Raw genomic sequence first — 56,758 nt, forward strand, 5'->3', positions numbered from 1 at the left:
GGTCGAGGGGGAGGACGGAGGAGTGGCGAGGAGCAGTTCGAGCAGCCGTCTCCGCCGCCGTTCGAGCGTGCCGGTCGCGGTCGCCTGCGCGAGGGTGTAGCCCTCCACCGAATGGGACGAGATCTCGTCCACATAAGCGAAAATCGCCTCCGCGCCGATACAGAGGACGGCCGGGGGAAGGCGGTGTGCCTGGCCGAACTTCGCCACGTAGCGAAGCGCGGCGCGACCGCCGGCGCGATAAGCGGCCTGCAGCGTGTTCAGGCTTCCGCCGTCGCGATGCACGCGCTTGCCGACTTCGACGAACAGCCGCACCCAGTCGTCCGGGGGCGAGCCGAGTCCTCCGATGCTGTCGATGCAGCTGACCACCGCCTGCTCGATCGCCCGCACGATGACCTTGCCGAACTCGCCGTCCAGGGGTTTCCCGTACTCGGGGACGGCCTCTTGGATCTCCTCGAGGATCCGCCGCGCGAGCGGATCGGCGTGCGGCCGGAAACGCCGGGCCACCTCGGCGGGCAGTGAGCACCAGAGCAGTTGTGCCTGCCCCGCTCCTCGGGGCCGCGGGACGAGATCCCGTCCGGGATTCGTGGCCGTTCGGGTCATGGCTACTCCTTGCCGCACGACGACGTACGCGCACGACATGTACTCACACGGGTGAGGAAGTTGGCAACCGCCGTAGGGGGTTTATGTCGCCGGTACGAAGAAGGACGGCGGAAATTGTCACTTGGGACAGGGGTCGCGTTTCGTGAGTGGTAAAGACGGTTCCAACCGTCATTACCACTCACGAGGTGAGAAATGATTCCGACGCTGGTCATGATCGCGCTCGGGGCGTTCGTCACCACCCTCGACAACACGATCGTCGCCGCTGGCGCGCCTTCGATCGCCCGTGACCTCGGCCTGGATCTGCCCGCCCTGCAATGGGTGAGTATCGGCTACATGCTCCCGTTCGCCGGATTGCTGCCGGTGGCGGGCACCCTGGTGGACCGCTGGGGACAGGCCGCGACCCTGAGGGCCGGGCTGCTCGCGTTCGGCGCCGGCGCGATCGCGGGCGGGCTGGCCACGACGGCGTGGCTCGTGATCTCCGCCCGGGTACTGCAGGGCGCCGCCGCCGCGTTCCTCGTACCTGCCCTGCTCAGCCTGCTGCGCACCAATCTCGACGCGCGAAGACGGGCTGTCGGCGCGACGGTGTGGACGGCCTGTCTCGCGGCCGCGCTGGCGCTCGGCCCGACACTCGGCGGCGTGCTGAGCGAATACCTGGGCTGGGGCTGGATCTTCTTCGTCAATCTCCCTTTCGTGGCGGCGATGCTGTTCCTGCTGCGCCGGGTCGCCGCCGCCGGTCGCGATCCGGCGACAGGCAGACCTGCCGTGCTCTCGATGCTGGTGGTGACGACCGGGATGGTCCTGGTCACCGCCGCCGTGGTGGAACTGGGCGAGGGCGGCGCGCTGCTGCCCGCGGTGCTCGGCGCGGCGGGAACGGGCTTCGCGATCTGGTTCGTGTTCAGGGAAAGACGCGCGCGCGAGCGCCTGGTACCGGCGGAACTGACCGGTCAGCGGGTCTTCGTCGGCGCGCTCACCGTGCAACTGCTGTGGGGTCTGGGGGTTTCGGGCGTCTTCTTCTTCACGCCGTTGCTGCACCAGGAATCCCTCGGACTCAGCCCGGTGCTCGCCGGATTGCCGCTGGTGGTGGTGGCGGTCGCGGTCGTCGCGGCGACACCGCTGGTGCCCTGGGCGGTACCGCGATTCGGTCCACATCGGACTGTCGCGGCGGGGTTGGCCACGGTGGCCGCCGGACTGCTGGTCCTCGCCGCGGTCAACCATCTGCCGGAAGTGCCGCCGAGGATCCCCGGGCTGGTGCTGATCGGGGCCGGATCGGCCCTGACGACGCCGCTGACCTCGTATGCGCTGGAAATCGTGGCCGAGCGGTACGCGGGCACCGCTTCCGGCCTGCTCACCGCGTCCCGGGAACTGTCGAGCGCGCTGGGTGTCGCGCTGATCGGGACGGTTTTGGCGGTGGTGCGCACGGCGAATCTCGACGACGGCACGGCGTCCGCGCTGGCGAGTGGCTACACGGCGGGCCTGCTGACCGCGGCGGGGCTGGAACTCCTCGGCGCGCTGCTCGCGCTCCGGCTGCTGAACGACCGGGCCGGCCAAAGTCCGTCCCGAAGTGACAAGCGGGGTGCCACGTTTCTCTCTTCCCGGTGAGCATGGCCGCGGCGCCGTCGGCGTTTCCCGCTCCTTTCATTGACACCCTTCCCGGGTGATCCATACAGTTCCGGGCAGTTCAAGAACGGTCTCCGGAATGGAATCCGCTTTCGGCAACGGTGCCGTTCAGAATTCACCTGCTCCTGCTCACGTCGTCAAACGAGGGGCTATGGAAACCATTTCGGAAACGGTCGTCGCCGCCCACGGGCGGGACCACGCTCCCGGCGGGGAGTCGTTCGCGACCCTGCTGGAGTACTGGGCGCGGCGGCTCGGCGACGAGATCGCCGTGACCTACCTCGACCACCGTGCCGGCGCGGACGGCCGCGCGATCAGTCTCTCGTGGCGCGAACTCGACGACCGGGTCGACGTCCTCGCCACCCGGCTGGCCGTCTTCGCGGCCCCGGGTGATCGGGCGGCGATCCTGGCGCGGCAGTCCGCGGACTACGTCGTCGCGTTCCTCGGCGCGATCCGGGCTGGGCTGGTCGCGGTCCCGTTGTTCGCCCCGGACCTCCCCGGGCACGCGGGCAGGCTGGCCGCCGTGCTCGCCGACTGCGCGCCCCGGGTCGTGCTCACGACCGCCGACGGCATCGACGACGTCTCCGGTTTCCTCTCCTCGACGGACATCGAGCGCCCCGCGGTGCTCGCCGTCGACACCCCATCTCCGGTCGCGGCCGGTGAACGTTCCTGGCCGCGACCGGAACCGGACGGACTGGCGTACCTGCAGTACACGTCCGGTTCGACGCGCACCCCGGCGGGTGTGATGCTGACCCACCGCAACGCGCTCACGAACGCCCGCCAGGCCTGCGACGCCTACGCGATCGAAACCGGGACGACGTCCACCGTCAGCTGGCTGCCGCTCTTCCACGACATGGGCCTGATCCTCGGCATCGGCGCGCCGATGGCCGCGGGCGCCGCTTCGGTGCTGATGGATCCGCTCGCGTTCCTCGAACGCCCGTCACGGTGGCTGCGCGCGCTCACCGCCAGCCCCGGCGCGATCAGCGCGGCACCCAACTTCGCCTACGCCTACAGCGCTTCCCGCGTGACCGAGGACGAGAAGAGCTACCTCGAACTGAGCCGGGTCGTCTCGCTGATCAACGGAAGCGAACCGGTGCTGCCCGAGACCATCGCGAAATTCCACGACGCCTTCGAGGACTGCGGCCTGCGTCCCGAAGTGCACCGTTCCTCCTACGGGCTGGCCGAGGCCACCGTGCTCGTCGCCGTCACCGAGGCGGGCAAGGCGCCGCGGCAGGTCACCTTCGACCGCGAGCGGCTCGCCGCCGGGATCGCGATCCCGGCCGCCCCCGGCGCGACGTGCACCACGCTCGTCTCCTGCGGATTCCCTGCGGGCCAGCGGGTCCGCATCGCCGATCCGGTCACCGGCGCGCTCGTCGAACCGGGCAGGGTGGGGGAGATCCAGGTCAACGGCCCGAACATCGGCGTGGGCTACTGGGGACGGCCCGGCGAGTCCGCCGCCGTCTTCGGCCTCCCGCCGATCGATCCCGAGTCCGGCGCGGGCTGGCTGGCGACCGGGGATCTCGGCGTGCGCCACGGCGGTGAGCTGTTCATGACCGGCAGGTTGAAGGACCTCGTCATCGTCGACGGCCGCAACCACTACCCGCAGGACCTCGAACAGACCGTCGAGACGCATCCCGTGGTCCGGCCGCATTCCGCCGCGGTCTTCGCGATCGAGCACGGAGACGGCGAGGCGGCGGTCGTGGTGGTGGAACGGGCCAAGGCGATCGAGGCCGACGTCGCGGTGGCGGCCGGGGAGATCCGGAGAGCGGTCGCGGCCGCGCACGGGCTGCGTCCGCACGACGTCGTCTTCCTCGCCCCGGGCGAAGTCCCGCGCACCTCCAGCGGCAAGATCAGCCGGGCGCTGTGCCGGAAGTCCTATCTGGACGGTGTGCTCACCGCACGGCGGCTCGGGTGACCGCGGAGATCCGCGCCTGGCTCGTCGCGCGGGTGGCGGAGCGGACCGGGCTGCCCGCGGACCAGGTCGACCCGGACCGGCCGCTGCACGAAAGCGGTCTTTCCTCGCGGGAGTCGATGGAGTTGGCCGCGGATCTGGGCCGGTACCTCGGCCGTCCGCTGGCGCCGACCCTGGTGTGGCAGTACCCGACGATCGCCGCTCTCGCCGAGCGTCTGTCCACAGCGGACGGTGATGCCGTGACGACCGCGGAAGGCCGGGAAGAGGAGCCGATCGCCATCGTCGGGGTCGGCTGCCGTCTGCCCGGCGGGGCCGGATCCCCGGAGCGGTACTGGCACTTCCTCGACGCCGGGCGCGACGGCATCCGCGACGTCCCCGAAGACCGGTGGGAGGCGTTCGGCGACGACTTCGACTGGGTGCCCGGCCGAGGGGGATTCCTCGACGACATCGCCGGTTTCGACGCCGGGTTCTTCGGCATCACGCCGGGTGAGGCCGAAGCGATGGACCCCCAGCAGCGGATGCTGCTCGAGGTCGCCTGGGCAGCGCTGGAACACGCCGGGATCCCGCCGTCGAGCCTGCGGGGGACGCGGACCGGGGTGTTCGTCGGGCTCTCGGCCGGTGAGTACGGCCACCTGACGATGGCCGACGCCACCGCCGTCGACGTCTGGTCCGCCACCGGAGCCGCGACGAGCATCGCCGCCAACCGGCTTTCGTACCTGTTCGACCTGCGCGGGCCCAGCCTCACGCTCGACACCGCCTGCTCGTCTTCGCTGGTGGCGGTGCATCAGGCGGTGCAGAGCCTGCGTCGCGGCGAATGCGGGACCGCGCTCGTCGCCGGGGTGAACCTGCTGCTCTCACCCGCCGTCACCGCGACTTTCCAGCGCGCCGGGGTCCTCGCGCCCGACGGTCACTGCAAACCGTTCGACGCCGCCGCCGACGGCATCGCCCGCGGCGAGGGCTGCGGCGTCGTCGTGCTCAAACCGCTGAAGGCCGCGCGCCGCGCCGGGGACCGGGTGCTCGCGGTGATCCGCGGCAGCGCGGTGAACTCCGACGGCCGGTCCAACGGTCTCGTCGCGCCCAGCCCCGGCGCGCAGGCCGCGCTGTTGCGGGACGCCTACGCCGCGGCGGGCGTCGAACCGTCCTCTGTGGACTATGTGGAGGCGCACGGGACCGGCACCGAGCTGGGGGACCCGATCGAAGCCGTCGCGCTCGGCGAGGTGCTCGGAGCCGGCCGCGAACCCGGCTGCCCGCTCCTGATCGGCTCGGTGAAGGGCAACCTGGGGCATCTCGAAGGCGCGGCGGGAATCGCCGGGCTGATCAAGGTCGTCCTCGCCATGGTCCACCGGCGGCTGCCGCCGACCCCGCACCATCGCGAACCCAGCCCGCACATCGACTTCGCCGGTCTCGGCCTGCGAGTGGTCGGCACCGGGACGGACTGGCCGCGGTACTCCGGCGTCGCGCGCGCCGGGATCTCCGCTTTCGGCTTCGGCGGCACCAACGCGCATGTCGTCCTCGAAGAGTGGCCGGCCGCGTCGTTCGCCGCCCGCGGGACCGAAACCGCAGGCCCGAGGGTGTTCGCGCTGTCGGCAGGGGCTCCCGAAACGCTCCGCGCGCGGGCCGCCGATCTGGCGGACTGGCTCGAAGACCCGGCCAACGCCGCGGTGCCGCTGGACTCGGTCGCCGCGACGCTGGCGAGGAGCCGGGACCATCTGCCGGTGCGCGGCGCGGTGGTCGCCGGGGAACGCGGCCAGGTCGCCGCCGCGCTGCGGGAGATGACCGCCGTGGAGACCGTGCCCGTGCCCGGCGTCGTGTTCGTCTTCTCCGGCTACGGCTCCCAGTGGCCGGGGATGGGCCGCCGCCTGCTGAGCACCGAACCCGCTTTCCGCGCGGAGGTGGAGGCACTCGATCCCGTCTTCCAGGTCGAGGCCGGGTTCTCCCTGCGCGAGGTGCTCTCCGGCGAGCGCGACCTCCCGGACCTCTGCGCGACACAACTCGCGTTGTTCGGCATGCAGCTCGCTTTGGCCAAACTCTGGCGTGCGCACGGCGTCGTCCCGGCCGCGGTGCTCGGGCATTCGATGGGCGAGGTCGCGGCCGCCGTCGTCGCGGGTGCCCTGGACGTCGCCGACGGCCTGCGCGTGATGACCACGCGGGCCCGGCTGCTCGCGGAGGTCGACGCGACCGGCGACGGGGCGATGGCCGTGGTCGAGCTGTCCCCGGCCGAACTGGCCGACCTGGAAGCGGAGTTCCCCGGGATCACCGTCGCGGTCTACGCCTCGCCGGTCCAGTGCACCGTCAGCGGCGGCGCGGAGCAGGTCGAGGCGCTGGTCTCGCACGTCGAGAGCCTCGGCAGGCTGGCGAAGCGGCTGCCGGTCGGGGGCGCGGGCCATTCGGAAGCCGTCGACGCCGTCCTCGGCCGGTTCCGTGCCGATCTCGGCGGACTCTCGCCACGGCCCGCTGAAATCCCTTGCTACAGCAGCGTTCTCGACGATCCGCAGCGGACACCGGTGTTCGACGTCGAGTACTGGGCGGCGAACCTGCGCCGTCCGGTGCGGTTCAGTCAGGCACTCGCGGCCGCGACCGCCGACGGTTACGGCGTGTTCGTCGAGATCTCGCCGCATCCGGTGGCGCTGGCCGCGATCGAGCAGAGCACCGGGGCGCTGGCGCTGCCGTCGGCGAGCCGTAAAGTCGACGAGCGGAAGGCGTTCCTGACCACACTCGCCCGCCTCCACACACTCGGACTGCCCGGCGTGCTCGACGCCCGCGGCCCCCGTCCAGTACCGGTGGCGCTGCCCGGTCCGCGCTGGCGTCACCAGCGGTTCTGGCCCCGGCGCCCGGCCTCACGGCCCGGATCCGGTGGCGCTCATCCGTTGCTGGGCGTCCACATCGAACAGCCGACCGGCGGCGGGCACCTGTGGCACGCCGACGTCGGGACCGCGGCGCTGCCGTGGCTGGCCGACCACGCGGCGATGGGGGTCCCGTTGTTCCCCGCCGCCGGTTTCCTGGAGCTGGCGCTCGCGGCGGCCAAGGCGGTCCTGAGGCCCGGCGGGCAGCTTCGCGTCGGCGGCCTCGAACTGCACCGGGTGCTCCCGCTCGCAGCGCACACCGAGGTGACGACCAGTCTCGGCACCGGCTCCGGACAGTCCGAAGTGGACATCTACGCCCGGTCCGCGCACGGCGGCTGGATCCGGCACGCCACCGCCCGCGTCCGTGACGGGGAGACCGCGGTCGTGCCGTTCGGCGCTGTCGCGGACGATGCCCGGCCTGTCGACCTCTACCAGGTGCTCGCCGGGATGGGGCAGAGCTACGGTCCCGCCTTCCGTGGGCTGCGCGGGGTTCTGGCGGCGCCAGGCCGGGCTTCGGCGTCGATCACCATGCCCGCCGACCACCCGGCCTACGTCCTGCACCCGGTGATCGCCGACGCCTGCCTGCACGCGCTGGCCGCGGCCGGAGGAGACACGCTGCGCGAAGCCGACGGCGTCTTCCTGCCGCTGACCTTGGGCGAGGTCGTCCTCGCCGGTGACCCACGCCGCGGTGTCCGCGTCGACGCCGTCCTCGACTCGCTCGATCCGGCCGGTGACGGCCTGGTCGGCAGCGTCCAGCTGGTCGACGCCGACGACGTCGTGCTGGTCGAGTTCCGCGAGGTCTATTGCCGCCGGTTCCAGCGTTCGGCGCTGCCGGTGCCGATGGCGGACCTGCTGTTCGAGACGGTCTGGAGACAGGCCGAGCTGCCGGCGGCGGAACCGGGCACGCGCAGCTGGCTCGTCCTGCACGACGACGTGTCCTGGCTGACGGCGCTGCGCGGCAAGCTCGCCGAGTTCGGGGACGAGCTGGTGACGGCCCCGTTCGGAGACCGCGCCGCGCTGGCGGAACTCCTGCGATCCCGCGATGTGACAGGTGTCCTCGCGTGCGTCCCCACCACGGACGACCCTGACCCGATGAGCGCCGCGCGTGCGGTCGCGACGCTCTCCGGTGTCCTCGCCGAACTGTCCGAAGTGGCGTCCGCCCCGCGTTTGTGGCTGGTCGGCGCGGGCGCGTCGGCCGTCGAACCCGGCGAGCGCGGTGATCCCGGCCAGGCATGCCTGCGCGGCCTGGTCCGGGTCCTCGCCTTCGAACATCCCGAGCTGCGCGCGAGCCAGGTCGACTTCGACGCCGAGCCCGATCCCGCCCGGCTGTGGGTCGGCAGGCTGGTGGCGGAGATCCGCGCGGACGCGCCGGACGACGAGATTTCCTGGCGCGAAGGCGTCCGCTACACGCGGCAGCTGGCCCGCCCGGAACTCGGCGAACCCGGTCGCGAAACCGTGGTGCGTGACGGTGCCTACGTGATTACCGGTGGCCTGGGCGGCCTCGGCCTGGTCGCGGCGGAGTGGATGGCAAAACACGGCGCGAGCAGGCTGGTCCTCTCCGGACGTCGTGGTGCGAGCGCCGACGTCGAACCGATGCTGGCGGATCTGCGTGACCTGGGCGCAGACGTCCGCGTCGTCGCGGGCGACATCGCCGAACCGGGGACGGCCGAGGCGCTGGTCCTGGCGGCCACGGAAGGCGGTCTGCCCCTGCGCGGTGTGCTGCACGCGGCCGGCGTGCTGTCCGACGGCGCCGCCATCACCCTCGGGACCGAGGCCGTCGAAGCGGTCTGGCGGGCGAAAGCGCTGGGAGCGTGGCGGTTGCACGAGGCGACCGCCGGACACGAACTCGACTGGTGGCTGGCGTACTCGTCGGCGGCCGCGTTGTTCGGGTCGCCGGGGCAGGCCGCCTACGCCACCGCGAACGCCTGGGTAGATGCGCTCGTCGAGTGGAGGCGGGCCGCCGGGCTCCCGGCGGCGACCATCGGCTGGGGAGCCTGGGGTGAGGCGGGAGCGGCCGTCGGCAGCCGCAACCCGGTTCTCGAACCGCTCGGTACGGAGGAGGCGCTGGCGGCGATGGACGCCGTGCTGGCGCGTGATCGCGGGGCGACCGGGATCGCCCGCGTGGACGCCGGAACCGTACTGGCCCTGTTCCCACGGCTGGCCGGACGCCCGTTCTTCGAAATCCTGGTACCGGGGGAGGAACCGGCCGCCGGACCGTCCACTTGGGACGGATTGGACGCGTTGCGGGCGGTCCTGCCGGAAGCCGCCCGCGAGATGCTCGCCGACTACCTGGCCGGGCTCGTCGCCGGAATGCTCGGCCTCGCCGCGGACGAGATCGACAGGCACGTCTCCCTCACCCGGCTCGGCTTGGATTCCCTCACCGCCATGCGAGCCAGGGGCGTCGTGGAACGCGACTTCGGCCTGCCGTTGCCGATTCCGCTGCTGTTGCGCGGTGCCAGCCTCGCCGACCTCGCCGACCATCTCGCCGAAGAGGCCGGGTTCGGCGGGGCGGCTCCGCGGTCCGCCGTCCCGAACGTGGTGGTCGGGCCCCGCGATCCGGCCGAACGCTGGGTCGCCCGCCACTGGCAGGCTGAGCTGGGCGGCGCGGAACCCGGTGTCCACGAAGACTTCTTCGACGCGGGTGGCGACACCGACGCCGCCGAGCGGCTGCGCGCGGTGTTCGCCGGGCAGCTCGGAGCCGTCCCCGACCGGCTTTTCGCCACGCCGACCGTCGCCGCGATGGCCGACCTGCTGCGTGACCGGATCGAGGGACGCGGAGGCTGCCCGGTCCGTCCGCTGCGCGAAGGCGGTACCGAACCGGTGTTCCTGTTCCATCCGGCCGGGGGACCGACCAGCGTCTACGACGGGCTCGTCCGGCTGCTACCGGAGGGCAGGCCCGTCTACGGCCTCGAACGGATCGACGACGAGGACACCGTCGAGGGCAAGGCGGAGTGCTATCTCGAGCTGATCCGCGAAATCCAGCCACGTGGCCCGTACCGGCTGGGCGGCTGGTCGTTCGGCGGTTGCCTGGCCTACGAGACGGCCCGGCGGCTGACCGCGGCGGGGGAGCGGGTCGACGTCGTGTTCATGATCGACAGCATCCTGCCGCTGCCCGCGCCGGGGAAACCGGCGCACGAGATCCTGCTGGAGCGATTCGACCGGTTCGCCGAGCACGTCGAGAAGACCTACGGCGTCCCGTTGGACATCCCGCGCGAAGAGCTCGTCCAGCTCGGCGACGACGACCAGATCCGGCTGGTGATCAACAGGCTGGCCACGCGGGTGCCCGGGATGGGGCAGGGAGTGCTGCGGCACCAGTACGAGTCCTATGTGGACGCACGGGTGGCCGAACGCTACGACCCGGAACCGTACGCCGGGCCGGTGCTGCTGATGCGCGCGCAGGAGCCGCATCCGCTGACCACCACCCTCGACCCGCGCTACCTGCGCACCGACGACACCCTCGGCTGGGACGCCTTCTGCGCCGACCTCGAGGTCGTGCGGGTCCCGGGCGACCACCTGTCGATGATCGACCCGCCGCACGTCGAGGTGGTCGCCGCGGCGCTCGCGGCCCGGCTCACGGCACCGAGGGCGGCCCGGCCATGACCGACGTCCCGTTCGCTCCGACGACCGCGTTCCGGATCGCCGATCTCGCCGCCCGCCAGGACGAGGCCGTCCGGATCGCCGAGAAACGAGCCGTCGACCGGCAGCACGCCAAGGGCAAGCTGACCGCGCGCGAACGCATCGACCTGTTGCTGGACCCGGGCTCCTTCGTCGAACTCGACCAGTTCGCGCGGCACCGGTGCACCGAATTCGGGATGGACGCCAACCGGCCCTACGGCGACGGCGTGGTGACCGGGCACGGCACCGTCGACGGCAGGCAGATCTGTGTGTTCTCGCAGGACTTCACCGTGTTCGGCGGCAGTATGGGCGAGGTCTTCGGCGAGAAGGTCCTCAAGGTGATGGATCTGGCGATGACGTTGGGCTGCCCGGTGGTCGGGATCAACGATTCCGGCGGCGCCCGGATCCAGGAAGGCGTCGTCTCACTGGCCTACTACGCCGAACTCGGCAGGCGCAACGCGCTGGCCTCCGGGGTCATCCCGCAGATCTCGCTGATCATGGGCCCCTGCGCCGGTGGCGCCGTCTACTCGCCGGCGATCACCGACTTCACGGTGATGGTCGACGAGACCGCGCACATGTTCGTCACCGGGCCGGACGTCGTGCACGCCGTCAGCGGCGAGCGGGTCACCGCCCAGCAACTCGGCGGCGCCGCGGTGAACAGCGAGATCTCCGGCAACGCCCACCACCGGGCCGTCGGCGAGCAGGACGCGATCGACTGGGTGCAGACCTTGCTCGGCTATCTGCCGTCCAACAACCTCGACCCCGTCCCGGACTACGCCGACGAGACCGCTCCCGACCTCACCGCCGCCGATCTCGAGCTCGACAGGCTGATTCCCGATTCGCTGAACCAGGCCTACGACATGGCCGAGGTGATCCTCCGCCTCGTCGACGACGGCGAGTACACCGAGGTGCACAGTGCCTTCGCGCCCAACATGATCTGCGCGTTCGGCCGGGTGCAGGGCCGCACGGTCGGCGTCGTCGCCAACCAGCCGCGGTATCAGGCGGGCGTGATCGACATCGACGCCTCGGAGAAGGCCGCGCGGTTCGTGCGGTTCTGCGACGCCTTCAACATCCCGATCCTGACCCTCGCCGACGTCCCCGGCTATCTGCCCGGCGCGGACCAGGAACGGCACGGCATCATCCGCCGCGGCGCGAAACTGATCTACGCCTACGCCGAAGCGACCGTGCCGAAGGTGACCGTGGTGATCCGCAAGGCCTACGGCGGCGGCTACGCGGTGATGGGCTCGAAGCATCTCGGCGCGGACGTCAACCTGGCCTGGCCCACCGCGGAGATCGCGGTGATGGGCGCCGAGGGCGCTGTGCAGGTCCTGCACCGGCGTGAACTGGCCGCGCTGCCTCCGGAACAGCGGTCCGTCGAACAACGGCGGCTCACCGAGGCGTACCGCAAACGGCATTCGAACCCGTACCTCGCCGCGGAACGCGGCTACGTCGACCAGGTCATCGCGCCGTCGGAGACCCGCCTGCAGGTGTCCAGGGCGCTGCGCGCGCTGCGGACCAAACGGCAGACCCTCCCGGCCAAGAAGCACGGAAACATCCCTTTGTGAGCAAGGAGAAGCGATGAACCGAACGTGGCGGTGGGGGCTGCTGATGTTGTCCATGGTCGCCGTGCTGGGAAGCTCGATCCCCGCGAGCGCGGCCCCGACGCGGGCCACCGCGGACAACGGCGCGAAGGTCGTCGAGGAGACCTGGCTGGACGCGCGCACGGTCGACCTCAAGATCAGCTCGCCCGCGCTCGGCACCACCGGCATGGTCCGCCTGTTCGTCCCGACGGGCTGGGCCGCGCAACCCACGCGGACCTGGCCCACGCTGTACCTGCTGCACGGTTGCTGCGAACCGGTCGACTACCGGTCGTGGGACCAGTTCACCGACGCCAAGGCGTTCACCGCGGACAAGGACGCCCTCGTCGTCATGCCGACCGGCGGTCCCGCCGGGATGTACACCAAGTGGTGGAACTTCGGGCTCAAGAGCACTCCGGATTGGGACACCTTCCACACCTTGGAAGTACGGCAGATCGTCGAACGCGGTTACCGGGCAGGCACCCGCCGGGCGATCGCCGGACTGTCGATCGGCGGATACGGCGCGCTCGCGTATTCGTTCAAGCACAAGGGGATGTTCGCCGCGGCGGCGTCGTACAGCGGTGTGCCGAACACGTTGAATCAAGGGGCACCGCTGTTCATCCAGGGAATCCTGGCCCGCGCGGGGATCTTCAACTACCTCGAACTGTGGGGTGACAGCTGGGGGATGCGGCCGTTGTGGACGGCGAACAACCCCTTCGATCACGTCGACGACCTGCGCGGCACGGCACTCTACGTCTCGTGCGGAACCGGGAAGACCGGCCCGCTCGACCCGCCGGGGCAGTCCGACTTCTTCGAACCGGCGGCGTTGACGTCTTCCGTGAGTTTCACGGATCGGCTGAAGTCCAAGGGGATTCCAGTGACCGTCGACTACTACGGCGACGGGACCCACAGCTGGCCCTACTGGCAACGGGCGTTGCGCAACTCCTGGCCGGTACTGGCCGGCGGACTCGGCCTCTGACAGGCCTCGTGAGTGGTAAAGGCGGTTCTATTGGGGGGTAAGTCAAATGTGGCGTGATCGAGCCTTTGCGATGAAGGGGTCCCTTCGCTGGCGTCAAGGCCGAGGGTGGCCTTCGCGGCGTGGTTCTGGACCGGTCGGCGGGCGCCAGTCGTTCCCCGAGGGTCCACAAGGAACCACTGTCTGACGGCCGCATGTCCGGTTGATGGCTGGATGTGCGATTTTCGAGGGGGTCGTGAGTGATAAAGAGCGTTAGAACGCGCATTACCACTCACGACCTCTGTCACGAAGCACGCAAAGCACCCAAACCGGGCAACTGCATCATAAAATGTGTCCCTTAAGGACAGCCAAGGCTCCTCAGGTCTTCCGGGGGAGCCTGCCCCGCCACCGAGCCCGCCACCTTTGACTTACCCCTCAAGAACGGTCCTTATCACTCACGAGGGTTTCAGCGCGCGATCAGTTCCGCGAAGCGTTCCGGGCTGACGTTCCCGCCGCTGATGATCACCCCGACCCGGCCCGAGACGGGCACCTGACCGCTGAGCAGCGCCGCGAGACCGGTCGCCCCGCTCGGCTCCATGACGAGCTTCAAGCGCTCGAACGCGAACCGCATCGCGTCCCGGACCTGGTCGTCGCTGACCAGCGCGATGTCGTCGACGAGCTTCCGGTTGATCGAGAAGGTCAGCTCTCCGGGGATCTCGGCGGCCTGGCCGTCGGCGATCGTCCGGGGGACCGGTATCGAGACGCGTTCGCCCGCGTCCAGCGAGCGTTTGGTGTCGTCGCCCGCCTCGGGTTCCACGCCGACGACCCGGATGCCGGGCTGGACGGCCTTCGCGGCGGTCGAGCTGCCCGCGATCAGGCCACCGCCGCCGATCGGGACGACCAGGGTGTCCAGCGAACCGGTCTCCTCCAGCAGTTCCAGCGTCGCCGTGCCCTGTCCGGCGATCACGTGCGGGTGCTCGTACGGCGGGATGAGCGCCAGGCCGCGTTCGGCCGCCAGCGCTTCACCGATCGCGACGCGGTCGCCGGTGTAGCGGTCGTAGGTGACGATCTCGGCGCCGTAGCCCGCGGTGGCGTCCTTTTTGGACTGCGGGGTGTCCTCCGGGATCAGGATGACCGCGCTGCTCCCGAGTTCCCGCGCGGCGAGCGCGACGGCCTGGGCGTGGTTGCCCGAGGAGTAGGCGGCGATGCCCTTGGCCAGCTGTTCCGGCGAGAGCCGGGAGGCGGCGTTGTACGCGCCGCGGAACTTGAAGGCCCCGACACGCTGGAGGTTCTCGCATTTGATGAACACCTCGGCGCCGACGAGGTCGTCGAGGGTACGGGAACGCACGACCGGCGTCCGGTGCGCGACGCCTGCGAGGCGGGCGGCGGCGTCACGGATGTCGTCGATGGTCACGGGGGCGGTCATGATGCTCCTTGATCACGGATTTCGGAGAGATAGTTGTAAGCGGACGCGCGCGAGATGCCGATTCGCGCCGCGACCTGCGGTACCGCCCGCCGCACGGCGAAGACGCCGCGCGCGTGCAGGCTGCGGAACAGGTCGAGACGTTCTTCGCGGCTGAGCGCGGTCCAGGGTTTGTTCAGCCGCAGCTGATGCTCGTCGACGATCGCGTCCACCACCGCGTCGACGTCGTCGCCGAAGGTGGTCGTCGGCGTTTCGACGGCGGTGCCGACGTCGGCGAGTTCGCCGACCAGCGTCCGCAGCTGGCCCAGCGCGGTGACGTCGAGGTTCACGCACAGGGCGCCGAACACCGAGCCGCCGCTGTCGCGCAGCAGCATGGTCGAAGACTTCACCAGCTTCCCGGACGCCGTCCGGGTGACGTAGTTCAGCTGGTCTTCGGCCTCGTCACCGCGGGCGAGCAGGCCCATGCCGATCTCGCTCATCGACCCGCCGACGCTGCGATCGGTGACCGAGCCGGCGATCGCCACCACGGACTTCTCCGGACGCCGGAAGTCGTGGACGACGACCTCGCAGAACGAACCGAGCGTCGCCGCGATGCCGTCGGCGACCGGGGCGAGCGCGTCGAGGATCGCGTCCTGCTCAGACATCGCGTACTCGGGCGAGGGCCTCGACTTCGACAGCGCCGCCGTAGGGCAGCGACGCGACGCCGACGCACGTGCGGGCGGGCCGCGGCTCGGCGAAGAACTCTTCGTAGACGCGGTTGAGGCCGTCGCGGTCGACGATGTCGATCAGATAGACGACGACCTTCACCACGTCGGCCCGGCTCGCGCCCACCGAGCGCAGCGCGGCGTCGAGATTGGCGAAGGCCTGCGGGCATTCGGCGTCGAACCCGCCGGGCACCAGGTCACCGGTCTCGGTCACGCCGAGCCGTCCGGACACGGAAACCAGGTCTCCGCTGCGGAAGGCCGGGGGATACGGATGCTCGTTGGTCACGAGACTGACTGTATAAGCCTTGGACTAAAAGTCCAAGCGAGCGAAAAGTGACGTACCGCTCACGCAGGTCGGAAGTGATTGATATACCGTATACGGAAAGGGAGGGGTCTCGATGACCACGAGTTCGACGACCGCGGTGCGGCATGAAGACGGCCGGATCGTCGCACCGCCGAGTATGGCCGATCTGGCCACCCAGGCGCTGCGCGCGATGATCCTTTCCGGCGAACTCCCGCCCGGTACGCGGCTGGTCGAGGCCAAGCTCACCGAACGGCTCGGCGTTTCCCGCCCGCCGCTGCGCGAAGCGTTGCAGGTCTTGGCCTTCGAGGGGCTCGTCGTGCCCCATCCTCGGCGCGGTGTCATCGTCCGCCCCCTGACCCGGCACGACGTGTACGAAATCATCACCCTGCGCGAAGAACTCGAAGCCTTCGCCGTCCGGATCGGGATCCCGGTCCGTTCGCCGGAGCGGCTGCAGGCCTGCCGGAACGCCTTGGCCGCCTTCGAGCAGGCCGGCCTCGACGGTGACGAGGGTGTCTTCACGCAGCGCAAGTACGACTTCCATCAGTCGATCGTCGCGCTGGCCGGGCACGAGCGGGTCACCGAGGCGTATCGCGCCCTTTCTCTGCAGATGCAGCTGTGCATGGCGCTCAACCGCAGTGCCCGCCGCGACGGCGAATCGCTGATGCAGAACGTCGAGCGGCACCGCGAACTGCTCGCCGTCATCGAGGAGGGCGATCCCGAGGCGGTCTTGAAGGCGCTGGCCGACCACGGGCACGGCAGCTTCCTCGACGCGGTGGTCGATCAGCTCGACGGCGGCAGTCCCGAATCCGAGCAGTGGCTGGCCGAGCGTCGATCCCGCTAGCTGTTCGCTCGGTTGTGAGTAGTGATATTTTTCTATGCCGCGTCCTCGCTTTCGTTGCTTGCTTGCGTCTCGTTCACCACTCCAAATGGTACATGGACGCAAGGAATTCCAGGGGCTCCGCTGAGATGCCCTTGCTGGTCATCGAAGAATATGTGGGGTTTCATGACGTCCAACACGGCGCCTTTATCGATTCCTCCCAGAAAGAACGCGTCGTTTACTGTGACGCCCCAGGACTTCAGGCTTCTTACGGCTCTTTCATGAGAAGGTGCATTGCGGGCGGTAACGATAGATATGCGTACTCTAATTTTGTAGGTCTGGTCCAATGAACGTCTTTCTTCCTCGATTCTCTGAATTCGGTTCATGCTCGCCAGGAAATCGCTTAACGGGCCCGGCTTTAGTGGGACTATGGCGTTAGCGACCTCGTGATCGTGGAAGTCTGTGAGGGTTCCAGTCTGCATGACTCGCTCGGCCTCATCGTTTGCAATTACGCCATCGAAGTCGAAGGCTATTCGAAGATCGTCGTCACTCTCATCGTCAACAAACGATGAGAGCTGCACGTGTCCTGCTGGAAGGCCGAGGTCAATGGCATTTCTGACATCGGAAGCGTTAGCCGATAAGAACAGGGACATGTTCAAGGCTGACATGAACCTATAAGGAGACCTTCCTTGGGTGAATATAGCCCGCGTGATCGCCAGGCTGTGGTTCTGAATCGATCGCATCACGCGCATGCCTGTATCTGGACTATTTTTCGAAAGAATGATGACTTCAACAAGGGGGTCTTCAGGTTTGACTAGATTGTTTAATGACAAGAGTCGTCTGATAAATGGAAATGCAACTCCTTGTCGTAATGGGATTTCGAGATTTTCTTCTTGGTATTTCCGGTAGATCTCCTCATTTCCTGTTTTAAATACTTCATGGGATTCGGTTAGGTCAAATAGGGCGCTTGATGCCACGCCTACAACTAGACGATTGGCCAACGTGAAAGGCATCTCGCTACCTCCGCTTCAAGATTTTAAGTGATTCTCAGCTGATCGCTTCGTGTCCTGCGTCCGTCGCTTCTATGAAGTGTTCTAGGCAGTCGCTCTCCGGGTGAGCTTTGTTTCTTGCTGCACATCATCGTCATCGTCCCGCTAAGCAAGTGTTATAAGAATGATCACTATCGTGAGAAATGGTGACTCGCTGCTTTGCAAGGAAGGCGGCGAGTCACCATTTTGGTGCTTAGTGTCGCAGGATCACCGGAGGTTGCTGTTTGGCGAGAATCAAGCGTTACGTGGGACTCGTTGCTGCTGGGCGGGCGGAGCAAGTGCCCTATGACGTCTCAGCAGGGCTGTACGTGGTGGATGAGGCAAACCTGGGTCGCCCCAGGCGGGCGGATGCGTAGTCAGGAAAAGGTTGGCCTGAACCGCATTGTCACTCGTGAACACCTGTACCGATGTGGAGTGACCTCAGCCCCAGCCGGGCAGGATGAACAGCAGCCAGGTCGTGATGGGCGCGATCGCGCACATACTGAATCCCCAGATCATCAGTCCCCGGAACGTCTTGTCGTTCTGACCGGCCGGCGCGTTGGCCACGACGAGGGCGCCGCTGGTCGAGAACGGCGACGAGTCGACGACCGAAGACGAGATGGCCAGCGCGATGATCATGCTCACCGCGCCGACCTCGCCCGCCAGCAGGAACGGCACCGCGAGCGGGATGAGCGCGCCGAGGATCCCCGTCGTCGACGCGAACGCCGAAACCACCGCGCCGATCGCGCAGATGAGGATCGCGGCCAGCAGGGGTGAACCGATCCGCGTCACCAGGTTGCCCAGCCAGTCGATCGTGCCGACCCGTTCCATCAGCGAGACGAACGTGACGATCCCGCAGATCAGCAGCACCGTCGGCCACGCCACCTCGCTGACGGCCGCCTTCGCCGAACCCGGCGAGACCAGCGACAGCACCGTCGCCACGGTCAGCGCGGTGAACCCGACGTCGAGTTTGAACACCAGCGCGCCGACCGCGAGTGCCGCCAGTCCGATCAGGGTGAACACGTGGTCGCGAGTGAGCGGAAGGCGCTCCTCGGGCTCGTCGGTTCCACCTCCGGTGGGCGACGGCGCCGGGACTTCGGTCATGGTCGCGCCGGCCGAAGCGCCGCTGAGCGCGAGCGCCGCGGCGGGCTGAGCGACCACCTCGGTCTTGGCGGCCGAAGACCGGCGGATCAGTTCGCGGCCGCCGAAAAGGAAGAACACGATGGCACTCAGCAGCAGGTTGAAGACGAAGGAAGACGCGAACAACAGCCCCGGATTGCTCGGCAGGTTGTCGCGGGCGACGACGCCGTTGACGATGCTGCCGAAGATGCTGATGGGGGAGAAGCCGCCCGCGCTGGCGCCGTTGATGATCAGCAGGCCCATCAGCATCGGGTTGATCGCGTAGCGGCGGGCGAAGCCCATGCCGATCGGGGCGATGATCGCCACCGCGGCGGGCACCACCGCGCCGACCGCGGTCAAGGTCGCGGTGACCACGAACATCACCCAGGGGATCAGGGCGATCCGCCCGCCGACGGCGCGCACCACCAGGTGCACCAGCCGGTCGACGGTGCCGTTGCCTTTGGCTATCGCGAACAGCAGTGTCACCCCGACCAGGATGACGAAGAGATCGCCGGGGAACCCCGAAACGATGTCGTCGGTGCTTTCCCCGACGAACGCCGTGCCGATCACGAACGCCGCGACGAACGCCAGTGCTCCCATGTGGACGGGGAGCACGGTCGCGATCAGGAACACCAGGGCGAGCGCCACGACTGTGACGAGTTGTATGGACATCTGAATCCTCTGCGGTCGGCGCTGACACATCCAGGGACTTGAAGTTGGTGCCGGTACCCCCTCGACGGAGTTCGGTACACGGTATACCTTTCAAGCAGCGAGACCAAGGTTTCGCTCTGTGGAACATCTCGATGCCGAGCGTGGAGGCGCACATGACATACGCAGCCGGACGTCACTTCCTGCAGATCCCGGGCCCGACGAACGTCCCGGACGTGGTGCTCCGGGCGATGTCGGCGGCCACCATCGACCACCGCGGACCCGAGTTCCAGGAGCTGGCCAAGCAGCTGCTGCACGACATCAAGCCCGTCTTCGGCACCGCGAACCCGGTGGTCATCTACCCCGCCACCGGGACCGGCGCGTGGGAGGCGGCCCTGACCAACACCCTCAGCCCAGGCGACACCGTGCTCGCCTTCGAGACCGGCCATTTCGCCACGCTGTGGCAGGAAATGGCGCGGGGCCTCGGGCTCCACGTCGACTTCGTGCCGGGGGACTGGCGGCACGGCGCCGATCCCGAGGTGGTCGCCGAGCGGCTCGCCGCCGACACCGCGCACCGGATCAAGGCCGTCTGCGTGGTCCACAACGAGACCTCCACCGGCGTCACCAGCCGCATCCCGGAGATCCGCGCCGCGATCGACGCCGCCGGGCACCCCGCGTTGCTGCTGGTCGACACCATCTCCTCGCTGGGCTCGATCGACTACCGGCACGACGAATGGGGGGTCGACGTCACCGTCGCGGGCTCGCAGAAGGGCCTCATGCTCCCGCCGGGCATGAGTTTCAACGCGATCAGCGACAAGGCCCTCAACGCCGCCAAAACCGCCTGCCTGCCGAAGATCTTCTGGGACTGGGGCCCGATGCTCACCGCGAACGAGCGCGGCTTCTTCCCCTACACGCCCAACACCAACCTCATGTACGGGCTGCGGGAGGCCTTGCGCCTGCTCTACGACGAGGGTCTCGAGAACGTCTTCGCGCGCCACGCCCGGCACGCCGCCGCCACGCGAGCCGCCGTGCGCGGCTGGGGGCTGGAGGTCCTCTGCCAGGACGAGCGCGAACATTCCGGTTCGCTGACCGCGGTCCTGGTCCCCGAAGACGTCGACGCCGACAAGGTCCGCGCGATCATCCTCGACCGGTTCGACATGTCCTTGGGCGCGGGGCTGGGCAAACTCGCCGGGAAGATCTTCCGGATCGGGCATCTCGGCGCGTTCAACGACCTCACGCTCGCCGGAACCCTCGCGGGAGTCCAAATGGGACTCACGCTCGCCGGTGTCCCCGCCGATCCACGCGGGCTGCAGGACGCCCTCGAACTGCTGCAGAACGACTGAGGACCCGCCGATGACAGCCGAACTGACCCGTACCGGCCCGCTCGAAGACGCGCTGTCCGCGCGGATCAAGGGGGAAGTCGCCTTCGACGACTACACGCGCCACCTGTTCTCCCGCGACGCGAGCATGTACTCGATCATGCCGCGTGGCGTCGTGTTCCCCCTCGATCACGAGGACGTCGCCGCGGCCGTCGCCACCGCGGCGGAGTTCGGCGTGCCCGTCGTCCCGCGCGGGGCGGGCACCAGCCTCGCCGGGCAGACCGTCGGCCCCGGACTGGTGCTGGACCTCTCCCGTCACATGAACCGCATCATCGATCTCGATCCCGTCGCGCGCACGGCCGTCGTCGAACCCGGTGTCGTCCAGGACCAGCTGAACAAGGCGGCGGCCGCCCACGGGCTGATGTTCGGGCCGGACACCTCCACCAGCAACCGCGCCACCATCGGCGGGATGGTCGGCAACAACTCCGCGGGTTCCGGATCACTGACCTTCGGCATGACCATCGACCACATCCGCGCGCTGGACGTCGTCCTCGCCGACGGTTCCACCGCCCGCCTGGAACCGGTGAGCGAGACCGAACGCGTGCGGCGCGCCGAGGCGGACACGCTCGAAGGCCGTATCTACCGCGAACTGCCCGAACTCGTCACCGCGAACGAAGACGCCATCGCCAAGGGCATGCCGGTGTTCTGGCGGCGCGCCTGCGGCTACCGGCTCGACCGCCTCTCCGGGTACGGCGACGGCAATCCCTTCGACCTGGCCAAATTCGTGGTCGGCGCCGAAGGCACCCTCGTGCTGGCCACCCGGATCGAAGTCGATCTGGTGCCCAAGCCGAAGAAGACCGTCTACGCGGTCGGGCATTTCGACACCACACACGGCGCGATCTCGGCCACTCTCGACGCGCTCAGCTGCGATCCGCATCAGGTCGAGCTGATGGACAAGACCATCCTCGACCTGTCTCGGGAGAAGATCGAGTACGCCGATCTCGGCAACCATCTCGTCGGCGACCCGGCGGCGCTGCTGTTCGTGTCCTTCTCCGGCGACGCCGAGACCGTCCTGGCGGCGAAACTCGACGAGGTCGCCGAACTCTGGGAGCGCGACGGGCACGGCTATCACACGCTCAAGCTGGTCACGGCCGCCGAGCAGGCGGCGCTGCTCAAGGTGCGCAAGTCCAGTCTCGGCTTGCTGATGGCGGCGGGCGAGGGCACGAAACGGCCGCTGGCGTTCATCGAAGACACCGCCGTCGACCCCGAGCACCTGGCGGAGTACACCGCGCGATTCAAGGGGATCCTCGACGAACACCGCCTCGAAGCCGGGTTCTACGGGCACTGTTCGGTCGGCTGCCTGCACATCCGGCCGTTCGTCGACCTCACCGATCCCGCTCAGGTCGACACGATGCGGGTGGTCGCGGAGAAGGTCAAGGACCTCGTCGCCGAATTCGGCGGTGTGAACTCGTCCGAACACGGCGACGGCCTGGCCCGCTCGGAGTTCAACCGCGAGATCTTCGGTGACGAACTCTACGAAGCCATGCGCCAGGTCAAGAAGCTGTTCGACCCCGCGGGCACGATGAATCCCGGCAAGATCGTCGACGCGCCCCCGATGACCGACAACCTGCGCGACCGCGACGCCCTGCCGCCCGCGCCGCCGTTGCGGACCATGCTGTCGTTCGAGGTCATCGGCGGGGGCGGGATGCGGGACGCCGCCGACCGTTGCATGAACATCGGGCTGTGCCGCAAGACCGCCGCCGGCGTGATGTGCCCGTCCTACCAGGTCACCTTGCAGGAGGAGCATTCCACGCGCGGTCGTGCCAACGCCTTGGTCAAGGCGCTCTCGGAGCCGGATCCGAAGGCCGCGCTCGGCGGGGAGCGGCTCAACGAGATCCTCGATCTGTGCCTGATGTGCAAGGCCTGCAAGAGCGAATGCCCGATGAGCGTCGACATGGCGTCGCTCAAGGCCGAGACGCTGTACCAGCATCACGAGGAGCACGGCACCCCGCTGCGGTCGCGGATCTTCGGCTCGATCCGGTTCCTCAACCGGATGGGCTCGGCCACCGCGCCACTGTCCAATGTGCCCGGCCGGATCGGCTTGCTGCGCAAGGTGATGGAGTGGACCGTCGGGATCAAGGCCGAGCGTCCGCTGCCGAAGTTCGTCCGGGACAACCTCGTGCGCTGGAACCGCCGTCGTACCACGGCCCCGGGGACGGCGGGCACGGTGAACTGGCTGGCCGACTCGTTCACCACCTTCACCGAACCGCAGATCGGCAAGGCGGCCATCGAGTTGCTCGAAAGCGCCGGCTGGGCGGTGGAACTCGCTTCCGGCGGCTGCTGTGGGCGGTCGAGCCTGTCCAAGGGCCTGCTCGACGACGCCAAGAAGAAGGCCACCGGCTTGGTCACGTCGCTGGCCCGCGACACCGAACCCGGATCGCCGATCGTCGGATGCGAGCCGTCGTGCGTGTTCACCCTGCGAGACGAGACTTTGGCGCTGCTGCCGGAACTTCCCGAAGCGCGGCAGGTCAAGGAGCGGGTCCGCCAGGTCGAGGAATTGCTCGTCGAGGCCATCGACGACGGCAGGCTGAAGCTCCCGGAGCGATCGTGGCTCAGCGGGCGGCGGGTCGTCTTCCACGGCCACTGCCATCAGAAGGCGGAGGTCGGCACCGCCGCCACGATGGCGCTCCTGCGCCGTATCCCGGGGCTGGAGGTCGCCGAGATCGACTCCGGATGCTGCGGGATGGCGGGCTCGTTCGGCTTCGAGGCCGAGCATTACGAGACGTCGATGGCCGTCGGCCGTGACCGTCTTTTCCCGGCGCTGGAAAAGGAACCGGAGGAGACGCTGGTCGCCGCCACCGGGGTTTCGTGCCGCCAGCAGATCTTCCACGGAGCGGGCCGGACGGCGTGGCACCCGCTCGAACTCGTCCGTGAAGCGCTGGGTGGTTCGTGATGCGCCTGATTCGCTTCGATACCGGGGAAACCGCCCGGACAGGGTGCGTCGAAGGCGACGTCGTCCGCGCCTACGACCCGGTCACCGGTCCCGGCGAGATCGTCGGCCCGCTGTCCGGTGTCCGGCTGCTCGCGCCGTGCGATCCGCGCACGATCGTCTGCGTCGGCAGCAACTACGCCTGCCAGCTGAAGGAAAAGGGCCGTCCCCGGCCGGAACAGCCGGCGCTGTTCCTCAAGGCTCCCAACGCCGTCACCGGCCCGGGGCAGCCGATCCTGCACCCGCCCGAGGTCGAACGCCTGGAGTACGAGGGCGAACTGGCGGTGGTGATCGGCAAGACCGCGCGGAACCTGACCGCAGACGACGTCGATGCGCACATCCTGGGCTACACCTGCGCCAACGACGTGACCGCGCACGACTGGCGCGCCGACGGCCAGTGGGCACGGGCCAAGAGCGCCGACACGTTTCTGCCGCTCGGGCCCTGGATCACCACCGACATCGAGAACGGAGACCTCGAAGTGACCACCCGGATCAACGACCGGATCGTCCAGCGGTCCAGTACCAGGGAGATGATCTTCGGCGTGCCCGAGATCCTGGCGTGGGTGACCCGCTGGTTCACCCTGCGCCCCGGCGACGTCGTGCTCACCGGCAGCCCGGCCGGTGTCGGGCCGATGAAGCCGGGAGACGAGGTCACCGTGGCCATCGAAGGGATCGGCGAGCTGACCAACCCGGTCCGCTGAGGGTGTCGTGAACTGCGTGTTACTCGCGGGTAGTCGTTGAGGTTAACGGACTTCACTCGAACGAGCGACAGCTGTTTCATGATCATCAAATGGCGGTGACATGCCTTGTCCGGCCTTCGACGATCAGGACATCCTCCTCGGCGTGCGGTCCCCTGTCCGCACATCCCCAGCCGAGAGGATGAACACCATGAGCGACACCCGGAGCACCACCCGCCGGTGGACGAAGCGCGGTCTGGCCGCCGGCCTGCTGGCGGTGCCGATGCTCGCCGTCTTCGGTGGCTCGGCCTCCGCGGCGGAGCTGACGCCGATCGCCGAGTACCTCGACAGCACCATCGCCGGTCTCTCGGCGTCCCTGGTCCAGGCGCTCGCGACGCTGCTCGGCGTGGGCTGACCCTCGGACGTGTCAGGAAAGGGGCTTTCAGGACGAAAAACGTCTTGAAAGCCCCTTTCCTGACCTCCGTCAGACCACTTCGAAGTTCGCCATCATCGCCATGTCCTCGTGTTCGGCGTTGTGGCAGTGGAAGACGTAGCGGCCGCGGTAGCCGTCGAAGCGGGCGATGACCTCGACCGACTCGCCGGGGCTCAGGTCGACGGTGTCCTTGATACCACCGTCGAACGGTCCCGGCGGGCGTCCGCCGCGCGAAAGGATCCGGAATCCCACCAGGTGCAGATGCACGGGGTGATGGATGTCGGCGACGAACCGCCAGATCTCCGCCTCGCCGAAGCGCGGGCTCGCCGACATCAGATCCGGCGAGAAAGGCTCCCCGCCGATCACCCAGCCCTCTCGCCCGTGGACGGTGCCGGCACGGAACGAGAACTCGCGCGTGGTCGCCGCCTGCTCGCGAGTGAGCGGCGGGATTTCGCTGAGTTTCGCCGGGACCCGGCTTTCGTCCGGCGCGCGGCGGGCGACGACGAACCGCATGACCCGGGCGGTCGGGCCGGTGCCGAGCCGGTTCACCAGGGTGACTTCGGTCCCCATCGGATACCGGCCGAAGTCGACGACGAGGTCGTACCGCTCCGCGGGCGCGATCGGCAGATGGTCGTGCTCTCGCGGCGCGTCGAGGAGGCCTTGGTCGGCGCCGATCTGGACGAATCCGCCGCCGCCGGGCGGTGGCGGATCCAGCGCCAGGTCGTAGCGGCGGGCGTTGGAGGCGTTGAGGACCCGGAGGCGGTATCGCACGGCCGCCACCTCGTGTACCGGCCACGGCGCGCCGTTGACGAGGATGACGTCACCGAAAACGCCCTCCACGTAAGCACTTTCCACTCCCGGCGTGGTCCGCAGCGTCCGATCGAGAGACGGATACGCGAAGGCGCCGTGCGCGTCGAAGGAGCGGTCGGCGATCATCAGCGGCAGTTCGCGCTCCCCGGACGGCAGCCCCAGTGACTCTTCCTCGTCGTCGCGGACCAGATGGAAACCGGCGAGGCCCCGGTACACGGCGGGACCGGTGAAGTCCATGCGATGGTCGTGGTACCAGAGGGTCGCGGACCGTTGCCGCAGCGGGAAAACGTAGTCGCGCGAGCCGTTCGAGAGCCGGGCGCGGGCATCGGCCATGCCGTGCCCGGCATGGCCGGCGTTCCAGCCGGACAGCGGCAGGACGAGGTCGGTCGGGTAGCCGTCGGAGTCGGCGGGCGTGTGCCCGCCGTGCAGATGGACGACGGTCGGGACGGGAAGTTCGTTGCGATGGTGGACCACGGCGGTCCGGTCCCGCCGTGATTCGATCGTCGGGCCGGGGAAGATCCCGTCATAGCCCCAGATCGGTGTCCGGACGCCCGGGAGGATCTCGGCCGTCGCCGCGCGCTGGGTGATCGTGTAGTGATCGGCGTCCGCTGTCCTTTGTGGACGCAAGACCGGCGGGATCGGCAGCGGTACCCGGAACGGCTCCGGCAAGGGGAGCCCGCTGCGCAGCAACTCGCCGGTGCCCGGCGAACCCTGCGCGAGCAGCCGGGGAGCGGTGAGCCCCGCGGCGAGGAGGACACCCGCTCCGCCGGCGAGCCCGAGGAACGTCCGGCGGGGGAGCCCGCGGCTCATCGGTCCACCCGCCAGATCCCGATGGTCGTCAGCACCACTCCGGTGACGAGGGCGACGCCGAGCGGGATGTGCAGGTCGAGCGCGCCCGCCATCCCGGCGAGGTACTGCGCGGTCTCGCCCGCCGCGAGCAGCAGGCTGACCCAGAACAGCCAGCGCGGTCCGCGGACCAGCCACAGCACCAGTGCCGCCAGAATCTGGGCGTAGGCCAGGTACGACACGGCGTCGGCGCCCCATTTGTGCAGCCAGAGCATGTCGTAGTCGCCGCCGAGATAGCCGCCGGCGAACACCGGCTGGCCGATGATCGCGACGGCGTGGGCGCTCACGAGCACCCTGTTCACCACCAGCGTCCGGCTTCGGGTAGTCACGGTTCCACTCACGCGAACGAACGTAAGAGCCGAAGCCTTATGCTGTCCAAGACAAGATCGGTTATCTGTTCATAACAGGTGAGGCATCAGCAGTGGATCTTCTGGCGCTCCGGTACTTCCAGACGGTCGCCCGGCTCGAACACGTCGGCCGTGCCGCCGAGAAGCTGCGTGTCGCGCAGCCTTCGCTCAGCCGGACGTTGGCCCGGCTGGAAAACGACCTCGGCGTCCCCCTGTTCGACCGGCACGGCCGCCGGATCCGGCTCAACCGGTTCGGCGCCGCGTTCCTCCGCCGCGTCGACCGGGTACTGGCCGAACTCGACGACGCCCGGCAGGAACTCGACGACGCCGCCGGGCTGGAACGCGGCACGGTCACCGTCGCGGCCGAAAGCCTGCTCGTCCTCACCGAACCGCTGCGCACCTTCATTCCCGGTCATCCGCTGGTGGACGTCCGGCTGTCCCAGTCGTCGGCGGAGGGGATGGCGGAAAGACTCCGATCCGGTGACGTCGATCTGTGCATCACGTCGCAACCGTTGTCCGGCAACGACATCCGAAGCCGGGTGCTGCTCGACGAAGTCGTGATGCTCTGCGTGCCGTCCGGTCACCGGCTGGCCGGACGCGGCCGCGTCGGTCTCGCGGACCTCGAAGGAGAGCCGTTCCTCACCACGCGGCCCGGTTACTGGCAGCGCGCACTCGTGGATCACCTCTTCGCGAAGGCCGGCCTCGAACTCCACATCGTCTGCGAGGGCGACGAAGCCGCCGTGCTCTTCCAACTCATCGACGCGGGTCTCGGGATCGCGCTCGTGCCTTCCCTCGGCCTGCGGGCCGACACCAGCCCGACGGTGGTGTGGCTCGAGGTCGACGACCCCGAATGCCGTCGCGTGCTCAGCGTCGCGTGGCGCGAGGACACGTACCTTTCCGCGGCCGCCCGGCGCTTTCGGGAGCACACCGTCGAACACTTCCGTGCACAGGCCGAAGCCGGGCCCGGTCGCGCTGACCAGGGCCCGGCTTCGGGAGGTGTTACGGGTTGAGCGTGACGCTGTAGGCGCTCAGGGCCTCGCCGATCGGCTGGAAGTACGAGCTTCCGCCGCCCTTGCCGGAGGTGATGCCCAGGCCGATGCTCCCGGAGAACAGGCAGCCGCCCGAGTCACCGGGGTTGACCAGCGCGTTGGTCTGGATCAGCTGGTACACCGAGCCTTCGGCGTAGTTCACGGTGACGTTGAGCCGCTGGACCGAACCCGAGGTGAGGCGGGTGGTGCTGCCGCTCTTGCTGATCCGCTGCCCGACGGTCGCGGAACCGGCGGAGGAGATCTTCTGGGTCGAACCGTTCCACAGGGTGACCGCGCCGGGGCCGCTGCCGGAGGTGTTGCGGATCAGGCCGTAGTCGTTGGTCGGGAAGCTGGCGCCCTGCGACGGCCCGACGTTCCACTGCGAGACCGCGCGGGTGCAGTGGCCGGCGTCGAGGATGTAGTTCTGGCCGCCCTTGTTGGTGTTGAACCCGACCGAGCAGCGGGTGCCGCCGCCGGTGATGGCCTCACCGTTGTAGATCGCGGTGTGCATCTCGCCGGTGGTCCGCTCCACGCGGACCCGGTCGCCGAGCGCTTCGGCGGCCTTCACGAGGGCCTCGGAGCCCTTGGCGGCGTCGGACACGGTCAGTACTACCTGGTTGGTCTTCGGGTCGAGGCCGATCGACGTGTGCGTGACCGTGGGCAGCGCCTGCAGGGCGTTCTGCGCGCTCGAAAGCGCCGCGCTGGAGTGCTTGACCACGCGGGCCTGCGCGCCGGTCGCGGTCACCTGGTCCGCGGCGGCCTGGTCGAGCACGTTCACCACAGGCCGGGCGGAGTCGTCGAGGTAGCCGTCGGCGGCACGGGAACCGAGGGAGGCGGTGACCTTCTGCACTGTTTCGGCGGCTGCCGTCTGCGCCCGCAGGAAGTTCGTGGCGGCGGCCTGGCTGACCCCGGCGTCCGAAGCGAGGGACGTCACCGCTTCACTCTGCACGGTGGGGGAGTAGCCCTCGATGGTGGTGGCGGTGGCCGTTGATGGCGCCAGGAAGCCGATGACCGCGGCTGCGGCCACCATGGTGGTGGCGGTACGGGCTAAGGGGTTTGTGCGCATACCGGGAACTCACTTTCGCGAGGGAGGATCCAGCGCGAAGGGTGGCCACGCTGGACGCGGTGGGTGGCCGGGCACGGCCAAGGTGGCCCGGCACCGGTGATCCGGTCTCGATCCAGGGTGATCGCGTCCACCGGTGCCGGGTACCGACTTTCGTTGGGCAGGAAGAAAGATAGGTATCGCACCGATCGGCCTACCGACCCATTCGCGCACAGCAAACGGCGCCGTAACACCGGTGTGATCACACGCCCGGCCTAGAGATCGTTCTCCGCGCAGACGGTCCGTGAGGGGATACGGGGTTCTCTACGGGGTCGTGAGCGTGGTCCCGTACCCAGGATCAGTCGTCGAAGGCGAGCCGTGCGAAGCGTTCCCCGATGAGCCGGTGCGTGGCCGCGTCCGGATGGAGTTCGTCGGGCAGCGGCATGGCGGCCTGATCCGCCTCGCCGTACAGGGTGAGGCCGTCGAGGTAACGCAGGTTCGGATCGGTCGCGCTGCGCTCCTTGACGATGCGGGCGAGCTCGCCGCGGATCGTGGTGAGCGTCAGCTTTCCCGCGGCGGTCTCGGCGGGGTCGCCGGTGGCCTTGAACCGCAGCTTTCCCTCGCTCATCGCGACGGCGCAGGGTCCCGGCGTGTGCTCGTGAATCGCGCAGTGGATCGGCGAGACGACCAGCAGCGGCGTGGTGGGGTGCCCTTCCCGGACGGTGTCGAGGAAACCGTGCACGGCCGGGACGAACGCGCGCAGGCGCATCGCGTCGGAGTTGACGAGGTTGATGCCGATCTTGACGCTGATCAGGTCGGCGGGCGTGTCCCGCATGGCGCGGGCGGTGAACGGGTCGAGCAGCGCGCTGCCGCCGAAACCCAGGTTGACCAGCTCCACCCCGGCGAGGGCCGAGGCCACGGCGGGCCACGTTCCGGTCGGGGTCGCCGCGTTGGAGCCGTGACTGATGGAGCTGCCGTGGTGCAGCCAGGTCCTGCGGCCGCGGGTCTGTGCACTGTGGACGGTCGTGTCGGTGCGCAAGGCGACCAGCTGGGTGGTTTCGTCGTGCGGCAACCAGATCTCGACGTCCTTCTCGTCACCGGGCAGATCGGCGAAGCGCACGGTGCGCACGGGACCGGGTTGGGTTCGCATGCTGCCGTCGGTCATGTCGATGGTGAGCGTGTCGCCTTCGGTCACGCTGGCCCGTCCGGCGAGGCGCCCGTCGACGAGCAGTTCGTAGACGCCGTCGGGCCGGGGCGGCACGCCGACGTAGACCCGCTTGGTGGCGATGACGTCCAGTTCGACGACCGTCGCCGTGGTGCGGAAGGCCAGCCGGACACCGGACGGCTGCGATTCCGCCATGGCCAGCTGGCCGTCGGGGATCTGCTGCCGGGCCCGCGCGGGCAACCGGTGGGGGAGTACGCCGCGTTCCGTGCGCTCCAGGTCGAGGGCGCCGCGGACGAGGTCGGAGGTGATCGGGGTGGTGAGCATTTCCTTGTTCATTTCCTTCGGGGCCAAGCGCGCAGCAGGACGTCGAGCGCGTCGAGGATTTCGATCCAGCTTTCCTGCGAGCCGGGGGTGCTGTGACTGAAGCCGCCGGCGGACTCCAGCCCGACGAAGCCGCTGAAGACACTGCCCAGCAGCCGTACGGCGTGGGTCTGGTGCGGTTCGGCCAGGTCGTAACCGCGCAGGATCGCGCGCATCAGCTCGGCGTGCCGGACGCCCGCGCTGGTGACGGCCTGTTCCGGGGCGAGCCGGAACCTCGCGGCGGTGAACCGGCCGGGGTGTTCGAGGGCGTAGTCGCGATGGACGTTCGCCAACGCGATCAGCGCGTCCCGCCCTGCCAAGCCCGCCACTGCTGTCGCGGCCAGATCGGCGAGTTCGGCCAAGGCCAGCAGGGCGATTCCGGTCTTCAGCTCGTGGGCGCTCTTCACGTGCGAATACAGGCTCGCCGTCTTGACGCCGCATCGCTTGGCGACTTCCGTCGGGGTCACCTGCTCGAAGCCGACCTCGTCGGCCATCTCCGCTCCCACCAGGACCACGCGTTCCGTGGTCAGCCCTGCTCGCACCATGTTCGCCAGCTTATCATAGTCCATTCGGGAATTGCCTAATGTGTTTAGGAAGGCAAAACCTGGGTTCGGTAGCGGCCGCCCTGACGGAAGCTGGGCGCAGCCCGAACGGAGGTGAGCGTGATGAACACAGTGGACCCGGCCCAGGCCCGGCGCGACCGCATCGAGCGCTGGCGGGGAGACCGGCGCCTGCTCGTCGGCGCGATCGTGGCCTCGGCCGTCGCCGTGGTGAGCGGATTCGTGGCCGGGCGCGGGTTCGGCTCCTTCGTCGAGGTGTTCCGGACCATGGCGATCGACAGCGTTTTCGACGACCGCTCCGACGGTGACCCGCCCTACGGCGTGGTGTGGGGAACCTTCGCCGTCTTCGGCGGTATCGCCGGGGCGAGCCTCGCCAATGTCGCCATGAAGCGCTACCAGGGCCGCCCGGCGGGATCGGTGTTCCCGGTCGTCCTCCTGCTCGCCGCGAGTACCCTCGGCACCTGGGAATCGTCGCGGGAGTGGCTTCCGCCGCTCGCCGTCGGCATCGCGGTCGACCCGGTCTTCCACACGGACGAGAAGTGGGGATTCTGGGGATGGCTGCTGTACTACGCGGACCGGTGGGTGCCCGCGCTCATGCTCGTCCTGACCTTCCTCGTGCTGTGGTACGCCATCCGCGTCTCACGCCGGTACGTCGAGATGGTCCGGACCAGGGACCGGCTGCTGGCCTACGGTCGCCGCGTGCCTGCTCAAATCGTCGACGTGAAGGTGCACGTCGGCGGGGACGAATCGGGAACCCGGGTCGTCGGCACCACCGTCACACTGTGCTTCGTCGACGTCGCGGGGGTCCGGCACTGGGTGACCCGCCGCACCCGGGACACCACCATCGCCACCGCCGAAGTGCTGTTCGATCCGGCGTCACCGGCCGATGACAAGAAGATCTTCGTGGCGCTCCGGCGCTGCCCCGCCCTCAGCGACTGGCTGCCCGCGGCCTGAAAGTCTGGAGTCACGTTCATGTCGGCTGTCCCCGAACCCGCCCGCCCCGGCCCGCTCGCCCTCGTCCGCGGATTCCTGTCCGGGATCGTCATCGGGACGACACTGTGCGCCTTCGTGGTCGGCATCATCATCGAGTACGTCCCGCTGATCATCGCCGGTCTGGGGCTACCCGTCGTCTACGGAATCCTGCTCTACCTCGCCGGGGCACCGCGACGCGCCCGCGAGGCGGCGATCGTCCCGGTGGTCGCGCTCGCGAAGATCGAGAGCCTTCGGGCCAGTGGTACGGAAACGGGCGACATCCCGGTCGACTTCGTCCTCACCGTCGCCCCCGACGGCGCGGCGACGTACCGCGTCAAGATCCAGCACGGCGTCAACCTGGTGGACATCCCGAACCACCGGCCCGGCGGCATCCTCGTCGTCCAGTACCCGCCGAACAGGCCGTGGAAGGCGCAGATCGTGGACCGGCCTTCGCCGGAGTGGGAGCGCCGTGCCGTCGGCGCCGTGATCGAGTCCGCTCCGGAGACCAGTCTGGTCCAAGAGCAGGCGGAGGGCTGTGGGTACGGCGCGCTCACGCTCTTCGGATTGCTGCTCGGGGCGGCGCTCGTGCTGTTCCTGTTCCGTGCGGAGCTGTTCGGCCCGGAGTCCCGTACCGGGTCGGAAGAGACGCAGTCTTCGACGTCGTCGAGCGTGACCACGTCTTCGTCGGGCTCGGCCACCGTTACCGTCGGTCAATCGTTGCTGGGCGAGGGGGAGTTGCGGCGGGCGATCGACTCGCTGGCGGAGGCCGCGGACGTTTCGCAGGTGGTCACCGTGGTGGTCGAAGAGCGACGGCTGACCGTGGTCTTCGCGCCGACCGACGCCCAGGTGCCGCGGTTCGACCTCCGCACCCTGGCCGTCGACGGCCTCCCGGCCCTGGTCAAGCGGGCGACGACCACGATCAACGTCGGCTCGCCGCAGACCTGGCAGATCACGATCGTCCCGTTCGGGAACGTCGTGAGCAGCCGTGTCATCGTGACCGGTCCCGGCGGGAGTGGCTCACTCGCGGATGGTGGTTAGCGGCCGCGCCTGTGGTGATTCGGGTTAGAACGGGTAAGTCAAAGGTGGCGTGACCGAGCCTCTGCGATGAAGGACCCCTTCGCTGGCTTCAAGGCTGAGAGATGGCCTTTGCGGCGTGGTTCTGGACCGGTCAGCGGGCGCCAGTCGTTCCCCGAGTGTTCACAGGGGGACACTCTCTGACGGTTGAATGTCCGGTTAACGGCTAGATGTGCGGTTTTCGAGGGGGTCGTGAGTGGTAAGGAGGGTTAGAACGCGCTTTACCACTCACGACCCCGCTCGCAAAGCGTGCAAATAGTCATCAATCAGACACTTACTCGCCCAGGGGTGTCCTCTGTGGACGGTCGGGATGAGGTCGGCTTTCGTCGGACGGCCAGATCCGCGACGCTGAAGGCTCGGCGCGACCCGCCCGCGAACACACCACGTTTGCCCTTCCCCTCAATAGAACCCGAATCACCACTCACGACACAGCCGGACGGCGGCGCGTTCACCCGAAGTGTCCAGTCGTTGAACACTCGTCTGACGGCTGGACTTCGCCCCGTCCCACCGGTAGACCAAGATCCCGTGACCTCTGCCAAGCGCCGCCTCGCGGGCGTTCTCGCCGTCCTCTTGCTCACGATGGCCGGCACCGCCGCTCCGGCCTCGGCCGCCACGAACCTGACCGTGCTGAGCTTCAACATCTGGCTGCAGGGCTCGCACGGCGGGATCGGCTCGGTGGTGAACCAGATCCGGGCTTCGGGCGCGAACGTGGTGGCGCTTTCGGAGACCGGCGGCGGCGCCACCGAAGCGATCGCCGACGCGCTGGGCTGGCAGCACACCGAGCCCGGCTGGGACATCGACGTGATCAGCGCGCTGCCGATCCAGGCCACCGACTGGAAATCGTGGAACGACACGGGCGCGAGGGCCATCACGGCGAAGATCGCCGGGGTCTGGGTCTACTCGATCCACCTGGACTACACGAAATACGGCCCGTACAACGCGTGCTTCGACAAGGACGGTGTCAGCACGATCCTCGCCGACGAGACGAACCGCCGCCGTCAGGCCGAGCAGATCGCGGAATGGACGGGCAGCAGTCCCGGCATCGTCGCCGGCGACCTCAACAGCCCGTCCCATCAGGACTGGACCGCGGCCGCCAAGTCCCGGCACTGCGGCTACGAGGTGGCCTGGCCGACGACGAAGGCGTTCACCGCTCGCGGTTTCACCGATTCGTACCGGAAGCTGCGGCCCGACCCCGTCGCCGATCCTGGCGACACCTGGTCGCCGGTGGTCAAGGACAACCAGGGCAGGCCGGAGCCGCAGGACCGGATCGACTTCGTCTTCTACCGCGGCGGATCGATCACACCCAAGAGCACCCGGACCTTCGGCGGCGGGTCGGGCTGGCCGTCGGACCACCTGGCCGTGCTGAGCGCGTTCACGGTGTCCTGACGGGGAGTTCGCGCACTCCCAGTTGCTCGAAGAGCCAGAGGATGTCCGCGTTGATCCAGTATTCCGCGATCAGCCCGTCGGCCACGCGCAGGATGTCCGTGCCGTGGAAGGAAACGCGGCGGCCCACCTGCTCTTCGTCCGCGCCGGGGAACCCGCCTCGGTAGGTTCCTTCGGCCAGCCAGCGCAGGACGAGGACGTCCCCGTCGACGATCGGTCCGATGTGGACGGTGAACAGCAGATCCGGGAACGCCGCCCGGAGGCCGCCCACCCAGGTCTTCAGGTTCTCCCTGCCGACGGTCGCCCGCACCGGCCCGCCGTCGAGCGGGGCCGCGTGCCAGGTGAAGTCCTCGGGCACGGTGGTTTCGGTCAGCGCCAGGTCGCCGTTCCAGATCGCCACCCAGGATTCGGCCAGTTTCGCGAATTCGCCCGCCATCGTCAGTCACCGTGCTTTCCGGGCGCGGCGCTGCCGGAGTACTCGCCGAGATCGGAGACCAGCTTGGTCAGCTCGGCGTCGTTGTCGTAGCGGCGCTGGTGCAGTTCGGCGATCTTCGCGCCCATCTCGGGGCCCGGGTCGTCGGTGATGTCGAACGACGCGAACTTGTCGACCAGAGGCAGCCCGACCCGGTCGGTGTTCCGGTGCGCCGGGTGGATGAGGTATTCCCAGTAGCCTTCGAGATCCTCCAGCACGAAGACGGCGCCCCATTCGTACTCGCCGCCGAAATCGCGGCCGACCACGAAGGATTTCACCGACGGGATGACCCGGCCCTGGTTGCGGAGGCTTTCCAACGCTTCCTCGACCTGTTCCGGCGAGGCGTCGGGCCGGAGGGTGAAACGGTTGCCGTGGTAGATCATCGTGCTTCCTTTCGTTTCGAGAGAAGAGCGGCGAGCGCCGCTCCGATCGCCATCGCGATGCCGGTCGAGGTGAAGGCACCGTCGATGCCGATGGTCTGGATGAGTGGCTGGACGACGAGCGGGGACAGGAACTGCCCGAGGAAGATCCCGGTGACCAGGCCACTGAGCACCCGGCCGCGTTGCGCGGGACCGGCGAACTCGGCCAGGCGCAGGTTGAGGTTCGGGACGACGAAGCCGACGCCGAAACCACCGACGAGCAGTCCGGCCACGACCTGGACGACGGTGCCCGCGGTGCCGATCAGCAGCCAGCCCGCGCCGAGGAGCGCGACGCTGATCGTGGTGATCGCGGTGGGGTTCAGGCGTTTGCGCAGGTGGGGGAAGGCGAGGGCGCCGGCGACGCTGGTGAGCGTGCTCCCGGCGACCACGGCGCCGATGACGGCGGGGCCGCTGCCGAAACCTTCCAGCAGGAACGGCAACTGCGTCGGCGCCATGTAGAAGACCAGCGTCGCGACCAGCGCCAGGACGTACACGCCGATGATGCGGCCGGGCAGCCGGGCCCGCTGGCCCTCACGCACCGTGGGATCGCTCCGCGGCGGTTCACGCAGGGAGACGATCGCGAAGACGGCCACGATCGCCGAGGCCGAGTACATCCAGAACGGTGCCTGCCAGCTCACCGTGGCCAGCAGCCCGGCCAGCGGCAGGAAGACGACACCGCCCAGACTCGCGAACGCCTGCTGGAGCCCGAGGAAGGACGCGCGGCCCGGGCCTTCGAACCAGTCGGTGATCAGCGTGCTGACCGCGGTCATGATCCCGCCGACGGCGAGCCCGAGCCCGGCCCGGGTGACCAGCAGCAGGGAGAGGTCGCTCACGAAGAACCCGGCCGTGCCGGTGATCGCGTAGAGCACGAGCCCGGTCAGGAGCAGCGGACGGCGCCCGACGCGGTCGGCGAAGATCCCGGACAGCGGCGCGCTGATCGCGATCGCGAGCGAGGTCACGGTCAGTGCCAGCCGCACGAGAAGTCCCGAGCCGGGCGTACCGGCGAAGACCTCCCGCATGGCGGGCAGGCTGGGCGCGATGATCGCCGCGGCCATGATGGTCAGCGTCGCCGCTGCCAGCACGGTGCCGCGGGCCAGGCGCGTCGGCGTCAAGGAGGCTGCTCGGTTCGTCACGTCACCAACCTCGCAGCGGCGCCCCCGCGCTCGCGTCGGTGAAAATCGCCTATCTCCTCGGTATGCCGAGGCGGCAGGTGAGCCGGACCACCGATCCGGAGATCATCGGTAACGTGGGGCGATGACCGACGAGATCTTGCCCGCCGTCGCCGGAGAGATCCTTACCGGAGAAGCCGCCTTGTCCGTCGCCGGGCGTGACTGGGGGAACCTGATCCACGCGAGGCCCGGCCTGGTGGTGCGACCCGCCTCGGTGACCGATGTGGCCGTGGTGCTCAGGTTCGCCGCCGCCCGTGGCCTGCCGGTCGCCGCCCGGGGCGCCGGACATTCGCCGTACGGCCAGGGATTGGCCGAGGGCGGGATCGTGCTGGACATGACCGCGCTGCCGCCGCACCGGATGGTCACCGGGGATCGGGTTTCGGTGGAGGCAGGAGCTCGCTGGCGTGAAGTACTGGAAACGACGCTGCCGCACGGGCTGACACCGCCGGTGCTCACCGACTACCTCGAGTTGACCGTCGCCGGCACGCTGGTGGTCGGCGGGATCGGCGGCGCCACCCACCAGCACGGCACGCAGACCGATGGCGTGGTGGAACTGGAGGTCGTCACCGGAACCGGCGAGGTGCGCACCTGCTCGCGTGACACTGATGCCGAACTCTTCGACGCCGTCCTCGGTGGCCTCGGCCAATGCGGGGTGATCACCCGAGCGACCTTGCGGCTGATCCCGGCACCGGCGCGGGCCCGGCGGTGGAAGCTCTATTACGACTCCCTTCCGGCGTTCCTGGCGGATCAGCGTGCCGTCGTCGTGGACGGTCGCTTCGCTTACGTGGAAGGCCAGCTGATCCCCGACGGCGACGGCTGGCGGTACATGCTGGAGGCGGTCGCCTACTACACGCCGCCAGTGGGACCGGACGAGGCTGTGCTGCTGGACTCGCTCGGATTCGGCGAGTCCGAAGTCGAAGACACGACGTATTCCGGATTCCTCAACCGGATGGCCGACGGGGAGGCGGCCTTGCGGGCAGAGGGAAGCTGGTTCCATCCGCACCAATGGCTGAACGTCTTCCTCACCGACGGCACGGTCGAGCAGATCGTGGCCGAGACCCTCGCGGCCACCGGCGAAGCCGAACTGGGCGCCACGGGGCTGATCCTCCTCTATCCGGTGCGGAACGACCGGTTGGAGACCCCTCTGTTCAGCGTGCCTCAGGGGGAGATCTCCTGGCTCTTCTCCCCGCTGCGCAACGGTTTCCCGGACGACCCGCTGCACAACGCGCGCTTGCTGGAATTGAACGTGGATCTCTACCGGAAGGCCCGGGACCTGGGTGGGAAGGTCTACCCGTCGAACGCGCTGCCGATGTCCACAGAGGACTGGCGTGCGCACTTCGGTGCCGCCTGGCCGAAGCTCGCCGAGGCGAAGGCCCGGTACGCGCCGGGGAACCTGCTCAACCCTGGGCAGCGGTTGCGGGTTCCTTGACACCTGCGGCCGGCACCGGACATCCCGGACACTGGTAGAAATGTCCGATGCGGGATTTCTTCAAGGGTTTCCGGATGTTCGGGCAAGGCCTGGGCATCCTGCTGCGGTCACCGAGACTGCTGCTGATCGGGGCGCTGCCCGCGGTGCTGACCACGCTGCTGCTCCTCGGCGGAGTCGTCGCGCTGGCGTTCTGGATCGACGATCTTGCGCTGCTGCTCACCCCCTTCGCGGACGACTGGGACGAGGGTTTGCGGACCGCGGTGCGGGTGGCGGCGGGTGCCGCGGTGTTCGGGGTGGCGCTGGCCATCGCCATGATCGGGTTCACAGCGATCACCCTCGCCATCGGCGGGCCGTTCTACGAGCACATCGCGGAGAAGGTCGAAGACGATCTCGGCGGCGTTCCCGGCGCGGTGGAGTTGTCGGGGTGGCGGTTGCTGGTGATGGGCTTGAAGGACGGGCTGTCGCTGGTGCTGCGCTCGCTGATGTTCACGATCCCGCTCCTGATCGCGGGCTTCGTCCCCGTGGTGGGGCAGACCGTCGTGCCGGTCCTGCTGGCACTGGTCACGGCGTGGTTCCTGGCGCTGGAACTGATCGCCGTGCCGTTCTACCGGCGGGGGATGGGCCTGAAGGAGCGGCGGCGACTGCTGCGCAAGCGCCGCGCGCTCGCTCTCGGGCTGGGGCTTCCCGTGTCGCTGCTGTGCCTGATCCCCTTCGCCGCGCTGATCGTGATGCCGATGGGCTTCGTCGGCGGGGTGCTCGTCGCCCGCGACGTCCTCACGCCGACCGTGCGTGAGCCTCACGAAGTACGCTGAGGAAGACGTCGACCGACTCCGCGCCGGAGATGCCGAGGGTGCGGTCGAAGACGAAGAACGGCGCTCCGCGGGCACCCAGTCGCCTCGCCTCACGAGCGTCTTCCCGGACCGCGTCGGCGTAGTCGTCTCCGGCCAGGACTTGGCGCGTCTCTTCGGCGTCCAAGCCGATCTCGACCGCGAGGCGGACGAGGGTCTCGGTGTCGTCGAGGATCTCGCCGTCGACCAGTAGCGCGCGCATCAGTCGTTCGTGGGCGCGGGCTCCGAGTCCATGTCGCCCCGCGAACTGGGCGACACGATGGGCGTCGAAGGTGTTGCACATGTAGGCGCTGTCGAAGTCGTACGTCAGGCCTTCGGCCGCCGCGGGCTCGGTGACCCTGCCGACCATCGAACGCACCTCGGCGAGGGTTCCGCCCGTCTGCTCGATGAGAGCCTCGTAGAGCGGCCGGGCCGCGCCGCGCGGGTAGTGCGGGGCGAGTTGGAAGCTGCGCCACACGACCTCGACGTCACCATCGTGTTCGAACCGGCCGATCGCCTTGTCCAGGCGGCGTTTGCCCAGGTAACACCACGGGCAGCCGACGTCGGACCACACTTCTACCTGCATGTTCCGCCTCCGGGAATGCTCTGTCGAGAAGACGATCTGCGCTCACGCGCTAGCATGGGCCGGGTGACAGGTTCGGCGATCGACGCGCTCCCGCAAGGGCTGGATGACAATCTCGGCTGGCTGTTGGGGCAGGCATGCCAGGCGCATGGATCCGTTCTTGAGGACGCTGTCTCCGAGGTTCCGCACGGCTTGCGCGGCTTCCAGGCGCTGTGCGGCGCGGTACGCGGGAGCGCGCGAAACCAGGCGCAGCTGGGCAAGCAACTCGGCATCGACCGCACCGTGATGGTGTACCTGGTCGACGACCTGGTGTCCGCCGGGCTGGTGGAACGTACGGTGGACCCGGGTGACAGGCGGAACAAACTGGTCCTGGGCACCGAGGCGGGCCGGAAGCTGCTGGACAAGACCAAGGAAGCGATCCTGGCCGCGGAGGCCGAGGTACTGGCTCCGTTGACGGAGAAGGACCAGGACCGGTTCCGGGAGATGCTGCGCGCCGTCGTCGCGCACAACCTGCGCTCAGCCACGTGAGAGGGACTCCGTCCGCGCCGGCACGAGCACGAGTGCGGCGATGATGGCCAGCACGACGAAGACCGTGCTTCCCAGATAGGCGACCCGGAAGCCGGACGCCGCCGCTTCCCGTTGTCCCACACCGGTTTCGACCAGTGACGAGGCGCGGGAAGCGGCGACGGTCGCCAGTACGGCGGTGCCCATGGCCGCGCCGATCTGCAGGGTGGTGTTCACCAGACCCGAGGTGACACCGGTGTGTTCCGGCGATCCGGACGACATGGCGGTGCCGATGACGGCGGGTACCGCGGCGCCCATCCCGATCCCGGCCAGCAGAAGTGGCGGGAGCACGTCGGTGAAGTAGAGCCCGTCGACCGGGGCCCGGGTCAGCAACGCCAGTCCCGCCGCCGCGACGAGGAGCCCGCCTGCCAGGACCGGGCGGGTACCGAAACGGCCGATCAGCCGAGGCCCGAGCCAGAGCGCGACGACGGCGTTCGCGACCGGGGTCGGCAGGAAGGCGAACCCGGTGGTGAGCGCGTCGAGTTCGAGAACCTGCTGCAGGTAAAGGGCGGTGAGGAACTGGAAGCCCATCATGCCCGCCACCATGAGGATCATGACGATGTTCCCGCCGGTCACCGGGCGGGAGCGGAACAACGCCAGTGGCATCAGCGGTACCGGCGCCTTTTTCTGGCGAAGGACGAAACCCGCCAGCAAAAGCACCGCGAGCGCGAGCAAGGACCAGCGCCGGACGGGCTCGCCGGTGTCGACGATGACGTAGACCAGCAGCATCGCGCCCGAGGTCACCAGCACTGCTCCGATGACGTCGACACCCGCTCGCAGGCCCGCGCCGCTGTCCCGTTCGATGATCGCGAAGGTCGCGAGGGCGACGACGATGCCGATGGGCACGTTCACCAGCATCGTCCAGTGCCAGCTGAGACCCTGCGTGAGCACGCCTCCCAGGATCATCCCGAGGGATGCCCCGCCCGCCTGGACGAAGCCGAAGAGCCCGAGTGCCTTGCCCTGCTCGGGTTGTCCGGGGAAGAGCGTGACGATCATGCCGAGCACGACCGACGTGGTGAGCGCGCCACCGATGCCTTGCAGACAGCGGAAGGCGATGAGCGTGGCCTGGTCGCTCGCCAAGCCACAGAGCAGCGACGCGACGGTGAAGACGCTCAGCCCGATCAGGAACACCCGCCGTCTGCCGATCAAGTCGCCCAGCCTGCCCGAGAACAGGAGCAGACCGCCGAAGGGCACGAGGTAGGCGTTCACGATCCAGGCCAGATTCGACGGCGTGAAGCCGAGATCGGCCTGGATGGACGGCAAGGCCACCACCACGATCGTGCCGTCGAGCACCACCATCAGCGAAGCCAGGCACAACACGGCGAGTGCGAGTTGCCGTGACCGGCCATGCGGGCCGCAGTCTTCGAGCATCGGTCGGATCCCCTCGGAATTAATCTGTGATACAGATAATCTGTGAAACAGACTATAGGGTTGGCGCGACTGTGTTGCCAAGGCCCTGTTCTGTGAAGGTTGACCGGTTGTGCAGGGTTCGTGTCCCGGTGTGTATCCGGCACTGGTCTTGGCGCGCCGGAACGGCGAGGATGTCCGCGTCGGTGACGAGAGGGAGCGCGCGACATGGTCAAGGTGCACGGCAAGGCGGAGGCCGAGCGGATCCGCGAAGAGCTGCGCGAGCAGCGGCGGCCGACCGGTCCGGTCGGCAAGGCCGATCAGGTCGAGAAACCGACGGGTGAGGGTGCCGCGGCCATTGTCGCCGACGGCTCGGATCGCATCGAATTGGACCACGCGGAGATCGCGGAGGCGTTGAAGGCGCTGGACGAGCGCCAACGGGTGCTGGAGGCGCATCTGGCGGACGCCCGCGAGCTGGGGACCCCGCTGGCCGACGGCAAAGGTCCCGTGTCCGTGCCGATGCGCCGGTCGTTCGCCCGCCGGGGCGGGGCGGAGGAAGGGGGCGTGCAGGTCGCGCTCGAGTCCTATCTGGCCGAGCTCGCCGCCTTCCGTGCCGCGATCGGCCTGGTCGCCGAGCAGCACGTCCGCACCGACGAAGCGAACGCGTCCGCCGTCGACACCGTGGCGAGGGGGACCGATGAGCGGTGAGTACTACACCGACAAGCATCCGCTGAGCGCCCGGGCAAAGGCCAAGCAGAAGAAGGTGGTCCGCCGCCGGAAGGCCAACCTGAAGGAAGGCGCGCTCGGGAAGATCAACTGGGAGTGCTACGAGCACCGCCAGCTGTGGGACATGATCAAATCCGCCGAGCCGCCGAAACTGGGGGAGCAGGCGCATCGCTGGGGCGAGCTGGCCAAGGGCGTCGACACGGCGACCGCCGAGGTCCGCACCATCGTTCAGAAGCTGCTGCTGTCCTGGCACGGCCCGTCTTCGGCGCAGGCCGCCGAGTCCGCGCACCGCCTCACCGCCTGGGCCAGCGAGGCCGCGCAGAACTCCCGGCAGATCGGCGACGGGCTCGACGCGTACACCTCGGCGATCACCGAAGCGCGCCGGAAGATGCCGGAGCCGGTGCACTACGACGCCGAGCGCTGGTTCCGCGAGGGCTACGCGGTGAAGGCGCTCGACGGACCCAACGGCGCGTACATGATGGACGACCTCCTCGACGACAAGCTCCCGACCAAACGCGAGGCGGACCGGGCCAAGGCCGAAGCCGTCCGGGTGATGGACCAGTACGAAGAGGCCAGCCAGGGCGTCCGGCACCGGTTGCCGCCGATGTTCGAGGCCCCGCCGAAAGCGGCCGAAATCCAGGCGCCACAGCCACTTCCCGCTCGGCCCATCGCACCTGTCGTGCCCGTGCCGCCCCGGCCCGAGCCTGTTCCGCCGCGCCCAGTTCCGGTTCCAGCACCGGAGACCTCGGGACCGGACGTCGTGAACCCCGACGACAGCGCCACGTACGCGGCCTCGGCCGGAGTCGTGGACCTCCCGTCCGGAGGGACGACCGGGGTGAGCGGGCCTGGTTCTTCCCTGCCCGGTGGCGTTCTCTCCGTCGAGGACGCCGCCAGGAGTGGCCGGGGTACCGGCGCGGGTTTCGCGGGTGGCTTTGGTGGCGCGGCCACTCCGGCCGCCGGTGGATTCGGCCAGGGCGCCGCGGGTGCCCGCGGTGGCGCCGGGGGAGCGGGTTTCGGCATGTACCCGCCGATGACCGGCACCCAGCGGGAAGAGGACAAGGAACACCGCGACCGCTACGGAAGCGGATACGACCTCCTCGACGATCTCCCGCCCGCCTATCCGCCGGTGTTCGGCGAATGAGCGGCTACCGCGCCGAGCCGGAGCGACTGCGGGCGCTCGCGCGGCAGTTCGAAGACGTCGCGGAGGACCTGGGCGACGCCGCGCGGCTGACCGAAGGCGTCGCCGCGGGCGATCTGGGGCCGCCCGGGATCGCGGCCGCACTCGACGGGCTGATCCGGCCGTGGTCGGGTTCCCTTGCCGCGGCGCACGCCGAGTTCGCCGGTGCGGCGGCTGGGATCCTCACGGCGGCGAAGTCCTATGAGGACACCGACGACGACGCCGTCCGGGCACTGCGGCGTGCGGACGGGGGCTCCTGATGCCCGGGTTCAGGGGTCTCGGTTTCGACCCGGTTCAGGGCGACGCGGACGCTGTCGTGGCCGCTGCCCAGCGGTGTTCGGAGGCGGCCGCGAAACTCGACGCGGCGACCGCCATCCGGATCGAAATGCCGCGTGAATGGGAGGGGGACGCTTCCGGAACCGTCGCCGCCCGTGCCGCCGCGGCGAGGACGGTGCTCGAACCCGCGCCTGCCGTCCTTCGTGCCACGGCGGACATCCTCACCGCATGGGCGGGCATGGTCGTCGCCGGAGTACGGCGCGCCGAGCAACTCGACCGGCGGGCCGTGACGCTGCGGCGCGCGCTCACCGACGCGGAGGACGCCGTCGAGATCGCGGAAACGGCCGTCCAGTTCGCCGCCGGCGGCGCGGTGGCACAGGCCGAACTCGCGGCGGCGAGAGTGCGACACGAGGACGTGCGGCGTGAACTCGACCGCGTCCTGGAGCAAGCTCGTGCGCTGGAAGCGGCTCACCGGGCCGAAGCGTCGCGCGTCGAAGGCCGGCTGAGGGCGCTCGGCGAGCCCGGAACAGGCTTGGGTGAGACGCCGGACGGCACCGCGTCCTTCGCGGAAGTCGCCAGTGGCATGGAACGATTCTCCTCGCTGGGCAAAGAACTCGCGGCTTCACTGGCCCGCGCTCCCGGTCCGGCCCTCACCCCGCCGTCCGGCGCGGTCGGTGCTTTCGCGGCGGCCGTTTCCCTGGGTGGCCGGTGAAACTCACCGCGGTCCCGGGAATCACCCCGGTCTCCCTGGCGTCGGTGGAACGCACGACGGCCGAACTGCACGCGCTGCTCATCCGGCTCCGCGGCCCGGACGCCGAACGCGACCTCGGGCTGGAGTCCGCCGCGATCCAGGCCGCCGAACGCGCCCACGAGCACCGCGCGGGACTGCTGGCGATCGCCGAGCATCGTGACGCCGACCCGGCGTTGCTGCTCGCCGGGTCGATCCCCGTCGAACGACCGCTGAGTGTCGAAGCCGCCGCGGAACTGAGCTGGTTCGCCGCCGACACCACGCCAGGGATTCGCGAGGTCAGCACCGCGACGACGGCTCGCGGATATCCGGTGGTGATCGTCGAGCGCATCGCCGTGGACGGGCCGGGCGCGCAGCTGCAGGCCGTCGTTCTCGACCCGGAACGCCCGCGCGTCGCGGTGTTCACCCTGCACTCGCCCGGTGGCCGCGGCTGGCTGGACGTCGCCGCGCTCGCGGGCACCCTCGTCGCGGGAGTGGACCTCAGTGCTCCAGCGCGCGTTCCCTGAACTCGCGGGGCGTGTCCCCGACAGCCTTCCGGAAAGAGCGCGAGAAATGGGCCGCGCTGGCGAAGCCGCAGTCCTTGGCGATCTCGGCGATCCCCCGCGCGGCCTTGGCCGGATCCGCCAGCAGAGTCTTCGCCCGCTCGACCCGCAGCCCCTTGATCCGTTCGGAGATGCCCTGACCGTCGTCGAACAGCTGGTAGAGCCGACGTCGCGAGATGTAGAGCGCCTCGGCCACCTGATCCGCGCTCAGCGAGGGGTCGGCGAGATGGTCGCGCATGTACCGGACGGCCTCGCGCCGGCGGGTCGCGAGCGCGTCTGCGCGGTCGAGTTCGGCCCGCAGCACACTGCGCAGCACCAGTTCCGCGAGTCCGCGCAGGTGGTGCGCGAGGCCATGCGGATCGAGCGACGAGCCGACCGCGAGAACATGGGCGATCGAGCTGGAGAACAACGCCCGCAGCGCCCCGTCGACGTCGACGGGGCGGAACATCAGCGGGCGCAATTCGGTGAAGGACAACGAGAGTTCCGCCGCCGGAAGGGTCAGCATGACGACGCCGCGCCTGCCGGGTGCTTCGCCGTCGTGCCCGCCGACCGGCAGCACGTGCAGGACACAGCCCGCGAAGCCGAGTTTCGCGCCTTCCTCGGCGACAGCCCGTGGAACCGTGCACCGCAGGAGGAGCTGGATGCCGTCCGGGCCGGTCTTCCGGTCGCCGAGGATGGCCGCACGCGCCGCCGCGGCGCCGGAGGCACGGACGATCAGCTGTCCGGTCGCGACTTCTGGTTCGGTCATGGGCACCGTTCGCGGATTCGTCGGGTTTTCGCGTTCATCTTCACCGTTCGATCGGTATCGTGCCCGCCGAGTGGCGGAGAAAAGGGGAGGGGCGGCCATGGCGCGGCGTTCGGGCAGTTCGGCGGGCATCGTCCTGTCACATCGGGAATTCGACCTGCTGTGGGCTGATCTCGGAAACGGTGAGCTGCCCTACCCGCTCGAAGTGGCCTCGCACGGCGAAACCATGGACGAACGGGACGAACTGGGCGAACAAGTCTTCGCCGCGCTGGCCGAGGCAGGGTTCACCAGCGGCGACGACGTCGACCCGGCGATCGAGGACCTGTTCGTCCTTCTGGGCTCACCCGCGCTGTCGGTGGACGCGCTCGTGCTCGGCGAACAGCCGTGGCGGATGCTCGCGGCCGTCCGGGGTGCCCATGGCGTACTGGCGGTGCTCGACGAAAAGGACCTGGTCCTCGAACCGTTGCGGGCGAACGACCTGATCGTCACCGTCGGCCGGATGCTCGGTGACGGCGTGCCCGGGCCGGGAGAGCAGATCCGGTTGCCGCGAGCCGCTTTCTCGGCGGCCATGGACGGCTTCGCGAGAGCGGGTTACGACGGTTTCGAGCGCGCCCTGGCCGAAGCCGGGATCACCGGGCGCGGCGTGCGGCCCCTCGCGACGATGGTGACGTCGGCGCGGTACGGGGCAGGGCAGCTCGCGGTCACCGGCGGCCGCGGCCGGAGCCCGGTGCTCAGCTGGTTCGACACCGAGGCCGGCCGCTACGCCGTCACCCACGAGAACGTCGGCGGGGAGCCGTGGGTGATGGTCACCCCGGCCGACGCGGACTGGCTCGCCGGACGCCTGACGTCGATGATCGACGACATCTCATGACCACGCGAGACCGTCCACAACGGACTCACCGGCGTCGAGCGCCATGACGGTGGCCGTCGCGGCGAGCCGGAGCACGAGCGCCGACAGGTCGCTCGCGCGCGAGGTGAGCGCGAGCCGGTCGAACCGCAGCCCGACCGGCTTCCCGTACAGGTCGACCGTCACGGTGACGCCGTCGCTGCCGGCCTCGCCGGTGACCGCGGCCAGTCGTCCGCGGTAGTCGGTGTCCGGGGTTTCGGCGTCTTCGAGCAACTGCTCGACACTGCGTTCGTCGATCACTGCACCCTCCAGGTCTCCGGAGTCGTCTCTTCGATCGCTTCGGCCAGTTCAGCGCTCGTGCCGAGGCCCAGGGAGTCCGCGTCGTCCAGTTCGAGACGTCGGCTCGCCTGAGCCGTCGCCCGCTCGACGAGACCGAGGATCCGCCTCGAGAGTTCCTGAGGGCCGAGCCGCAGCGCGGCCTCCTCGATCCGCAGATCCCGCAGCGCCCCGCCCGGTTCGACCTCGACCGTGATCACGCGGTCCCGCGCGCTTCCGGTGGTCACGGGCGCACTCCGCCGTAGAAGGTGGCGCTGGACAACGTGTGCGTGTTGCGGCGCACGGAATCGCCCGAGTTGCCCTCGATCATCGTCACCTTGTCGCCTTCCACCTTCTCCACGATGCCGATGTGGGTGCTCGTCGACGGGCTCTGCGGTCCGGTCCCGAACAACAGCACGTCACCCGGTTTGGCCTGCTTCAACGAGTTCTTGCCGTATGCCTTGTCGTGCCGCTGACCCCAGCGGTAGACGTCGCCGGTGAAGGGCAGGATCGGGATCTTCACCCCGGCCTTGCGCCACATCGCGGTGGCGAACGACGCGCACCACGGTGCCGTCGGTCCGTACGGGTTCCGATTGCTGCCTGGAGGGTTCTCCCGCGTGCCGAGCTCCTTGCGTGCCGCGGAAACGACCTTCTGCCCGCGAGTGGACGCCTTGGCGGCTCCGGTCTTCTCGTGGCCGGACGAGTGGTCCGCGACCGCACGGTCGGCGACGCCATCGTGCCGGAGTTCCTTGCGCAGCGCCCGCAGCCGTTTCGCGGCGTCGGTGAGTTCGCCGTTCACCTTCCGCAGCGTCGCGGCCGACTGCTTCGTGTACCGCGGCGCGAGATCGGCGGCCGCGGCGATCGCGGTGACCATCGCGGCCCGTGAGCCCACCCCGGCGGCGTCGTCGAGGAGCTTCTTGGCCTTGCCGATGTACTCGTCGGCGAGCCGCTGGACCGCGGTGTGTCCACCATCCACAGTGGACATGACGTGGGCGACGACCCGTTCGGCGTCGGCGCTCGCGTCGGCGGTGGTGCGGATGTCCTTGCGCAGCCGCATGGTGGTGCGCTCGAACTCCTCCGAAGCCTTGCCGTCCCAATGGCTCAGGACGACGTCGGTCTCCTTCTTGTGCAGGTCGTGCTGGTCGTGCAGGGTCTTCGAGACCTGATGCAGGGCGAACTGGACGCGGGCGGCGTCCTCGGCCTTGCCCGCGAGCTTGTTGCGGTGCGCCAGGATGTCGGCGGCGAAATGCCGGGCTGTGGTGAGGGTGTCCATCGAAGTCTCCAACGCTTTCAGGCGAGCCGGTCCAGGCGCGCGGCGGCCGAGGAATCACGGTCGTGGTAGGCCTTCCCGGCCTTGGCGGCGGCGTCCGCGAGCCGGTCGGCGGACGTGCCGACCGCCTTGACCTGGCTCTGCAGGGCGGCGCCGAAGTCACCGAGCGCGTCGGCGAACCCGGACTCCTTGCCGATCTTGCCGAAGCTGTCGTCCGCGATCGACCGGACGTCCTTGACCTGGTTCCCCGAGGCCGAGGTGAGCGCGTCGCCGACCCGGCGGGTGCGTCGCACGAAGCCGTCGAGGGTCTGCTTGTCGACCCGGATCCGCCCCAGACCGGTGCCGGTCGGATGCCCGCCGGAATGCTTCCGCACGGCTTCGGCCACCTTGCGCGCCGCGGGCAGGTGACGTTTGTAGGCGCCGTTCGTGTAAGTCGACCACGGGGTCCACGACTTGCCGTCGCCGGAGATCTTGTTGGCCGCCTTGGCGTTGGTGGTGGCGTCGAACAGTTCGGCGTTCGAGTCCAGGCCGAACTGCCTGCGCCGTTCCGGCCCCATCGCGCCCAGCATGTTGATCTGCCAGAGCCCGTAGGAGTTGTCGGGCGGGGTGGCGTTGTGGGCGCGGGTGTTCCCGCCGGACTCGGCGAGCGCGACCGCCACCGCCGTGGTCAGCCCGTCACCCCGGAAACCGGCGTCGTAGGCGTGCCGGGCGATCTGCTCCGGGGTCAGCTTGGTCATGGAACGAGCTTGACCGCCTGTGCGCGCCGGGGGAACCGGCGTTGCACGCGTGGACACGTGCGTTGCACAGGCGGTCAGCCCGGGCTAGCCGATGGGCTCGATCCAGATGTTGCGGAACTTCGGGTTCTCACCTGGGTCACCGTGGTCCTGGAGGCGGATCGCCCCCGGGCCCGCGCTCTCCGGGATGTTGTCGCCCGTGCCGCCGTCGATCGCCACGTCGTTGTGGACCACGACACCGTTCCAGACCACCGTCACGCGGGCGTTGTCGGTCTTGTTCCCGGCGCCGTCGAACCGGGCGGCGCGGAAGGTGACGTCGTAGGTCTGCCAGGTTCCGGGAGCCGTCGCCATGTTCCGGTCGGGCGCCTTCTTCGAGTAGATCGCGCCCGCTTCGTTGTTGGCGAGCGTGGTGTCCCCGAAGGATTCGAGCACCTGCAGTTCATAGCGTTCCTGGAGGTAGATCCCGCTGTTGCCCCTCTGCTGTCCGGTGACCTCCGGCGGATAGTTCGGCTCGTTCCACTCGGCGTGCAACCGGAAGTCGCCGAACTGCTGCTTCGTGCGGATGTCGCCGCCGTTCGACTCCATCGCGCCGCCGGACACCGGCCAGGTCGCGGCGCCGCCAGCGCGTTTCTCCCAGGCGTTCAGATCGGTGCCCTTGAACAGCTGGATGCGCTGGGACTCGGTGACGGTGAGGCTGTCTAGGTTGACGTTGCCCGCGTCGCCGCTGTCGTAGCGGTAGGAGATCGTGTTGTTCCCGGCGGCGAGGGTGAGGGTTTCCGGTTGGGAGTTCCAGGTGTCCCAGTTACCGGTGCTGGCGAGCCTGACCTGCCTGACCTTGGCGCCGTTGACGTAGACGGTCACGGATTTGTTCCCTGGGGCCGGATCCGGGCCGTTCGAGTAGCGCAACGCCGCGTTGTACGCACCGGCCTTCGGCGCGTTCACGGTGAACGTCGTCGCGGCGCCCTGGTTCCAGTATCCGTCGACGAACCCGGTGCCCGCGTAGCCGGCGTGGTTCGTGTTGGTCGCGGCGCCACCGCTCAGCGCGGCCCGCTCCGCCTCGTAGGTCGTGCTCGCCGGCGGACCGCCGACCAGCGAGTTGAGCGTGTACCACGCCTCCGTGCTCCACAGCGCCGCGCCGGATTCCGCAGCGAACGGACGCGGGGACCGGACGTGCACCACGTGCCCGGCCTTCAGCCCCGCCACCTGCAGCGTGACCTTCTTGCGGTCGGGGGACAGGCTCGCGGAGGTGACGGACAAGGTCTGCTCGTCGACCTTCGGCCCGCCGTACGCGGCGGTGGGCTGGTAGCGCCACTGCTGCGCCTGGTACTTCGCCGCGAGGTTCTGCGCGGTGTCGGCCGACAAGGGCTGGGTGTACTCGAGTTCGAATCCGCCCGCGACGGCCCGCATCGCGCGGATGTCGAAGGCGTTCGTGCCGTTGGGCGTCACCTTCTGGAGGCCGTAGGCGAGCTTGCCGGGCTGGCCCCAGTTGCCTCCGCCGTCGATCCCGCCGGTGTAGATCGCGCCGTCCGGCCCGAGGCTGATCCGGCTGACGCCCGACTCGAGTCCTTGGGTGAGGCGGAAAACGGCGCCCTGGTACTCGCCGTTGACCTTCTCCAGGAAGGCCCGCTGGAGCCCGCCGTAGGTGACGTCGCCGTACACCATCTGCCCGGCGAAGGGGCCCTGGGACAGCATGACCATGTTGCTCGGCGAGTTCGCGATCTCGTTGTGCGGCAGCCACAACACGGGCGCGGTCACCGGCTTGGAGTCGAACGGGCCGGGAGGATTGGTGTAGTGGTTGAAGAAGCGGTCCTGTTTGACCCGCACGAGCTTGTTCGCCGGCAGCCAGCCGCCCTGGTTGTCCGTGACGAAGACGTCGCCTTCCGGGCCCCAGCCGATACCGTGCGGCGTGCGCAGCCCACCGGCGACGTAGGAGACCTGGCCGGTGGCCTTGTTGACCTTGATCGTCGTGCCGCGGTTCGGCGCGGGCTGCGGGTCGGTCGTGGCGCCGCCGTAGTTGATGGACACGGAAAGGTTGGCGTAGAAGAAGCCGTCCTTGTACAGCAGGCCGAACGCGAACTCGTGGAAGTTGCCGCCGAACGGCCAGGTGGCGACCGTACGGTAGTTGTCGGCTACTTCGTCGCCGTTGGTGTCGTTCAGTTCGACGAGCCGAGTCTTCTCCGACACGTACAGCTTGCCGTCGACGTACTTGACGCCCATCGGTTCCTTCAACCCGCTGGCGACCCGCTTGGTCTGGACCTTGCTCGGGTCCGTGTTGCCGCTGACGTTGCTCAGCACGTGGACCTCGCCGAGGACCTTGTCGGACCCGCCCCAGGTGGCGATGGCGAGCCGCCCGTCGGGCAGCCAGTCCATCCCGGTGACCTGCGGCTGGAAACCGTTCGGGCGCAGGTTGGTCAGCGTGAAGCCGGGGTGGACGGCGTTGAGCGGCAGCCCGTCACCGGGTGAATCCGCGGCGCCCTCGCACTCCTTGCGCCCCGGCGAGGTCACCCGGACGACGTCGGCGTCGGTGCTGAGTACCGAATTCGGCACGAGCGCGAAGCCCGCCGCGCCCGGCGGCCGCCATTCGAGGGTGACCTGCTGGTCGGCGGTGTTGTCGAAGTGGTCGATCCGCAGCGCGTGATACCCCGTGCTCAGCTGGACCGAGCCGGTCGCCGGTGTCCCCGAGTGCAGGCCGTCGTGGTTGATCACCGTCTGGCCGTCGATGCGCAGCCGGGAGCCGTCATCGCTGGTGAGCCGGAACTCGTACTGGCCCGCGGTGGCGATGTTGACGTTGGCGATGACCTCGGAGACGAACTGCTCGTTGAGCCCGAAGTCGGCCGTGCCGGTCCAGTTGATCGTCGGCATCAGCTTGTCGACGTTGGGCGTCTGCCCGGACTTGATCACGCAGAGCTTGGTGATCTCGCGCTGGAGGTCGTACGTGCGGAGCGTGACACCTGGTTGCTGGGGTGGGATGGCCGCTTCGGCCGGGGCTGCGACCAGCCCGGACAGGCCCGTGACCAGCGCCAATGAGGCGACGATGGACCGGTTGAAGCGCTTGCGGACGGACGGAAGCATCGTTGCTCCTCGGGTCGGCGGCGGAGCACCTCTGTGACGACGCTGAACCTAAGAGGACTTTCGTCCGAAGTCAACGAAAGTGTGTACTACTCGGACGAAAGTTAGTCCTAATGGTCGCGCCGCGCCTGGTCGCAGGTCCGTGAAGGCCTCCTTCCCTACCGTGAGGGTAGGGAAGGAGGCCTTCACGTACTGCCAGGCGGCCAAGGTGCTCGAACGTGACGGGCTGAAGGCTCGCTTCGCTGCGTCCGATGCGGTGAAGGGAGCCTTCAGTGTCGCGGATCTGGACCGGTCACATCCTGACTGTCCACACGGGACACTCGGGGAATGGCTGGCGCCCGCAGGCCGGTCCAGAACCACGCCGCGAAGGCCACCTCTCAACCTTGAAGCCAGCGAAGGGGTCCTTCACCGAAGAGGCTGGTCACGCCCCACTTGACTTACCCGTTGATAGAACCCGAATCGCCACTCAGGACCCGTCAAACCCCCAGCATCGAATCGACGAGCCGGTCCAGCCCCGCCAGCAGCCGGTCATCCGTCCCCGGCGTGTGCACGATGTGCTCGGTCACCCCGTGCATCGCCGAGTACAGGATCAGAGCCGTCGTCTCCGGATCCGCGGGCGGTGAGTCCAGCGACGCCAGGAACTCCGCGAACGTGTCGACCACCGTGTTCGGCGTGTCCCGCTCGCCGCGTGTCGAGGGGTGGAAGAGGACGTCGTGGAGGCGGACGTCGCGGAGGTACTCCGTGACGCCCGCCCGCATCCACGCCCGCACCCCGGCGATGCCGCCGTCCGCGCGCGCGGCGGAGAGCTGGAGCTCGGCGAACCGGCGTACGTAGCGGTCCCGCAGCGCGTCCAGCAGATCTCCCTTGCTGGTGAAGTGGAGATAGAACGTGCCCTTCGCGACGCCTGCCCCCGTGGTGACGTCCTCGACGGTGAACCGCTCGGCCCCCTGGTTCTGGACCAGTTCCTCGGCCGCGTCGAGCAGATCGGTCCGGCGCTCGTCCGAGGGCTTGGTCCTGGGTGCCGTGCTCTTCATGCCCCCAGCTTAGGACGGCTCAAGCTCCGACGACGCCGCCGTGCTGCGCCGCGATGAGCCGGGCGTAGGGGCCGCCCCGGGCCAGGAGGTCTTCGTGGGTACCGATTTCGGCGACCCGGCCCGCGTCGAGGACGACGATGCGGTCGGCGCCGCGGATGGTGGAGAGGCGGTGCGCGATGATGATCGTGGTGTGCCCGCGGCGCAGATTCCGCAGCGCCGCCTGGATGTCTCGTTCGTTTTCGGTGTCGAGGTTCGAGGCGGCTTCGTCCATGACCAGGACCGACGCGGGCGTGACGAGCGCGCGGGCGATGGCGAGGCGCTGCCGCTGGCCGCCGGAGAGCCGCAGCCCCCGTTCACCCGCTTTCGTGTCGTATCCCTCGGGCAGCGCTTCGATGAAGTCGTGGGCGTTGGCCGCACGGGCGGCGGCTTCGAGTTCGGCGAGGGTCGCGCCGGGCCGCCCGAGGCGGAGATTGTCGGCGATGGTGGCGTCGAACAGGTAGACGTCCTGGGGGATGACCGTGATGTGGTCCCGCAGTCCCGCCAACGGGAAGTCCCGCAGATCGTTGCCGCCGAGGGTGATGGCGCCCCGGCCGACATCCCAGAACCGGAGCAGCAGGTTGACGCAGGTCGACTTGCCCGCGCCGGAGTGCCCGACGATCGCGACGGTCGAGCCCGCGGGGACTTCGAACGAGACGTCGTCGAGAACGGGACGACCGGGTTCGTAGGAGAACGACACATGATCGAAGCGCACGGCGGGGGAGCTGACGGCCGGCGTGGCGTTCGCGAAGTCCGGAACCTGCGCCGGCTGGTCGATCAGCTCGACCACCCGGCGGGCACTGGCGCGCAGCGGCGACAGCTGTCCCGCCATCTCGACCACTTCGGTGACCGGGCGCACCGCGGCGATGACGAGGCCGACCGCGACGGTCGCGGTCACCAGTGAGATCCCACCCGACGCGCTCAGGACCACCGCGGTGATCAGCACGGTGATCGTGGTGGCCGACGAAAGCAGATCGGTCACGCCGTTCTGGAAGCCGACGGCGCGTCCGTGCGCGAGCTGGTGACGGCGGATCGCCGACGTGCGCGCGGTGAGCTTGGCCTGCCACGCGCCGACCTGACGGAAGGCCAGGAGCTCGCGGATTCCTTGCACCCCGTCGACGACGTCGCCGTTCAGGCCGCCGATCTCCTCCCGGAGCCGTTGCCCGTCGCGTTCGGTCCGGCGCGCCACGATGATCGGCACCAGGCTGGTCAACAGCATTCCGGCCCCCGCCGCGGCCGCGAGCCGGACGTCGATCGTGGCGAGGGCGGCGACGCTCGCGACACCGATGGTCACCGCGTTGAGGACGCCGGGAAGCAGATGCGCGAAGAACAGTTCGAGCTGCTCGATGTCGCCCATCGCGATCGCCGCGACCTCGCCGGTCCGCCGCCCCTGCAGTTCGCGGGGAGCGCTGCGTTCCAAGCCGTCGTAGAGCGCCAGCCGCAGACCGGCCTGATACCGGAAGGCGAAGGCGTGCCCGAATTGCGCGGCCGCCCATGTCCCGGTGCCCGCGACGACGACGGCCGCGGCGAGGACGATCAGGCCGGGGGAGAGGCCGCCGGGTCCGGCGCCGGTCACGGCGGTCGCGATCAGCCAGGCGCCTGCGGCCGCGGCGACGACGGCCCCGGCGTGCTGGGCGACACCGCCGATCAAGGCGAGCACCAGGGTGGTTTTCCCTTGCCGCGCGCGATTCAGCGTCGCACGGAGCGGGGAGGTGACGACGGCGTTCATGAGGCTCCTTGTGCGGAGAGGAGATCGGCGTAGCGCCCGGAGCGGGCTAGGAGTTCGTCGTGGGTTCCCGTTTCGCGGACCACACCCGCGTCGAGCACGACGATGCGGTCCGCGTCGCGCACGGTGGAGAGCCGATGCGCGATCACCAGCGTGGTGCGGTTCCGGGTCAGCCTCCCCAGCGCCGCTTGGATCGACGCCTCGGTGGCGGCGTCGACGCTGGCCGTGGCCTCGTCCAGCACCAGGATCGGCGCGTCCAGCAGGACGGCCCGGGCGATCGCCACCCGTTGACGCTGGCCGCCGGAGAGCAGCAGGCCCCGTTCCCCGACCTCGGTGGCGTAGCCGTCCGGCAGGCCGGTGACGAAGTCGTGGATGTCGGCCACCTTCGCGGCGGCGGCGATCTCTTCGTCCGAGGCGTCCGGGCGCGCGAGCGCGATGTTGTCCCGGATGGTGCCGCCGAACAAATAGGTGTCCTGCGAGACGAGCCCGATCATCGACCGGATCTGCCCGAGCGGCAGATCGCGCAGGTCGTGTCCGCCCAGCGTCACCCGCCCGGCGCCGGGATCCACGAAGCGTTGCAGCAGCGCGACGAGCGTGGACTTCCCCGCCCCCGACGGGCCGACGACGGCGACCGCCTCTCCCGGCGCCAGATGCAGGGAGAGTCCACTGAGGACGGTCTCGCCTTCCTTGTAGGCGAAGGACACGCCCTCGAAGCCGACCGACGCCGTCACCCCCTCCGCCGGAGCTACCCCCAGGCGCTCCGGAGCGGGTGGCCGCCGGGCGAACAACCCGTGCAGCACGTCGGCCGCGCTCGCGGCGTCGTAACTGGCGTGGAACGACGTGGCCAGTACGCCGACCGCTCGCAATGCCTCACCGGACAGCACCAGCACGACGAACAACGCGGCGACGTCCAGTGACCCGTTCACGGCCCGGACGGACGCGACCGCGACGGTCACCGCGACCCCGCCGACGATCGCCAGCGTGTAGATCATCTGTGCGATCAGCGCGACCGCCATCACCCGGTTCCAGCCGGTGATCAGCCTGTCCGACACGGTCGCCAGTTCCTCGCGGCGCCGTCCGGCCGCGCCGAACGCCTTGAGCGTGACCAAACCCTGGAGCGTGTCCAGCACGGTCGCGCTCATCCCGAGATAGGCCGTCATCAGCTCGTCGCCGCGGCGCTTCAGCATCCGCGACCACAGCTTGGGCAGGATCAGCGCGGCGACGACGAACGCCGCCACGATCACCGCGGACCACGGGTCGTGTCCCGCCAGCACCGCGAGCACGATCACCGGCGTCACCGCGACCGCGACGAGTGAGGGCACATAGCGGGCGTAGTACGCCTCCAGGGACTCGATGCCCTCGACGAGTGCGCCTTTCAGCTCGCCGGTGCGTTCACCGGAGGTGTGCCCGGGGCCGAGTTCCGCCAGTTTCGCGAACGCCCGCGTCCTCAGTTCCTGTTTGGTCGCGGCCGCGGTGAGCTGACTGACGATCTCCGCGATCCACGTCAGCCCGAAGCGGAGCAGGGCGACGGCCCCGACCCCCGCCAGCGGCCTGATCTGTTCGCCGATCCCGTGTCCGGTCAGCATTTGCTCCAGGACCCTGGCGAGCAGGAGCCCCTGGCCGATGTAGGTGCAAGTCACGGCGACGCGCAGGAGAACGCCGATGGCGAGATAGCCGCGTACTCCGGTCGCCAGCGTCATGATGCGTCCCACCGGCACCCCCTTCGCTAGTTGATTTAGGGTTACCTTAGTTCCACTGACCGACGGTCAGTCAAGGGCGGTGTGAGTGACGCGGGTCACTGCGCCTGGCTCCGATAGAGTGAAACAGCGCGAGGGGAGGGCGTTTGACGACGGGATCGGGCGAGTCCCGGCTGCGGTCGGCCGTTCTCGCGCAGGCATGGGCGAGCGTCCCCGGGGTGGAGGTCCTGTCGTCGGCGGACGGCGGCCCGCTCACCCGGACGATCAAGAAGATCATCGACCCGCTGGTGATCCGGACGGCGGCGCGTCCCCGGCTCGGCCGTCCCGTGCTGGACCCGGCGGCCGCGGCGGAGCTGACGGAACTGCTGCTGGCCGACGCGGACAGGTTGCGCGCGACGGCCGCGTGGTTCACCCACCTGAAACGGCAGCGCCGCGCCCTGCGCATCACGGCGGGCAACGTCCAGGACGTGTGCTTCCCGCTGGCGTACGAGCTGGCGACCGGTTTCGGCACACCGGGCCCGGACGCGACGGCGACGGCCGAGGCGGCGTTGCGCGATCTGCACGGTGAGGGCGGCGTGGCGGGCGTCGATCAGCTCACCGGCTACCTCACGGATCCCCGGCTGTCGGCCGATCTGACCGCGGAACTGCATCGCCGCTGGCACGCCGAGTCCGTCGTGCCGCAGGACATCGCCGCGCTCCAGGCGTTCGTCGAGAGCCTTTCCGACACCACCTGGCGGGCCCTCGCGGGTTCGGAGACCGGGCACGCCCTCGGGCTCGCGCTGCGAAGGCCGGGCGGGGCGAAAACCTTGCGCACGGCCGTTCAGGAGATCTCCGGGCTGCCC

Annotated in this window: 49 protein-coding genes (2 of these 49 running past the window's edge); 24 read left to right on the forward strand and 25 right to left on the reverse strand. The window is 69.2% G+C overall.

Annotated elements, in window-relative coordinates; all coding sequences use genetic code 11:
- Positions 1–600, reverse strand: partial view of a helix-turn-helix domain-containing protein gene (locus ACLJPX_RS02500; RefSeq protein WP_410598519.1) — the 5' portion only. The gene continues 678 nt to the left of window position 1, outside the view; 600 of the gene's 1,278 nt are visible here — the first part of the coding sequence; the start codon lies at positions 598–600; the stop codon falls past the left edge of the window.
- Positions 601–792: 192 nt separating this feature from the next.
- On the opposite strand from ACLJPX_RS02500, the gene ACLJPX_RS02505 reads away from it, so the two are divergent.
- From ACLJPX_RS02505 to ACLJPX_RS02525, 5 genes are all read left to right on the forward strand, one after another.
- On the forward strand, positions 793–2,199 hold the full coding sequence (locus ACLJPX_RS02505; protein ID WP_410598520.1) for an MFS transporter: 1,407 nt from the start codon (positions 793–795) through the stop codon (positions 2,197–2,199).
- Between the two features lie 169 nt (positions 2,200–2,368).
- Positions 2,369–4,129 (forward strand): fatty acyl-AMP ligase, encoded by a 1,761-nt coding sequence (locus ACLJPX_RS02510; RefSeq protein WP_410598521.1) that lies wholly within the window; start codon positions 2,369–2,371, stop codon positions 4,127–4,129.
- A complete protein-coding gene (locus ACLJPX_RS02515) occupies positions 4,126–10,569 on the forward strand; it encodes an SDR family NAD(P)-dependent oxidoreductase (RefSeq protein WP_410598522.1) in 6,444 nt (2,147 codons plus the stop codon). The genes ACLJPX_RS02510 and ACLJPX_RS02515 overlap by 4 nt, the downstream gene beginning before the upstream one ends.
- A complete protein-coding gene (locus ACLJPX_RS02520; RefSeq protein WP_410598523.1) occupies positions 10,566–12,149 on the forward strand; it encodes an acyl-CoA carboxylase subunit beta in 1,584 nt (527 codons plus the stop codon). Before ACLJPX_RS02515 ends, ACLJPX_RS02520 begins: the two co-directional genes overlap by 4 nt.
- A 13-nt stretch (positions 12,150–12,162) precedes the next feature.
- The gene (locus ACLJPX_RS02525; protein ID WP_410598524.1) at positions 12,163–13,140 is read left to right on the forward strand and encodes an alpha/beta hydrolase; all 978 of its coding nucleotides are present in this window, start codon (positions 12,163–12,165) and stop codon (positions 13,138–13,140) included.
- A gap of 442 nt (positions 13,141–13,582) precedes the next feature.
- Here the strand turns inward: ACLJPX_RS02525 and ACLJPX_RS02530 are convergent, their stop codons facing one another.
- The 3 genes from ACLJPX_RS02530 to ACLJPX_RS02540 are packed head-to-tail and all read right to left on the reverse strand — an operon-like array spanning position 13,583 to position 15,529.
- On the reverse strand, positions 13,583–14,542 hold the full coding sequence (locus tag ACLJPX_RS02530; protein ID WP_410598525.1) for a pyridoxal-phosphate dependent enzyme: 960 nt from the start codon (positions 14,540–14,542) through the stop codon (positions 13,583–13,585).
- Positions 14,539–15,183: a transcriptional regulator gene (locus tag ACLJPX_RS02535; RefSeq protein ID WP_410598526.1), complete on the reverse strand. Its 645-nt coding sequence runs from the start codon at positions 15,181–15,183 to the stop codon at positions 14,539–14,541. The genes ACLJPX_RS02530 and ACLJPX_RS02535 overlap by 4 nt, the downstream gene beginning before the upstream one ends.
- On the reverse strand, positions 15,176–15,529 hold the full coding sequence (locus tag ACLJPX_RS02540) for a RidA family protein (RefSeq protein ID WP_410598527.1): 354 nt from the start codon (positions 15,527–15,529) through the stop codon (positions 15,176–15,178). Before ACLJPX_RS02540 ends, ACLJPX_RS02535 begins: the two co-directional genes overlap by 8 nt.
- Positions 15,530–15,641: 112 nt before the next feature.
- Between ACLJPX_RS02540 and ACLJPX_RS02545 the strand changes: the two genes are divergently transcribed.
- Entirely contained in the window at positions 15,642–16,388 is a 747-nt protein-coding gene (locus ACLJPX_RS02545; RefSeq protein ID WP_410598528.1) for a GntR family transcriptional regulator, read from the forward strand.
- 32 nt (positions 16,389–16,420) lie between these two features.
- Here the strand turns inward: ACLJPX_RS02545 and ACLJPX_RS02550 are convergent, their stop codons facing one another.
- Together ACLJPX_RS02550 and ACLJPX_RS02555 are read right to left on the reverse strand one after the other, a co-directional pair.
- Entirely contained in the window at positions 16,421–17,377 is a 957-nt protein-coding gene (locus tag ACLJPX_RS02550; RefSeq protein WP_410598529.1) for a 5'-nucleotidase, read from the reverse strand.
- 456 nt (positions 17,378–17,833) lie between these two features.
- Positions 17,834–19,183, reverse strand: coding sequence for an SLC13 family permease (locus tag ACLJPX_RS02555; protein ID WP_410598530.1), 1,350 nt, complete (start codon positions 19,181–19,183; stop codon positions 17,834–17,836).
- A gap of 152 nt (positions 19,184–19,335) precedes the next feature.
- Here ACLJPX_RS02555 and ACLJPX_RS02560 point away from each other — a divergent pair, with 152 nt between their 5' ends.
- The 4 genes from ACLJPX_RS02560 to ACLJPX_RS02575 all read left to right on the forward strand — a co-directional run bounded on the left by ACLJPX_RS02560 (position 19,336) and on the right by ACLJPX_RS02575 (position 24,559).
- A complete protein-coding gene (locus ACLJPX_RS02560; protein ID WP_410598531.1) occupies positions 19,336–20,502 on the forward strand; it encodes a pyridoxal-phosphate-dependent aminotransferase family protein in 1,167 nt (388 codons plus the stop codon).
- Between the two features lie 10 nt (positions 20,503–20,512).
- A complete protein-coding gene (locus ACLJPX_RS02565) occupies positions 20,513–23,431 on the forward strand; it encodes an FAD-binding and (Fe-S)-binding domain-containing protein (protein ID WP_410598532.1) in 2,919 nt (972 codons plus the stop codon).
- Complete coding sequence (locus tag ACLJPX_RS02570; RefSeq protein ID WP_410598533.1) at positions 23,431–24,168, forward strand: fumarylacetoacetate hydrolase family protein; 738 nt, start codon at positions 23,431–23,433, stop codon at positions 24,166–24,168. Before ACLJPX_RS02565 ends, ACLJPX_RS02570 begins: the two co-directional genes overlap by 1 nt.
- A 187-nt stretch (positions 24,169–24,355) precedes the next feature.
- On the forward strand, positions 24,356–24,559 hold the full coding sequence (locus ACLJPX_RS02575) for a hypothetical protein (RefSeq protein ID WP_101613235.1): 204 nt from the start codon (positions 24,356–24,358) through the stop codon (positions 24,557–24,559).
- Between the two features lie 69 nt (positions 24,560–24,628).
- Here ACLJPX_RS02575 and ACLJPX_RS02580 read toward each other — a convergent pair whose 3' ends face one another.
- The gene (locus tag ACLJPX_RS02580; RefSeq protein ID WP_410598534.1) at positions 24,629–26,197 is read right to left on the reverse strand and encodes a multicopper oxidase family protein; all 1,569 of its coding nucleotides are present in this window, start codon (positions 26,195–26,197) and stop codon (positions 24,629–24,631) included.
- Complete coding sequence (locus ACLJPX_RS02585; protein WP_101608389.1) at positions 26,194–26,574, reverse strand: hypothetical protein; 381 nt, start codon at positions 26,572–26,574, stop codon at positions 26,194–26,196. The genes ACLJPX_RS02580 and ACLJPX_RS02585 overlap by 4 nt, the downstream gene beginning before the upstream one ends.
- Positions 26,575–26,654: 80 nt before the next feature.
- On the opposite strand from ACLJPX_RS02585, the gene ACLJPX_RS02590 reads away from it, so the two are divergent.
- On the forward strand, positions 26,655–27,590 hold the full coding sequence (locus tag ACLJPX_RS02590) for a LysR family transcriptional regulator (RefSeq protein ID WP_410598535.1): 936 nt from the start codon (positions 26,655–26,657) through the stop codon (positions 27,588–27,590).
- Here the strand turns inward: ACLJPX_RS02590 and ACLJPX_RS02595 are convergent.
- From ACLJPX_RS02595 to ACLJPX_RS02605, 3 genes are all read right to left on the reverse strand, one after another.
- Entirely contained in the window at positions 27,580–28,638 is a 1,059-nt protein-coding gene (locus ACLJPX_RS02595; protein ID WP_233223141.1) for a S1 family peptidase, read from the reverse strand. The genes ACLJPX_RS02590 and ACLJPX_RS02595 overlap by 11 nt on opposite strands.
- A 370-nt stretch (positions 28,639–29,008) precedes the next feature.
- Entirely contained in the window at positions 29,009–30,139 is a 1,131-nt protein-coding gene (locus ACLJPX_RS02600; protein WP_410599081.1) for a GDSL-type esterase/lipase family protein, read from the reverse strand.
- A gap of 8 nt (positions 30,140–30,147) precedes the next feature.
- Positions 30,148–30,720: a TetR/AcrR family transcriptional regulator gene (locus ACLJPX_RS02605; protein WP_410599082.1), complete on the reverse strand. Its 573-nt coding sequence runs from the start codon at positions 30,718–30,720 to the stop codon at positions 30,148–30,150.
- A gap of 120 nt (positions 30,721–30,840) precedes the next feature.
- Between ACLJPX_RS02605 and ACLJPX_RS02610 the strand changes: the two genes are divergently transcribed.
- The 3 genes from ACLJPX_RS02610 to ACLJPX_RS02620 all read left to right on the forward strand — a co-directional run bounded on the left by ACLJPX_RS02610 (position 30,841) and on the right by ACLJPX_RS02620 (position 34,167).
- Positions 30,841–31,689, forward strand: coding sequence for a hypothetical protein (locus tag ACLJPX_RS02610; protein WP_410598536.1), 849 nt, complete (start codon positions 30,841–30,843; stop codon positions 31,687–31,689).
- Positions 31,690–31,707: 18 nt separating this feature from the next.
- On the forward strand, positions 31,708–32,745 hold the full coding sequence (locus ACLJPX_RS02615) for a hypothetical protein (RefSeq protein ID WP_410598537.1): 1,038 nt from the start codon (positions 31,708–31,710) through the stop codon (positions 32,743–32,745).
- A 561-nt stretch (positions 32,746–33,306) separates the two neighbouring features.
- The gene (locus ACLJPX_RS02620; RefSeq protein WP_410598538.1) at positions 33,307–34,167 is read left to right on the forward strand and encodes an endonuclease/exonuclease/phosphatase family protein; all 861 of its coding nucleotides are present in this window, start codon (positions 33,307–33,309) and stop codon (positions 34,165–34,167) included.
- On the opposite strand, the gene ACLJPX_RS02625 is transcribed toward ACLJPX_RS02620, so the two are convergent.
- The 3 genes from ACLJPX_RS02625 to ACLJPX_RS02635 are packed head-to-tail and all read right to left on the reverse strand — an operon-like array spanning position 34,154 to position 36,188.
- Positions 34,154–34,600: an ester cyclase gene (locus tag ACLJPX_RS02625; protein ID WP_410598539.1), complete on the reverse strand. Its 447-nt coding sequence runs from the start codon at positions 34,598–34,600 to the stop codon at positions 34,154–34,156. The genes ACLJPX_RS02620 and ACLJPX_RS02625 overlap by 14 nt on opposite strands.
- A gap of 2 nt (positions 34,601–34,602) precedes the next feature.
- Positions 34,603–35,019 (reverse strand): Dabb family protein, encoded by a 417-nt coding sequence (locus ACLJPX_RS02630; RefSeq protein WP_410598540.1) that lies wholly within the window; start codon positions 35,017–35,019, stop codon positions 34,603–34,605.
- Positions 35,016–36,188, reverse strand: coding sequence for an MFS transporter (locus ACLJPX_RS02635; protein ID WP_410598541.1), 1,173 nt, complete (start codon positions 36,186–36,188; stop codon positions 35,016–35,018). Before ACLJPX_RS02635 ends, ACLJPX_RS02630 begins: the two co-directional genes overlap by 4 nt.
- 121 nt (positions 36,189–36,309) lie before the next feature.
- On the opposite strand from ACLJPX_RS02635, the gene ACLJPX_RS02640 reads away from it, so the two are divergent.
- Positions 36,310–37,653, forward strand: coding sequence for an FAD-binding protein (locus tag ACLJPX_RS02640; protein ID WP_410598542.1), 1,344 nt, complete (start codon positions 36,310–36,312; stop codon positions 37,651–37,653).
- A gap of 47 nt (positions 37,654–37,700) precedes the next feature.
- On the forward strand, positions 37,701–38,465 hold the full coding sequence (locus tag ACLJPX_RS02645; protein WP_410598543.1) for an EI24 domain-containing protein: 765 nt from the start codon (positions 37,701–37,703) through the stop codon (positions 38,463–38,465).
- Here the strand turns inward: ACLJPX_RS02645 and ACLJPX_RS02650 are convergent.
- Entirely contained in the window at positions 38,428–39,066 is a 639-nt protein-coding gene (locus ACLJPX_RS02650; protein WP_410598544.1) for a DsbA family protein, read from the reverse strand. The genes ACLJPX_RS02645 and ACLJPX_RS02650 overlap by 38 nt on opposite strands.
- Positions 39,067–39,120: 54 nt before the next feature.
- Here ACLJPX_RS02650 and ACLJPX_RS02655 point away from each other — a divergent pair, with 54 nt between their 5' ends.
- Positions 39,121–39,591, forward strand: coding sequence for a MarR family winged helix-turn-helix transcriptional regulator (locus ACLJPX_RS02655; RefSeq protein WP_410598545.1), 471 nt, complete (start codon positions 39,121–39,123; stop codon positions 39,589–39,591).
- On the opposite strand, the gene ACLJPX_RS02660 is transcribed toward ACLJPX_RS02655, so the two are convergent.
- A complete protein-coding gene (locus ACLJPX_RS02660; RefSeq protein ID WP_410598546.1) occupies positions 39,580–40,998 on the reverse strand; it encodes an MFS transporter in 1,419 nt (472 codons plus the stop codon). The genes ACLJPX_RS02655 and ACLJPX_RS02660 overlap by 12 nt on opposite strands.
- Positions 40,999–41,202: 204 nt before the next feature.
- Between ACLJPX_RS02660 and ACLJPX_RS02665 the strand changes: the two genes are divergently transcribed.
- The 5 genes from ACLJPX_RS02665 to ACLJPX_RS02685 are packed head-to-tail and all read left to right on the forward strand — an operon-like array spanning position 41,203 to position 44,407.
- Positions 41,203–41,682 carry a hypothetical protein gene (locus ACLJPX_RS02665; protein WP_410598547.1) on the forward strand — a complete coding sequence of 160 codons (480 nt, stop codon included), beginning with the start codon at positions 41,203–41,205 and terminating at the stop codon, positions 41,680–41,682.
- A complete protein-coding gene (locus ACLJPX_RS02670) occupies positions 41,672–42,841 on the forward strand; it encodes a PPE domain-containing protein (protein ID WP_410598548.1) in 1,170 nt (389 codons plus the stop codon). Before ACLJPX_RS02665 ends, ACLJPX_RS02670 begins: the two co-directional genes overlap by 11 nt.
- Positions 42,838–43,137, forward strand: coding sequence for a hypothetical protein (locus ACLJPX_RS02675; protein WP_410598549.1), 300 nt, complete (start codon positions 42,838–42,840; stop codon positions 43,135–43,137). The genes ACLJPX_RS02670 and ACLJPX_RS02675 overlap by 4 nt, the downstream gene beginning before the upstream one ends.
- Positions 43,137–43,865, forward strand: coding sequence for a hypothetical protein (locus ACLJPX_RS02680; RefSeq protein WP_410598550.1), 729 nt, complete (start codon positions 43,137–43,139; stop codon positions 43,863–43,865). The genes ACLJPX_RS02675 and ACLJPX_RS02680 overlap by 1 nt, the downstream gene beginning before the upstream one ends.
- Positions 43,862–44,407: a hypothetical protein gene (locus ACLJPX_RS02685; RefSeq protein WP_410598551.1), complete on the forward strand. Its 546-nt coding sequence runs from the start codon at positions 43,862–43,864 to the stop codon at positions 44,405–44,407. Before ACLJPX_RS02680 ends, ACLJPX_RS02685 begins: the two co-directional genes overlap by 4 nt.
- Here the strand turns inward: ACLJPX_RS02685 and ACLJPX_RS02690 are convergent.
- On the reverse strand, positions 44,382–45,191 hold the full coding sequence (locus tag ACLJPX_RS02690; RefSeq protein ID WP_410598552.1) for a helix-turn-helix transcriptional regulator: 810 nt from the start codon (positions 45,189–45,191) through the stop codon (positions 44,382–44,384). The two genes, ACLJPX_RS02685 and ACLJPX_RS02690, sit on opposite strands and share 26 nt — an antisense overlap.
- Before the next feature lie 97 nt (positions 45,192–45,288).
- Here ACLJPX_RS02690 and ACLJPX_RS02695 point away from each other — a divergent pair, with 97 nt between their 5' ends.
- Positions 45,289–46,059 carry an ESX secretion-associated protein EspG gene (locus tag ACLJPX_RS02695; protein WP_410598553.1) on the forward strand — a complete coding sequence of 257 codons (771 nt, stop codon included), beginning with the start codon at positions 45,289–45,291 and terminating at the stop codon, positions 46,057–46,059.
- On the opposite strand, the gene ACLJPX_RS02700 is transcribed toward ACLJPX_RS02695, so the two are convergent.
- The 8 genes from ACLJPX_RS02700 to ACLJPX_RS02735 all read right to left on the reverse strand — a co-directional run bounded on the left by ACLJPX_RS02700 (position 46,054) and on the right by ACLJPX_RS02735 (position 55,931).
- Positions 46,054–46,335: a hypothetical protein gene (locus ACLJPX_RS02700; RefSeq protein WP_410598554.1), complete on the reverse strand. Its 282-nt coding sequence runs from the start codon at positions 46,333–46,335 to the stop codon at positions 46,054–46,056. The two genes, ACLJPX_RS02695 and ACLJPX_RS02700, sit on opposite strands and share 6 nt — an antisense overlap.
- Positions 46,332–46,598 (reverse strand): YbaB/EbfC family DNA-binding protein, encoded by a 267-nt coding sequence (locus ACLJPX_RS02705; RefSeq protein WP_410598555.1) that lies wholly within the window; start codon positions 46,596–46,598, stop codon positions 46,332–46,334. Before ACLJPX_RS02705 ends, ACLJPX_RS02700 begins: the two co-directional genes overlap by 4 nt.
- Positions 46,595–47,623 carry a CHAP domain-containing protein gene (locus tag ACLJPX_RS02710; RefSeq protein ID WP_410598556.1) on the reverse strand — a complete coding sequence of 343 codons (1,029 nt, stop codon included), beginning with the start codon at positions 47,621–47,623 and terminating at the stop codon, positions 46,595–46,597. Before ACLJPX_RS02710 ends, ACLJPX_RS02705 begins: the two co-directional genes overlap by 4 nt.
- Positions 47,624–47,640: 17 nt before the next feature.
- Positions 47,641–48,357, reverse strand: a complete 717-nt coding sequence (locus tag ACLJPX_RS02715; protein WP_410598557.1) for a transglycosylase SLT domain-containing protein — start codon at positions 48,355–48,357, stop codon at positions 47,641–47,643.
- Positions 48,358–48,441: 84 nt separating this feature from the next.
- Positions 48,442–51,426 carry a family 16 glycoside hydrolase gene (locus tag ACLJPX_RS02720; protein WP_410598558.1) on the reverse strand — a complete coding sequence of 995 codons (2,985 nt, stop codon included), beginning with the start codon at positions 51,424–51,426 and terminating at the stop codon, positions 48,442–48,444.
- Positions 51,427–51,899: 473 nt separating this feature from the next.
- Entirely contained in the window at positions 51,900–52,457 is a 558-nt protein-coding gene (locus ACLJPX_RS02725) for a TetR/AcrR family transcriptional regulator (RefSeq protein WP_410598559.1), read from the reverse strand.
- Between the two features lie 19 nt (positions 52,458–52,476).
- Complete coding sequence (locus ACLJPX_RS02730; RefSeq protein ID WP_410598560.1) at positions 52,477–54,222, reverse strand: ABC transporter ATP-binding protein; 1,746 nt, start codon at positions 54,220–54,222, stop codon at positions 52,477–52,479.
- On the reverse strand, positions 54,219–55,931 hold the full coding sequence (locus tag ACLJPX_RS02735; RefSeq protein ID WP_410598561.1) for an ABC transporter ATP-binding protein: 1,713 nt from the start codon (positions 55,929–55,931) through the stop codon (positions 54,219–54,221). The genes ACLJPX_RS02730 and ACLJPX_RS02735 overlap by 4 nt, the downstream gene beginning before the upstream one ends.
- A gap of 131 nt (positions 55,932–56,062) precedes the next feature.
- Between ACLJPX_RS02735 and ACLJPX_RS02740 the strand changes: the two genes are divergently transcribed.
- Positions 56,063–56,758: the 5' portion of a hypothetical protein gene (locus ACLJPX_RS02740; RefSeq protein WP_410598562.1), read on the forward strand. Its footprint extends 618 nt past the window's final position; 696 of the gene's 1,314 nt are visible here — the first part of the coding sequence; its start codon is at positions 56,063–56,065; the stop codon falls past the right edge of the window.

It is taken from the genome of Amycolatopsis sp. lyj-90 (genome assembly GCF_046549035.1).
Taxonomy (GTDB): Bacteria; Actinomycetota; Actinomycetes; order Mycobacteriales; family Pseudonocardiaceae; genus Amycolatopsis.

Coding starts and splice junctions, on each gene's coding strand:
- ACLJPX_RS02660 (WP_410598546.1), bottom strand. CDS start 40,998: ATGCTCGAAGACTGCGGCCCGCATGGCCGGTCACGGCAACTCGCACTC.
- ACLJPX_RS02595 (WP_233223141.1), bottom strand. CDS start 28,638: ATGGTGGCCGCAGCCGCGGTCATCGGCTTCCTGGCGCCATCAACGGCC.
- ACLJPX_RS02555 (WP_410598530.1), bottom strand. CDS start 19,183: ATGTCCATACAACTCGTCACAGTCGTGGCGCTCGCCCTGGTGTTCCTG.
- ACLJPX_RS02565 (WP_410598532.1), top strand. CDS start 20,513: ATGACAGCCGAACTGACCCGTACCGGCCCGCTCGAAGACGCGCTGTCC.
- ACLJPX_RS02725 (WP_410598559.1), bottom strand. CDS start 52,457: ATGAAGAGCACGGCACCCAGGACCAAGCCCTCGGACGAGCGCCGGACC.
- ACLJPX_RS02575 (WP_101613235.1), top strand. CDS start 24,356: ATGAGCGACACCCGGAGCACCACCCGCCGGTGGACGAAGCGCGGTCTG.
- ACLJPX_RS02615 (WP_410598537.1), top strand. CDS start 31,708: ATGTCGGCTGTCCCCGAACCCGCCCGCCCCGGCCCGCTCGCCCTCGTC.
- ACLJPX_RS02600 (WP_410599081.1), bottom strand. CDS start 30,139: ATGCTCACCACCCCGATCACCTCCGACCTCGTCCGCGGCGCCCTCGAC.
- ACLJPX_RS02530 (WP_410598525.1), bottom strand. CDS start 14,542: ATGACCGCCCCCGTGACCATCGACGACATCCGTGACGCCGCCGCCCGC.
- ACLJPX_RS02580 (WP_410598534.1), bottom strand. CDS start 26,197: ATGAGCCGCGGGCTCCCCCGCCGGACGTTCCTCGGGCTCGCCGGCGGA.
- ACLJPX_RS02650 (WP_410598544.1), bottom strand. CDS start 39,066: ATGCAGGTAGAAGTGTGGTCCGACGTCGGCTGCCCGTGGTGTTACCTG.
- ACLJPX_RS02610 (WP_410598536.1), top strand. CDS start 30,841: ATGAACACAGTGGACCCGGCCCAGGCCCGGCGCGACCGCATCGAGCGC.
- ACLJPX_RS02560 (WP_410598531.1), top strand. CDS start 19,336: ATGACATACGCAGCCGGACGTCACTTCCTGCAGATCCCGGGCCCGACG.
- ACLJPX_RS02535 (WP_410598526.1), bottom strand. CDS start 15,183: ATGTCTGAGCAGGACGCGATCCTCGACGCGCTCGCCCCGGTCGCCGAC.
- ACLJPX_RS02640 (WP_410598542.1), top strand. CDS start 36,310: ATGACCGACGAGATCTTGCCCGCCGTCGCCGGAGAGATCCTTACCGGA.
- ACLJPX_RS02625 (WP_410598539.1), bottom strand. CDS start 34,600: ATGGCGGGCGAATTCGCGAAACTGGCCGAATCCTGGGTGGCGATCTGG.
- ACLJPX_RS02550 (WP_410598529.1), bottom strand. CDS start 17,377: ATGCCTTTCACGTTGGCCAATCGTCTAGTTGTAGGCGTGGCATCAAGC.
- ACLJPX_RS02695 (WP_410598553.1), top strand. CDS start 45,289: ATGGCGCGGCGTTCGGGCAGTTCGGCGGGCATCGTCCTGTCACATCGG.
- ACLJPX_RS02710 (WP_410598556.1), bottom strand. CDS start 47,623: ATGGACACCCTCACCACAGCCCGGCATTTCGCCGCCGACATCCTGGCG.
- ACLJPX_RS02675 (WP_410598549.1), top strand. CDS start 42,838: ATGAGCGGCTACCGCGCCGAGCCGGAGCGACTGCGGGCGCTCGCGCGG.
- ACLJPX_RS02520 (WP_410598523.1), top strand. CDS start 10,566: ATGACCGACGTCCCGTTCGCTCCGACGACCGCGTTCCGGATCGCCGAT.
- ACLJPX_RS02505 (WP_410598520.1), top strand. CDS start 793: ATGATTCCGACGCTGGTCATGATCGCGCTCGGGGCGTTCGTCACCACC.
- ACLJPX_RS02680 (WP_410598550.1), top strand. CDS start 43,137: ATGCCCGGGTTCAGGGGTCTCGGTTTCGACCCGGTTCAGGGCGACGCG.
- ACLJPX_RS02545 (WP_410598528.1), top strand. CDS start 15,642: ATGACCACGAGTTCGACGACCGCGGTGCGGCATGAAGACGGCCGGATC.
- ACLJPX_RS02630 (WP_410598540.1), bottom strand. CDS start 35,019: ATGATCTACCACGGCAACCGTTTCACCCTCCGGCCCGACGCCTCGCCG.
- ACLJPX_RS02670 (WP_410598548.1), top strand. CDS start 41,672: ATGAGCGGTGAGTACTACACCGACAAGCATCCGCTGAGCGCCCGGGCA.
- ACLJPX_RS02525 (WP_410598524.1), top strand. CDS start 12,163: ATGAACCGAACGTGGCGGTGGGGGCTGCTGATGTTGTCCATGGTCGCC.
- ACLJPX_RS02605 (WP_410599082.1), bottom strand. CDS start 30,720: ATGGTGCGAGCAGGGCTGACCACGGAACGCGTGGTCCTGGTGGGAGCG.
- ACLJPX_RS02655 (WP_410598545.1), top strand. CDS start 39,121: ATGGGCCGGGTGACAGGTTCGGCGATCGACGCGCTCCCGCAAGGGCTG.
- ACLJPX_RS02690 (WP_410598552.1), bottom strand. CDS start 45,191: ATGACCGAACCAGAAGTCGCGACCGGACAGCTGATCGTCCGTGCCTCC.
- ACLJPX_RS02645 (WP_410598543.1), top strand. CDS start 37,701: ATGCGGGATTTCTTCAAGGGTTTCCGGATGTTCGGGCAAGGCCTGGGC.
- ACLJPX_RS02715 (WP_410598557.1), bottom strand. CDS start 48,357: ATGACCAAGCTGACCCCGGAGCAGATCGCCCGGCACGCCTACGACGCC.
- ACLJPX_RS02510 (WP_410598521.1), top strand. CDS start 2,369: ATGGAAACCATTTCGGAAACGGTCGTCGCCGCCCACGGGCGGGACCAC.
- ACLJPX_RS02665 (WP_410598547.1), top strand. CDS start 41,203: ATGGTCAAGGTGCACGGCAAGGCGGAGGCCGAGCGGATCCGCGAAGAG.
- ACLJPX_RS02720 (WP_410598558.1), bottom strand. CDS start 51,426: ATGCTTCCGTCCGTCCGCAAGCGCTTCAACCGGTCCATCGTCGCCTCA.
- ACLJPX_RS02570 (WP_410598533.1), top strand. CDS start 23,431: ATGCGCCTGATTCGCTTCGATACCGGGGAAACCGCCCGGACAGGGTGC.
- ACLJPX_RS02730 (WP_410598560.1), bottom strand. CDS start 54,222: ATGAACGCCGTCGTCACCTCCCCGCTCCGTGCGACGCTGAATCGCGCG.